Genomic DNA, 57,671 nt, shown 5'->3' on the forward strand with positions numbered 1-57,671 from the left:
GGCCGAATATATGGGTGCAATGAACTCTTCTCAAAATTGATATCAAACATCTTGCAAACTGGATGGGTCCATATATGGCGGAAATGCAAATATTGCAGGAGCAATATATTTGCCAAAGGCCTAGCCTTACTCACTACTACGGGTTCATCTGCCACCTCACACCAACACTATCCTTGAGTCACCTCTTGAAATAATGCCTCCAACCCAACGCTGGAACTGATGCCAGGCTTCCCCAGTTATTACACTGACTCCCTGTAAGACTATTTTCAATAACATCAGTCACCCTCACTAACAATTTAGGTCTGACTAACTTTCTTATCATAAAGAGTGGGCTTCGCGCTATTTCGGACGCTTACCCACCTATACCGCCGAAACAGGTTACGGTTAGTTGTGTACACCTTACTTCCTATGGCTTCCTTGACCATCATGGATGATGGAAATGCAGATATTGCAGGAGCAATATATCTGTCAGACCCTACCGTTAGCCAGTAACGCCCTTGCCATTCGGATCATCTTCCCCTTAGTCAGGGTGATACTGCTTTCTTTCAAGCTGTCGGGTTTGCCAGCTTTGCTGGGCAAACAAAAAAGGAACCCTGAGGTTCCTTTTAAAAGTCATTTTGGACTATTTTACTGACTAGCAAAACCTAAGCCTTGCTAATCGGCAAACTCTCTACAAACAGAGAGTCTAATCTTTATTCTTATCGCGAATATGACCCACCATACGCTTACGACGACGCTCTTGGCTCACGGTTAGCTTCTTGGTGTTCAGGCCCTCAAACGGGTTGCCACCTTCTTGGAAGCGTAACTGGATTGGTGTACCAATCACTTTTAATGAACGACGGAAGTAGTTCATCATATAACGCTTGTAAGAGTCTGGAAGCTTCTTAACCTGATTACCGTGTACAACCACGATTGGAGGGTTGTAACCACCGGCGTGAGCGTATTTGAGCTTAACGCGGCGGCCGTTAACCAATGGTGGCTGGTGATCGTCTTGTGACATCTGCATGATACGCGTCAGCATTGACGTACTTACGCGGCGCGTTGCACTGTCATACGCTTCTTCGATTGACTCAAACAGATGTCCAACACCGGTTCCGTGAAGTGCAGAGATAAAGTGAATGCGAGCGAAATCGATAAAGCCTAAACGGCGATCAAGTTCTTTCTTCACGTGGTCTTTAACATTCTGGTCGATTCCGTCCCACTTGTTGACGGCAATCACCAATGCACGGCCTGCGTTTAACACGAAACCTAATAGACCTAAATCTTGCTCGGCAATACCTTCGCGGGCATCAATAACCAATAGCACGACGTTACTGTCTTCAACCGCTTTAAGGGTTTTAATAACAGAAAACTTCTCTACGGTTTCATGTACTTTTGCACGGCGGCGTACACCAGCAGTGTCAATTAGCACGTATTCACGGCCTTGACGCTCCATAGGAATGTAAATACTGTCACGAGTCGTACCTGGCTCGTCATAAACCACAACACGCTCTTCACCCAAGATTCGGTTAGTTAGCGTTGATTTACCTACGTTTGGCTTACCGATAATCGCAAGCTTGATTGGCAAGTCTTGCAGACGCTTTTGATCTGCCTCCGCTTGCTCTTCAGTGTACTCACGCTCTTCTTCTTCGTCATCACCGTCTTCTTGCTTAACGATACCCATCGCTTCTGCGTAAGGTGCTAACGAATATTCGATCATGTTGGTTACGCCACGACCTTGAGCCGCAGCCATTTGGTAAACTTCACCAAGACCTAGTGACCAGAACTCTGCACAAGCTGAATCCGCATCGATACCATCAACTTTGTTAGCAACAACGAAAGTTGTTTTTTCACGGCTACGTAAATGTTGAGCAATCGCAAGATCGGCTGCAGTTAGACCGGCGCGCGCGTCGGTCAAAAAGAGCACCACATCGGCTTCTTCAATAGCAGCAAGAGACTGCTCGGCCATGCGAGTTTCAATCCCTTCTTCAGTGCCGTCAATACCGCCGGTATCAACTACGATGAACTCATAACCTGCAAGATGTGCTCGGCCATATTTACGATCACGAGTTAATCCCGGAAAGTCAGCTACAAGCGCATCTCTGGTACGGGTAAGTCGGTTAAAAAGGGTCGACTTACCAACGTTTGGTCGCCCTACAAGGGCCACAACAGGAATCATTTAATTGCCTCTATTACTCTATTTCTAATAACTAAAAAGCCCCCAGATACACATCCAGGGGCCTTATCATCTCTAACGACTTGGGCTTACGGAAGTGTTACTCGAACCACTTGTCCACCACGAGTCTGCACATATAGGTTGTCATTAACCACCAATGGCTGACTGTATAAACCAGAGCTATCGACTTCTACTCGTCCAACGATTTGACCGTCTGACTTGTTTAGGAAGTGAAGATACCCCTCAAAATCACCTACTACTACGTAATCTTTAAACACGACTGGCGCGGTTAAACTACGGTTAGCAAGTTCTGCATTATTCCATAACTCTAGACCATTTCGTCTATCAACAGAATAAATGCGGCTGTGATCGTCGACCACAAATAGGCTTGCGCCCGAATAAGCGAGCTCATGGAAACTTGAATAGCTACGTGACCAAACCACGCGACCCGTTCGCATTTCCATCGACACTAAATTGCCATTATAACTAACAGCGTATAGATTTTCGCCTACTAACAACGGCTTCATATCTATATCGGCCATACGAGAAAACTCATTGCCTCCCGTCGGTGTATAGATAGCTTGTTCCCAAGCAGCTTGGCCGTTATTTTTAATGACTACTGCGATTTTACCATCAGCGGTGCCAACAAAGAATCCACCGGCGTCATATGAAGCTGAACCTGTACCACGTAGGGTCAAGGTCGGTAATTGATTCTCATAAACCCATTGCTGAGTACCGTCTTCCACGTCGAACGCTTCTAACGTACCTGCACCTGTGTTTACCACAACAACGTCTTCGCCGACTGTAGGCGCTGATAATAACTCGCCACCGGCAATAACATGCCAAACGGCTTCGCCTGTCGCTGCATCAAAAGCCGCTAACAGGCCGCTTTCTCCGCCCACAAAAATCTTGTCACGAGCAGCAGTTACCCCACCCGCTAGACGTGCGCCTTTGTTTTTAGCTAAGGCATTATCTCTAAATGCTGAACTAAAGTCATTTTGCCAAACACGCTCACCCGTTACTTCGTCAAACGCTTCGACTTTACCGTAACGGTCCGCAACAAACAGTTTGTCATAACGCGCCGCTGGACGTAGGCGAGAATAATAGTCACCTACCCCATTCCCAACGTTTGCACTCCAGCTAACTTCAGGAAATACACTCGCTTCAATTTCGCTAAGTGGTGTAATCGGTTCTTCTTCTACATCGCTAGATGAACAGGCAGATAACATACCTATGCTCATGCCGCATGCGAGCAGTGTTTTGCACCAAGACTTCATGGGCAGATTCCTTATGCCTTGTTCAGATTATCAAGCTTCATTTGTAATGTTGGACTCGTCATAGTGCCACCATTATCTACCGCAGTTTGATAGGCAACCTTTGCCTTTTCTGTTTCACCTTGGCGTACTAAGAAATCACCTTTCAGCTCATCTCTTTGAGCCTTCGATGCTGGATCGGTAACTTGATCTAATGTGGTAATCGCTGTCGCATATTGACCTTGCTCAGCTTGTACTCGCGCTAAACGCATAGTGGCAAGCAGTACAATACTGCTATCAACATTGGTTGCAATCACAGTCTTTAGCGTTGTTTCTGCTTTTTCTAGATCGCCGGCTTCAACTGCTGACTTGGCCACTAATAGCTCAAGTAGTGATTGATAGCCTTTTTGACCGTGCTCTTTAGCAAAGTTTTCAGCCGACACTAACATAGCAGCGTCCGCGCTATTTTGCGTGCTCAATGCTTGGAATGACTCAGAAGCGGCTTCAGCTTGAGCCACTTGATGGTCAGAATAATAGTTCCAACCGAATAATCCACCTAAACCAACAACGGCACCCACAACAACTGAAGTACCGTAATCTTTCCAGAACTGTTTGATAGCATCTACTTGTTGCTCTTCTGTGCTATAGATATCCACTTAGTCTTCCCCTTTTAAATCAGTTCTGCAATATAAGTCGCCAATGCGTCACGGGCAACCAATTCTTGTGCTTTATCTTCACGAAGGTGTTTCACTGCAACCTGGTTATTGGCAAGTTCATCTTCGCCAATCACTAATGCTACTGCGGCACCGCTCTTATCAGCTCGCTTCATCTGCTTCTTAAAGTTACCGCCACCACAGTGACTCATGACTTTAGCGTTAGGCAAGTTTGCTCTTAGTTCTTGGGCGATTTTAAACGCCTCAACTCGGCAATTGTCACCCATTGCTGTTACATATACATCAACAGCAGGGCCAATGTCTTTGTCTAGCTCTAGGGTTTCTAGCAGTAATACAATACGCTCAAGACCCATTGCAAAACCTACCGCAGGTGTTGGCTTGCCGCCAAGCTGCCCTACAAGCCCATCGTAACGTCCACCGGCTAATACAGTGCCTTGCGAACCTAAGCTTGATGTCACCCACTCAAAAACAGTGCGATTATAATAATCCAAACCACGCACTAGGCGAGGATTGATTGTGTATTGGATACCGACAGCCTCTAAGAGTTCACATAAATGTGAAAAATGTGAACGCGTGTCTTCACCAAAATAATCCATTAACACTGGCGCATCGGCCAAAAGCGCCTGTACATCTGCGTTTTTCGAGTCCAGAACACGTAACGGGTTGCTGTACATACGACGTTGGCTATCTTCGTCTAATACGTCTTTATGCTGCTCTAAGAACGCAATCAAAGCATCACGGTAAGCCGCGCGCTCTTCAACATCGCCTAAGGTGTTTAGCTCTAGGGTCACATGCTCGGTAATACCGAGTTTTTCCCATAGCTTGGCAGATAGCATCAATACTTCAGCATCGATATCTGCAGTTGGGATGCCATACACTTCAACGCCAAACTGGTGGAATTGACGATAACGACCTTTTTGCGGACGTTCGTGGCGGAACATTGGGCCCATATACCAAAGACGTTGCTCTTGGTTGTATAGCAAACCGTGCTCATTACCCGCGCGAACGGTTGAGGCAGTGCCTTCTGGACGTAGCGTTAAGCTATCACCGTTTCTATCTTCAAAGGTATACATCTCTTTTTCAACAATATCAGTTACTTCACCGATAGAGCGCTTAAAGAGATCTGTACTTTCAACGATAGGAGTACGAATTTCGCTGTAACCGTATGAACCTACGGTTTCACGTAGTACGGTTTCAAGTTTTTGCCATAAAGGACTTTGAGTAGGCAGAATGTCATTCATTCCGCGAATCGCTTGGATCTGTTTTGCCACTGTTCGACTCGTCAAATTTGCTAAATAAAAATTAAAAAACGCCTCGCATTATAGGCGTTTCGAGACTAAACGTACAACAGGTGCATTCACCCATAAAAAATCACAAGCCCGCAGAGCTGGCTTGTGATGACATTGTACTTACTTATTTAAATCTTGAGCCGGAATACGACCTGCTACTATCGCCGCTTTAGCACGAATTTTCGCTTCTAAAGAATCAACGATATTGTTGTTGTCGAAACGCTCTTTTTGACGCACTCCGTCAGCATAATAACCGCTCATGCGATTGCCACCGGTCAAACCAATATCTGACACTAGGGCTTCACCGGGTCCATTAACCACACAACCAATAATCGACACATCCATTGGCGTTACGATATCTTCAAGACGTTGCTCAAGCTCATTAACCGTTGATATCACATCAAACTCTTGGCGTGAACACGATGGACAAGCAATAAAGTTAATCCCGCGTGAACGAATGCGCAGTGATTTAAGAATATCAAAGCCGACTTTAATCTCTTCGATTGGGTCCGCTGCCAGCGAAATACGTAGCGTGTCACCAATACCGTCAGCAAGCAACATACCAAGACCAACCGCTGACTTGACTGAACCCGCGCGTGCGCCACCCGCTTCGGTGATACCGAGGTGCAGTGGCTGAATGATTTGTTTAGCCAACAAACGGTAAGACTCAACCGCTAAAAATACGTCTGAGGCTTTTACACTGACCTTAAACTGATCGAAGTTTAAACGGTCAAGAATATCCACATGGCGCATTGCTGATTCGAGCAGGGCTTCTGGTGTTGGCTCTTTATACTTATCCATTAGATCTTTCTCTAATGAACCACCATTCACACCAATTCGAATGGGAATATTTTTATCACGGGCGCATTCAACGACACTGCGAATACGCTCTTCGTTACCGATATTACCCGGGTTAATACGCAGGCAGTCCACGCCGTACTCTGCCACTTTTAGAGCGATACGGTAGTCAAAATGAATGTCGGCAATTAACGGGATATTCGTTTGTTGCTTGATCAGCTTAAAGGCTTCTGCCGCGTCCATTGTTGGCACAGATACGCGAACAATGTCAGCACCGACCTTTTCTAACGCTCTAATTTGTGCAACCGTCGCTTCAACATCGGTAGTACGTGTATTGGTCATCGACTGCACCGCAATCGGTGCGCCGTCACCAATAGGAACGTTGCCAACATAGATACGGCTTGATTTGCGTCTAATAATAGGAGATTCGTTATACATCGTCTTTGTGCTCTGTGATCGGTTATTGTCCAGCGAATGGCAATGTCATTCTTGCCACCTTACCGCTAGGATACTGCTGCAAACTAATCGCTTTACCATTTAGTTTGATATTGACTACTTGCGGAGCGCCTAACGTTACCGAAAATGGCTCTGCCCCATTAAGAATAAGTTCGCTGCCGGCTTTGCTAAGATCGCTAACCAAGACTTTGCCATTGGCATCGGCCACTTTTATCCAGCAGTCACCGGTTAAGTTTAGCGTGAGAGTAGAACCTATGCCGCTATTGTCATCGCTAGTTGACGTCTGAGCCTGCGCTGTAGCTGGCAATGCGATGTCATTGGACACAGAGCCATTCGCAGTAGACTCATTAGCAATAGCGTCATTTGAAGCCGCAGATAGTGTGTCTTGCCCTCCCGCTGTAACACTTGCAGATGGCTCATCAATAATAGTGGCGCTGGTTTGCTCAACACCTGAATCGCGGTTATCGACAAGTATTGCCTCTGTACGACTAGGAAGACCCACTTCAACCGAGGCGGCCACCTCTTCAACAGTAGGCTGTGAGTAATCGACCGCAGCGTCCATTGAGGACTTTTGAAACCACCACCAGACCATCAGGCCAAGTAATATAAATACGATGATATAGGTCAGCGCCATCAGGCGACCGTCGCGGGCCTGGCGAGTCGTTTTGCGTGAAAAGCTTTGCATTGACGGTTTTTCTTCGCTCTCAAGCTGCTTATCCAAGCACGCTTGCACGATAAATGGATCCGCTTGCACTGTACGGGCATAGTTTTTCACATAGCCTCGCACGTAAGTTGCGGCGCCCACTTGTTGTAAATTGTCAGCCTCAATCTGTTGAATGATAACAGGACGTAAATGCAATTGTGATGCAACCGCCTCTACCGACAGCCCTTTGTTTTCTCGGGCTGTTTTTAGCAAAACGCCCAGTGTGAGCGTCGGCTCATCCACTAGGCTTTCATTATCTACATTGGGCTCTTGATTCTGTTCATTTTTCATTAATGCATACTAGCCCGATATTCTTTGGCCTGAATCGACTGCGGAAACTTTGCCAGCAATAAGATACCGAATCGTCTTACCGCATTTTCGTCATTCAAACCTTGTTCAATTTTAATCCCGAGCGACAGACTGGTTGCAGACTCTGCCGTTACCCTATGGTAACGAGATAACTGTTCTCTAGCATCAACATACTCACCCTCTTCTAAATCGATCTCGGTCAATTCAATAAGAGAGGTACGTCGTCTAGAGTCGTACTGCAGCGCCATTGCAAAATATTTTTTCGCTTGGCTAATTTTTCCCGCTTTACGACTACAAATACCTAAATTTTCATAGGTGGACGCCGAGCGAGTATACAGAGGTTGAGCAATCGCTTTGAGAAACATCTTTTCTGATTCAGCATAGTTACCCTGCTGACACAAAAAAGCACCGAAGTTATTGTACGAGTCACCCGTGGCGTCACTCGCATTTATCGCTTTTCTGTATGCTTGTTCTGTTTTCTCTAGCTCACCTACGGATTGATAGTAATAAGCAAAGGCAATATGCACTTCTTCCAAATTTGGAGCAAAAGCCAACGCTCGATCGAGGTTAGCTTTGGCTTGTTCACTATTGCCTTTTTGTAGATAGGTTAAGCCGAGTTGTATCCGTTGACGTGCAGCGGAAACCTTATCGACTTTACGTTCAGAGACAGGGATATCGGTCCCTGCATAGGTATCTTGGGTCACGCACCCCGTTGTCACCATAGATGACACGATTAATACCAGTGGCAACACCAGCTTACTCTGATTCATTGTTGCGCCCATCTACCTGTAGATACAAAGAGTTAGTTCATTGTGACTGAAATTTGGCTCTGTTGCATTTGTTTTTTCGCTAAACGCTTAGTTCTATCGCGAATATCACCCGCTAGCTGACCACATGCTGCGTCGATATCATCACCACGAGTCTTACGCACAATAACCGTAAGACCATATTCCATCAAGACTTTCGAGAATCTATCAATACGAGAGTTAGATGAACGGCCATATGGAGAACCAGGATAAGGGTTAAATGGAATCAAGTTCACCTTACAAGGCGTATCTTTCATCAATTTAGCCAGCTCGTGTGCTTGATCAGTACTATCGTTAATATGATCGAGCATGACATATTCTACCGTTACGCGGCCACGGTTTGCATTTGATTTCGCAATGTAACGACGAATGCCCGCTAGGAACTCTTCTAGTGGATACTTTTTATTGACGGGTACAAGCACATCACGAAGCTCGTCATTTGGCGCGTGAATGCTCACTGCCAATGCAACATCTAATGCATCACCTAGTATATCTAATGCAGGCACGACACCCGATGTCGATAGCGTGACGCGACGCTTAGATAAGCTAAAACCAAAGTCATCTAACATGATATCCATCGCTGGGATCACATTCTTAAGGTTAAGCAATGGCTCACCCATGCCCATCATTACCACGTTGGTAATAGGACGATCGCCAGTGTCTTTAACGAAGCCGATAAAGTCAGCAACGCGCCATATCTGGCCAACGATTTCAGCAACAGTTAGGTTACGGTTAAAGCCTTGCTGCGCGGTTGAGCAGAAAGTACATTCAAGCGCACAACCAACTTGTGATGATACGCACAAAGTTGCACGGTCTTCTTCAGGGATGTAAACCGTCTCAACTTCTTGACCGTCGCCAACGTTAATGGCGAACTTAATCGTACCATCAATCGATTTTTGATAGCTTGAAATCTCAGGCGCCACAATTTCACATTTAGCAGCAAGCTTTGCTCGCAATACTTTGTTAATGTTAGTCATTTCTTCGAAGTCACTGACGCCAAAGTGATAAATCCATTTCATCAACTGATCAGCACGGAATGGCTTTTCACCCATTTCGGTAAATAGCGCTCTTAATGCTTTACGATCAAGATTCAATAAATTGATCTTCTTTTCACTCATTTTGTCTAACCTCAAAAAACCTAAAACCAGCTTGTGGGCGGCGAATTATACAGATCTTAACAAATATTAGCCAGCGGCCTCTCACCAAAGTTAAAAACCTGTGCTAGAATCCGCGCAGACTACTTCTGGTCTGCCATTTGGAGGTGTAATTTCACCTTTATGATAACCCTTATCATTATAATATTAGTCGCGATTACAGTCTCTTTTCTTTGTAGTGTATTTGAAGCTGTATTGCTTTCTGTTACACCAAGTTATATTGCCTCGTTATCGAGCACCAACCCAGGTGCAGCTAACCGGTTACGTAAGCAAAAAGAGAATGTTGAATCTCCTCTCGTTTCTATTCTTACGCTTAACACTATCGCGCACACCGTTGGTGCTGCTGTTGCTGGTGCACAAGCCGCTAAGGTATTTGGCGATGAGATGCTAGGCGTATTTTCTGGTGTTCTTACCTTCTTAATTCTCTTTTTCTCTGAGATCATTCCTAAAACATTGGGTGCAAACTACTGGCGCTCACTAGCTCCTGCTGTTTCTATCGCATTAGTTTGGATGGAACGTGGTACTTTACCTCTCATTTGGATGTCTAAGCAGGTTACTCAGTTAATGGGTAAAGGCGATGAAGGTCAGTATATTCGTCAAGAAATGAGTGCAATGGCTGAGATTGGTCGAGCATCTGGGGAACTCGATGAGCAAGAGTCGAAGATTTTGACTCAAATGCTGTCAGTTAAAGAGATGCCTGTTACTGCGATCATGACGCCAAGAACGGTCATGTTTAGGTTGCCTATTGATTTGACTCAAGATGAGTTTGCTAAACGATTTATCTCAAAGCCGTTTACTCGAATTCCTGTGTATGACGAAGACCCTGATAATATTATCGGCTACGTTAATAGAAACGATATTTTACTTGCCGAGCGTAACACTCCAAAAGAGTCGATTGCTGTACTTAAAAAGAGTTTATTGGTGATCCCTGAGACTGCCAAGATTTTGCCTCTTTTTGAGTTAATGATTAAGCGTAATACCAAGATTGCTATGGTGGTTGATGAATACGGTTCTAACGAAGGTATTGTTACCTTAGAAGATATCGTTGAGTCACTCCTAGGGCTTGAAATTGTTGACTCGAATGATCAAGTAGCTGACATGCAACAATTTGCACGTAAGTTATGGAACCGCCGCATGAAAGACAAAGGCATAGTGTTGTCTGATGATGGCGATTTCGAACAAGAAAAAAAATCAGAACAAGAGAAGCCTAAATCTAGCTAACATCTGATCTTTGTGTATTAACGACGCTGTTCATTAGACGTCAAAAAAAGGGAGCTTGGCTCCCTTTTTTAATACCTCCAATACACCATACTAGCGCTTCATGCACCTCCTCTACCAACATCACCTAGTATCACTCCTGTCTATCTTTTAACTCTTTGGCACCCAGTTCAGTACATCTGGTTCTTTAAAACCGCACAAAATCTCCTTGTTATTATTTATACCGCCCGTGCTATAATCCTTGTTTGGTCCAGAGGAATAAGATGACAACTGTACAAACTAAAATAGAGCAATATAAATTAAAACTTGCCCACATAAATGACACCCACTCTCACTTCGATGCAAACCGTATTCAGTTTACGATTTATGAGCAACAAAAAGAGCTGACTCTTTATAGCCATACTGGTGGTTACGCCCGAATTGCGTATCAGCTCAAGCAAGCAAAAATAGCGGCCAAAGACAGTCAACAAGATTTTCTCTTCCTGCATGGTGGCGACAGTTTTCAAGGCACGCTTTACTTCAATGAATTTAAAGGTAAGGCCAATTCAGACTTATTGAATATGCTTGAACCTGACGCCATGGTGCTCGGCAATCATGAAATAGACGCCGGTAACGAGCCGGTGCTCGATTTTCTTAACGATATTAATTTTCCGCTTCTCGCAGGCAATATGGACCTTAGCCAAGAGTGTCAGCACAAACCGGCGCGCCTAGCTAACCATCGCAACTTACTTGATTTTGACCCACAGACGCAAACGGCGAAAGTGCTGCTTAAACCATTGGGCGACAAGCAAGTGGCGACTTTTGGTATCACTCTTGATCAAATGAAAGAAATTGCGGGGCCAGACGAAGACACTCATTTTATTAACGCTATAGAGACCACCAAGCGCACAGTATCGCAGCTAAAAGCCGCCGGTATTGAGCATATTATTGTGCTTAGCCATTTAGGTCTCGCTCAAGATAGAGAATTAGCGACTGAAGTCGATGGCATCAGCGTTATTGTTGGTGGCCACTCACATACGCTACAAGGCGACTTTAGCGCGCTTGGCTTGTCTGATATGCCTTACGGCGAATGTATCAATGACACAGCGATTGTGCATGCGGGGAAATACGCTGAAACGTTAGGACTCGCCGATATCACCTTTGATGCCTACGGCAAGGTCATCAGTCTTTCTGGTGGTAACTACTTCATGTTAGATCAGCAGTTTATTCTGCAAGCATCAAATGATGTGAGCCCACAAGATTACGTAAATGTACGACAAACATTAGCATCTCATCCACTCATATTATGGGACGGTGAAGATAGTCAGGTACAAGCGAGAATTTTACAAAAATATCGCCCTAGCCTAGATGCGTTGAATAACAAAATATTGGGCTTTGTGCCCAAAAACCTAGTTCATACCCGCTTACCGAGTAAGGCCTTACCCCATGGCAGTGAAATAGCGCCTTGGGTTAGTCGAAGTATGTATCAAGAAACCCATGAGTTAGGGATCAATGTCGACTTCGCGCTACATAATGCCGGTGGGGTGCGTCAATCTCTTGATAAAGGGGATGTTAGCTTAGCGGAAGTGGTTGGTCGTATTCTGCCATTTGATATTCCCCTCGTAAGGTATGAGATCCAAGGTCTGTATCTATTTCAAATGTTAGAGTCTGCGATTAATGCTGCAACCAATAACAGTGTCATAGGTACTGGCGCAGGTAGCTTCCCTTATACCTATGGTTTGAAATACTTTTATGATGGCAGGCAAGCGTTAGGGCAACGTATTATTAAACTGGAAGTACTGCGTATTGTAGAGGGTAAACAACTATGGTTACCTCTGGACGCCGATGCTTATTACACGGGCGTTTCATCTTCTTATACCGCATCGGGTAAAGAAGGTTACTTCCCCATCTTGCAAGCTAATTGGCAAAAGGATATCGAAGGGTTAACTCTACCAGGGGCCTTTATTCGCTTTATTAGCAAAGCGCAAGCGCTGGATGAAATCTTGGAACCACAGGTTTATTACACTAGCCACAATCACCCTTGATATACCCAAACGACTTGAACATGCTCATTTCAGAGGCCTTGCGCGAGTTCAATTCTAGGCGTATTAGCGTAGGAATGGTAACTCCCTTTTAAGCTAGTGCAACAACGAAGTGGGCTTGCGCAAAGCCTTCTTCGATGGGTTTTAATGCACTTTCTGCTGCGTTATTGATCTTGCTAAGGGAACAAGCATTAACTGCAATCAACGCCTTGCTTAAAGCGCATTAAATTCCCACTGAACCCTGCATCTTCAGGTTGCTTGGGTATATAAAGGCGTTAACTTGAGTCGTTATGGGCAATGTTCCGCCTTGCCCTTAGCTCAAACTCAAGCCGTATTAGCCATACACTCGCTATACCAGACTCAATAAAAGATGAGTAAGCAAAGGCCTGTTCGCTCCCAGTCAAATCGGTGCTTTAATCGCTAACTTGTGTTGTCACTTAATTAAATCTTTAGTCATACTGAAATTCACTAGCACTTGCTCACCTCGTTGATGACTATTTTGGCATTTGGTGTGAAACCCAAACCGCTCAAAAAAAGGCTTAGCTAAATAAGACGCTTCGACCGTCAATTGCACTAAATCTAAATCTAATGCTTGAGCCTCAAGCGTCTGATATAGCGCACTCGCAATGCCAGTGCCGCTGAAATCTGGATGAACAAATAGGCAATCAACCTCTGCGGTGAGCGGAGCTTTATTACTAGCAAGATTAGCGCCCGGCTTATCTACAACCTCTAACGAGCTATCAATTTCGGCGCTATCGTCCAAAATACTTCCAAGATTGTATGCTCTGACATTCTTTAAATTTATAAAAGCTACGACCTGCCGTTCGATTTCAGCAACCCAAGTCAATGTCCCCGCTAAACGCTCAAGCCAAGCTTCATCACTGCGTATCGTCGGTGACCAGACTGCACGTTGTTGCTCGTTATAATGAGAGCCTGTACCGAGATTAATGCTTAAGTGAAAAACTTGAGCGAGCTGCGACACATCATCATTCGTAAATGGCCGCACCTGAATTATCGGCTTATTCATGCTGTTATTCCTTTTCAACATTGCAACTAAATCCTTTGCAAGCTCCCTTACTAACTGATGTGCTCAGCCATGTTAAAGCTAATGTGCTAATTCATGTTCAAACTCATGTAAAACCCCATTATCACCACGCCTCGTTTTTCTTGATAACTACGGTGCCTCAACTTAAAGCCCTCCGACTCAAATAAGGGCTTAGAGAGTTTAGATGCATCAACAAACAACTCAGGATAGTTATGCTCAGTTGCCCATAAGGCTAGTGCTTTATACAGCGACTTGGCGATGCCTTGCCCTTGATAGTCCGGATGTACATAGAGACTGTCGATATAGCCACGACTATTAAATTGAGTTTCGAGGTTGATAAAACCACAGCAAAAAGCGCCCCCTGCCCCTATCGGCTGATCGTCAACCATTAACCAGGTTTGCGAGCGCGATAGTCGCTTATGCCAGTGATATTGTGATCGCGGCGCAAATGACCAAGCCATTTTTTCATCAAGACTATAAATATCATCACTTATCTGATTAATGGCCTTATGTGCCAATACAGAGATATCGGCAGCATAACTTTTTTGATAAGGGATCAGTTTCAGCATGAATAATGTTCACTTACTTTGGGCGATTGAGGGTTGCGGGTAATATGGCTATTGAGCCTATATTTTGCGGTAGTTTGACACAAAAGAAAATGGCGTAGACTCAGTCTACGCCATTTAAGGTTCATTATTTACTGCCTAGCGGTTCCGCTTATGGCTTTAAAATGACAATTACTTCTTATCGATGCGGCCAACAAACAGTAGCTCATCAAAAGTACGATTTAGTGTTTTACTGCTAAAATCGTTCATCCACATCTGCTCTTGAACAACAACAGTGTCGCCCTTTTTAACTTCGATCTGTGGACCCGCTGCCCAAAATGTTTTGTCAGCTTCTTTAATTTGTACGTAGGTATAACCGCCGCCATTCATAGTATCAACGACTGTTCCCTCATGCATAACACCTTGTGCCCATGCGCTAGAGATACCGAGTGCTAACGTTGCTGCCGCAGCCAATTTTACTAGTTTAGCTATCATCGGAAATTTCCTTTAAATAAATTATTAATTCATCAGTATTAAAGCATGCAATAGATTATAAATCTCTAATTAGTCTCAACTATAGAGAGTCAATATTCAACTATTAGATCCAACTCTCATTACAAAGTATTTTAATCCCTATCACGGAACTTTCTTAATTACAGTCTATTTATCACTCAATTAGCGCCTGTACGCTTAGCTTCGTCTAATATGGGTTGCAACATACCTTCAAGCCCATTTAGTTTTACTTCATACATTAACGCTAGTTGCTGACCCAACTTCCCCTCAGGAAAGCCTTGTGAGTGAAACCAAACTAAGTAAGGCTCCGGCAGTTCCAGTAAGCGTCTGCCAGCATATTTTCCAAAAGGCATTTTTTGCGTAATGGCTTCAAGCAGAAGTTTTTCATCCATCACCGAGTCCCCACTAAAGTATTATCTAATCCAAACTTGTATTGCGGCGCATTCTATCAAAGTTTTCTGGAAATGCAGCGCTAATAAAGACTCCGTCAGTAACCATGCCAAATTATCAACAGATCAGGCCAAAACTTGCATATACCATTTGGTAATACTAATAGCGCAATCGATATCACATCGAAATAACCAAACTTATTAATGAGCCATTAAACGTGAAAATCAGCCCGGTATTTATTCGGATATATTGAATAATTATAAACCCCGTCAAGATAAGTAATTAATTAACTTAACAAATAACCACTATCGGCAACACTTTTAACTTGGCGCCAAAAAACCAACAAAACCGAACAAAACGTCAAAAAAACACCACTCGTCAACACGAATAAAAACGTCAAAAATCATACAGTTGACGAAGGCAGCCATTCGACCTAGATTAAGCTTACAGTGACAGAGGGATGAAGTGGATTGCCGTTATTAACAAATTCCATATCACCTGTACGCAAACTGTTACTTACCTTCATTCTCATAATAATAAAAATACATTAACCGCGTACAAGAGGAAAACAATATGATCATACTCGTCGGTGGCGAAAAAGGTGGTAGTGGTAAAAGTTGCCTAGCTCAAAATGTCGCTGTATTTCTCACAGCAGAATGCCAAGCCTCTGTTATTATGGTTGATTGCGATCCTCAACGTACGACATCAGATTGGATCCATGCGCGTAATAACAACCCGGATTTACCCAGTATCAACTGCGTGCAACTCTACGGTAAGATTCGTAATGACCTTCTGAGTTTAGAACAGCATTATGACTATGTCATCGTCGATTGTGGGGGCCAAGATAACTTAGCACTGCGTGCAACTATGTCAGTGGCATCTCACGTGCTTATGCCACTGCGCCCTAAGCGTCGAGACTTAAAAACGGTTAGCCATATGGATGATATTGTCGCTACTTGTATGATGATTAACCCAAAAATGCGCGCCACATTTGTTATTACTCAATGCCCAAGTCTTCCTAACCAAGCCAACCGTATATTTGAAGCAAAAGAAGTGTGTAAGACATACGACATCAATGTGTTAGATGCGATTACCTATAGCCGAAACATCTATGATGACAGCGAAGAGTCTGGTTTATCGGTACTCGAAATTGAACCTAAAGGCAAAGCCGCTGGAGAGATTAGAGGTATCGCCTGTGAAATGCTGCAAGTTAACAATGCGACAGAAATTCGTAATCGCCTTGCCGAAAAACACATGAACAAGATGAGAGGTAATTATGGGTCTGGCAGATCTCAAGAAAAACTCTACGCCGTCTAGTTCTACCCATAGGCAGATCCAAACGAGACAGCTAGCACTCGATGATCTAATCGATGACTTTATTAACGATGCGAGTCGTTACGCTTCAGGCCAAGAAGTACTTGCTACCAGCCAAAGTAAAGTCATTGATTTAGAGCGACAGAAGGCGCGGTTTCAGCCTGAGTTTAGAAGTAATTTACTCTGTACTCAGCATGCTGAAACGGTTTTAACGGTAAAAAAAGGAAATTGCCCAGTCAGAAAGGCAACCTTTACCTTAACGGAGTCAGCCATCGCTCACTTAGCAACACTGGCCGATGACTGCGATATAGCAAAGTCAAAGTTGATTCGCTTCTTAATTGAACATCATTTCAATTTAAGCCCAGAACAAAGAAAGCAAAAGGAAAAAAGCATTATCGTTGAATAATACCAATCAGTATAAAGATTTGACCGCTCAGCGAGAGTTTAGCGCTTTTGAGGCAAGGTAACGAGTGAAGAGCATAGTTATTCTACGTTTAAGCTTGTTAACGCAGCATCGGATGCGCTAAAACTCGCCTGTAAGGAGGTTTTTTGGCTTCCTACTTCTGCGTTGAATGACTTAGCTAGGGAACAACCATTCCATCATCCATCCGTCTTGAATTAGTTCGCCAAAAATACTCTGAGTAGATCACTTTCTTATACTGATTGGTATAGTTCTCCCTTCCCTTAGCTGGCAGTAACCCGTCAATGTTGAAGTATTGTGCTGCCAGTCTTTTTCTTCTCAATCATAACCCTCGCTACAAATCCAAACGAACTCAAACGAACTCCAACTAAAACGGACGAATCGAATCGGCCCGTGGTTGAATCTTGCTCACTGCGTCCATATATCAACACTAACGCTTAATAAAAAGGATATCTATGTTAGCGATTTTTCTTATCCTACTCATCAGCAGTAGTGTGATTGTATGGATTGCTAGTGCGTCATGGCGCGCTCGTCGCCGACGACAACGGGTTAACCAGCAGCCTTTTCCTCATGAATGGCGTGATATTTTAAAACGGCGTATCCCGTTCTTCAGAGTATTACCGGCTGATCTGCAGCTACAGCTAAAAAAACACATTCAAGTCTTTATCGCCGAGAAGCATTTTGTCGGCTGCGATGGTCTAAAAATCAACGACGATATTCGCGTCACGGTAGCCGCACAAGCCTGCTTACTATTACTCAATAGGCAAACCGACTTTTACCCAAGATTAAAAGAGATCTTGATTTATCCATCAGCTTTTATTGTCGAAAACCAGCAACAACATGGTGCAGGAGTTGTGTCTGCTCAACGAAGAGTATTATCGGGTGAATCGTGGCAACATGGTCGAGTGATACTGTCTTGGCAAACGACCAAACATGATGCAGCAATACCTGATGATGGCAGTAATGTTGTGATCCATGAATTTGCCCATCAATTAGATCAAGAAGATGGTCAAGCGAACGGCGCCCCTATTTTAAAAAACATTGCCGACTACGCATCATGGTCTGAAGTGCTATTACAAGAGTATCAAACTTTAGTCAGCGCCTCTGAGCACGGTGAATACTCACTATTTAGTTACTATGGAGCGACTAACCCAGCCGAATTCTTCGCGGTAGTGAGTGAGGTGTTTTTCGAGCAACCCCATGAAGTTATTAATCAACACCCAGCACTTTATCAAGAGTTGAGTTCGTTTTATCAACTCGATCCTGTGAATTGGAACTAATACCAATCAGTATAAAGATTTGGTCGCTCAGCGAGAGTTTAGTGGTTCTGAGGCAGGGTCATTGATTGAGCCTTAGTAACTGCTCCTGCGTGACTCTACCTCCTATATCCATATAGTCGTGCATTAATGGCATTCACAACGTCCAGGTTGTTTACAACGAGTGAAGAGCATAGTTACTCTATGGTTAAACTCATTAACATCATTACAAGGATAGATATGTTCAATTTTAGTGCCTCAAAAGCTCTATGCATTTTATTGTTACTCTCAAGCTCAATTTCAATCAATTCACTCGCCAGTGACATGCCGAGAAATGATAAGCAGCAAGCAACAATGGTTTTGGATGCTTTGAACCAATACTCTTCTACTGCCGATTGGGATAACTATTTTGCACTATACGATGAACAGGGGATTTTTATTGGTACAGATGTAAACGAGCACTGGGGAAAAGTAGAATTCGAACAATATGCCAGGCCCACTAAAGGATGGCGTTACGATTTAGTAAGCCGAAAGATGACACAACACGGTGACGTGATCTGGTTTGACGAAATTTTATCGAGTCCATCTTACGGCGTGAGTCGCGGCACTGGTACCCTAATAAAAACCAACCAAGGCTGGAAAATAGCGCAATATCACTTAAGCTTCCCTATCCCAAATGCCATAGCAAAATCGATTACCCAACAAATAAAGGCCGCAGATAAATAACGACTTTTTGCTCCTGAGGATAAATTTAAAGCGCCACAGGCTAGCGCTTTAAATTTAACTTAAAATCTCAATTAGCCCGTACTACCATTATTTAATCGAGGCAGAGAAGCACACATTCGCCATATCAACCAAATGGCTAAAGCTTATAAAGTCATCTTGGGATAAACGCCGGCCTGAACTATCTCTGTCTGCATATACCACACCAATCGCTGTATGATCCATTATAAGAGGCGCAAGCATAAAGCCCGTTGCTGCGGTTATCGCTGAAATTTCATCATCCATAAATAAACGCCATTTAGATGATCTTGGATTATCAATGAAAAGCGCCTTCTTTAACGAAATGCAATCTTGGAATACGCTTTTTGCACTATTCAAAGAAATATTAAACGAGGCTTTCATTTGCTGTGCCCCCTCACCATACACCATTCTAGACGTTAAATTTTTTCGGTTAGGTGTCATCAGTAACACACAGCAGCGGTCAACGCCAACACCCGTTAAGATGCCTTTTAATGCTATAGAAAGTACTAGATTAAAATCTTGTTTATGTAATGCGCACTGAGTTAGTTCACGCAAACACTCTAGCTGACGGTTAGCATCTGCAGCATAGATAATAACGCTTGGTTCAGTATCCTCTAACTCATCAGATAGGTATTTGGGGTCAGGTAAATGCTTCACCAAAATCCGCGCACCATAGGCATCAGCCATGGTTTTAGTCGCTTTATGACAGCGAATTATCCGCCCCTTAAGCTCACCCACCTCTAAACCTAACATATCAGCAGTTTGTTTTAATCGCTTCGACAATTCTGACATGGATGGCTGTGCTTGGCACAGTATTTCGCTGAGCTTATTAGCCAAAAAAATACTGCGGATCTCTGGTGTTCGCTCATCTGGCTGGCTCAGTGACTTTATCAGTAAACGACCTAATCCCCAGCTCCTTGCGAGCCCTAGAGACAATTGTTCAAACGTGGTGCCAAGCAGTTCTCGAGTGACTTTATTCATCTCTTGTGACGAATCACAATGGTTAAGCTTATTATCAAGCACCAAGGTTTCGGTGCAGCCAGTACTCCAAAAAGCACTTTCTCCTAAGTGATAAAGCAAAGAGGCAATGAAAACCTCTTCTTGTAACTCTTCATCATAATCTTTGAGTAACATCTTGGTGAGCATTGCAGCCTGAAATGCTTGTGCCATCAGCTTCAGCATTCTGTTGTAAACGCCCTCTGAAAGCCCTTCGGATTCAAGTAAACTGCTGAGTAATTTAGCGGTAATACAGATATTCTTAATCGTATCAAAACCCAGCACTACCGCTGCACGGCTGACGGTGGTCACTTGGCTAATGCCCTTACTGTAGGTCACGCTGTTTGCCACTCGCAAAATTCGGGAGGTCAATGCATTATCATGCATGACACTCTTACCAAGAATCGATAAAGAAGAGACATCATCCTTTGCCAGTTTTTCGAGGGTTTTTACCGTAGAGCAAAGTGCAGGCATCTCTTGGTCACTAATGCGATTAGTCCAGTATTCAACGCCTTTACATCGACTGTTTTCTCTATTAATTGCTTTCAAGTTACTCTCATCTTATGGCTGCTGGCCATCAAACAATGCAAGTGATGCAGTGCTCTAATTTCGTCCTTGAAAATACACATAACTCGCTACGACTATGCTGGCAATATCAGTGTTCTCAATATCAATGATAGAACCTATAGCTATATTCTATACGTTAATTGCTAACAATAAACCCTTTACAGTTCATCAACAAATATAACTTTTGTCAAACCATAGTGGTGTTGAATAAAAAAAACGACTCCGAAGAGTCGCCAATCACAAGCAAAACACACACAACAAAAAGTGTAGTGTTAATAATTTAAAAACCCGCACAGCACGTAGGAATACCGTGCGGGGGACACAAGCTACAAATTGTAGCCAAACTTTTAAATCGTAAAATTTACGCTGTTAAGACTTGGTAACCAGGCTCAGTAAGAAAACCAACCAATTCATCTGAAGTGATGATTTCATCCAGTAATACAGCGGCCTGAGTAAAGCTACCGTGGGTAAAACAATCTGCCCCCACCTCTTCTTTAACCTGGGCAAGCTCCTCTACCAGCATCTCTTGAAACAAAGCGTTAGTAACAAGAGCCCCAGAACTGAGTGGCTGTTGATGCTTTATCCACTGCCAAATAGAAGTACGACAGATCTCTGCCGTGGCCGCGTCCTCCATTAATCCGTAGATAGGAACGCAACCATTACCGTTAATCCATGACTCTATATATTGCAGTGCAATACGGATATTAAGCCGCAACCCCGCTTCCGTTCGCTCACCTGTTGCAGGCATCAATAGCTCTCGTGCGTGTATCGGTGCATCAACGTCTCGAGTTATATGTAACTGATTGACGTGATCTTGGCCTATGTATTCATTAAAAATAGCCATCGCGGTATCGGCAAGTCCTGGATGGGCAACCCAGGTACCATCATGCCCATTACGGGCTTCAAGCTGTTTGTCTTGCTTTACTTTTTCTAGTACTTGTTGGTTTAAATCAGCTTCCTTTACCGGGATATAAGCCGCCATTCCGCCCATAGCTAACGCACCACGTTTATGGCAGGTCTTTATCAATAAACGTGAATAAGCACTTAAGAATGGTTTGTCCATGGTCACCGACTGCCTATCTGGTAGAACACGATCACTATGATTATTTAACGTTTTAATGTAGCTAAAGATATAATCCCAACGACCACAGTTTAATGCGACGATATTTGAACGAAGCTCAAATAGGATCTCATCCATTTCGAATACCGCAGGCAAGGTTTCAATTAAGCAGGTGCACTTAATCGTACCTGGCTGAAGGCAAAAGCGCTCCTCAACAAATCTAAATACTTTAGCCCACCATCTAGCCTCGAGATGACTTTCTAGTTTGGGGATATAAAAGTAAGGTCCACTGCCCTTACTTAATAACGCGCGGTAGTTATTGTAGAAATAGATACAAAAGTCGAATAGCGCAGCAGGAATGGCACTCCCCGCAAACTGCACGTGTTTTTCTAGCATATGTAAACCACGCACTCTGCAGATAAGCACCGCGGGGTCGTCATTTAGTGAGTAATGTTTACCTGTCTCAGGTGCGGTATAACTAATATCGCCGTTAACCGCATCACGCAGGTTTATTTGTCCTTGCACCACTTTTTCCCAGCTTGGCGCAAGTGAGTCTTCAAAGTCAGCCATAAATACTTTAGCGTTTGCATTAAGCGCATTAATGACCATTTTTCTTTCAACAGGGCCGGTGATCTCAACCCGCCTATCTTGTAAGTCAGCAGGAATACCTCTGATCTGCCAATGTCCTTGACGGACAGCTCGAGTCTCTTCTAAAAAATCTGGCAGCTCGCCTAGATCGATATGCTTTTGCTTGTGCGTTCTGCGAGCAAGCAATTCAGGGACCTCTGGCGCAAATTGCTTACATAAGGCTTTAAGTAAACACAGCGAGCCCTCTGTTAACACTGTTTCTTGCCCTGCGACAGTGTTACCGTTAATCAACAACTCCTGAGTCGACGACGTCGTTTCTGTTGTTTCTTGCGCTGCTGTTAATTGCTCAGTCATCTTTGATCTCCTAAAACTGTACTCATATAGCTAACAATAACCAGACCCATTTTGCTAATGATTAAACTCGTCACTATTGAAATTGCTTAATCACAACATCTAGCTAAAACGCGGTACTCAATCAAATGGATTATCATGCAACCGATGTAATCGTTAATCATATGTTGATTTACCACAAAACCTACTGACTAAAGAGGTAAGTTGCAAGCGACCCCAAGTCATACAAGTCTTTTACTGAAGCCTACCGCCCATCAGAAACGGGCTAAAGGCGCACATCACCAGCAAAGACAAATCCCTTAAAAAACAAAGCAATAAAAAAAGTAAGCAATAGTTTCTTTGTTGAGGTAAGTAAGTTGTAAGAAAAATTGACCAAGGTAATAAATTAAAAGTAATTCCGTAATAAAATTACACCTCGTAACGCTGGGTTGACACGGAAACATTGAAACCTGCAGGCTGCAGATTTAAGCTAGTGTTTACTCTCACATAGCGACACACAGATATAAATACATTTAAAACAATGATATAAAAACAGATATCCACCTCTAACATTTAAACGACTGTTTTAATATTACGCTTACGTTAACGGTATATTTTTGAGTTACAGCTAACGCAAGTTGTGACTCGATAAATATTGACTAACATTGAGAAAAACATTGGTTTAAATGTAAAAAAGTTCATTAAGCGGCAAAAACTAAGTTAATTCGTGATGTTAAGCTACGAACTAAGCACTAAATCAAAGTGCTTTTATTAAGCACTCATGGGGGATTAAGAGCTCTTTGGCTTATGTTGTCGTTGCAGAATTAAGTAAAATAGAGGCATGAGATTAAATTCACGACGTTAAGCCAAATGCGACGCAGGGGTCGTTGTCACGAGGTTTAAGAAAGCAAGTAACAATGGAAGCTCAATAACCAAGCAAATAACCAAGCCCAATACTGAAGCCATACACTAAAGTAATCTTGATCTTAAATTAATCGTTATTAGTTGAAGTGAAACCAGAGAAATAAAGTATGTTGTCCAACTTAAAGTCAGAGTGAGGTAACGTTAGAGTAGAGACAGATGTAGTTACACAAAATTATTTACAGACTCATAAATATAGAGAAAGAGTCTTTGACTCTCCCCTCCCCAAAAAAGCAACTCTGTTTATATAAGCCAATAACCCAAACATAAATTCAGATTAGCTAAATACAAGAGGGTTATTAGCCTCATCTGGCAGGTAGTCCTTTTCAAGTTCAGCGGTATATGCTGTTACTCTATTACGGCCAGAGTGCTTAGATGCATACAGGGCTATATCTGCACGTTTTAATAGAGGATCTAAGCTGAGATCTTCAACCGTATTGCTGGCAACACCAAAACTGGCGCTAATGTTAAATGCATGCCCAGAGTATTTAGTATCAATCGCGGCAATAGCCTCTTTGCAGCGCTCTGCTATCCCCTGAGCGACAGTTTCATTTGAGTAAGGTAAAAATAGCGCAAACTCTTCTCCGCCCATGCGAGTAAAAATATCACTGTCACGGATAAGGGGTTTTACCGCCGACACCACATGCTTTAAGGTCCAGTCTCCTGTCGCATGACCGTAACTATCGTTAATATTTTTAAACAGATCTAAGTCAAATACTACTACGGAAAACTCAGCTTGACGCATACTGACCTGCACGAACTCATTCTCAGCGAAATCTTGACCCGCTCCGCGATTATAAACACCAGTCAGCCTATCGGTTAATGCGAGTTTACGATATCGTATTTTCTGCCTGTGACTATAAATAACGAATAGCGACAAGAAGAAAATACTGCCAATCAACATAGTTACAATCATTAAATTATTGGTTCGGTCGGAGCGGTCTAACTCTTTCTGAGTTTGCAGTAATTCACGCTCTTGATTAAGTAACGCTATCTCACGCGCCTGCTCTCGGTGTTTAAACTTCGCCATCTGATAAGCATTAGCCTTGGCTTTAGTGTCATCGAGCATTAAATTGGTATAGTGTTGATGGGATTCTACATAGTCATAAGCAAGCTTATATTGCTTTGACTCTAAGTATCGCTGCGACAGTACTTTGGCGGCAATCGCTTTATATTCAATATGGCTAGGGTCATCACTTAGACTCATCACCTTATTAGCAAACTCTTCCGCCTGGGAGGCATCACCTAAGCTGAAATAGGTTTGACTCAGTAACGCATTTACATGATTGATTTCAGATTGAAAATTAAACTCTTGATAGCCTTTTAATACTAGCTCCAGCAGAGATTTAGCCCTGTTATAATCCTCTCTCTGGATAGCGACTAAGGCTAAGCCCTTTTGTGACATCAAGCCAATAAGTGGTAATTGATTCGCTTCACAAAAAGTCTGACTATTCTTAAAACTACTCTCGGCACTTTTAAATTGTTGTTGTTTTAAATCAGCAACTGCCACATATAACAGGGCAAAACAATGTTGCCTTGTATCAACATCATGGCTGAGTGCCATGGCTTGTAGAGCATAATCTCGTAAATCTTGATAGGCATCCAGCTCTAACGCAAGATTAGCTAAGCGAACGTAAGAGCCCACTTTTATATCTATATCGCTTATTTCATCTATGCGCTCTAAATTTGCTGCCATTAATGCTAAAGCTGCAGGGTAATCCTTTAGACCAATATAATTTGTCGATAAATACTGATAAATTTTGTTAAGGGTTGCTTCACTTGGATTAAGCTTTGTCGCCTCTCTTAATAACCGTATCGATTCTTGATAATCCCCACCATAGGTTTTTAGAATAGCCTGATACATTTTTAATCGGGCTCTTTGATCATTAGAAAGGACACTCCAGCTATTCAGCAGGTTAGAAATTAGTTCTGTAGACTTTTGTGGGGAGACAGTTAATGAGTCAACGATCTCTGTTAAGATAGCATCATAGCTATTCTCCTCTGCATAGACATATGTAGAGTGCGTTAAAAAACAGATGAGAATAACTATGATAAAACGCATACTTAGTTACTTATCATTGATAAAAACAACCATAAACCCTTTAACACTCTTGCCACCCGACAATGATTTAAGCTTGTTATCATCGCCTGACATCACCGCCTGAGTTTCATCATCAGTTAGGCCATTGGCCTTCATCACACCTTGTGGGTCTTGCTTGTATTCCTCTAGCAGCTTGGCATCAGAACCCAACTTTTCGAAAAACTTATTAAACTTAGACATGTTTATTCCCTTAAATTAAATGAATATTATTGGTTTATTTTTTTGTTTAGTTACTTTCTTCGCACTTTTTACTTCAGTGACTTTTTTACTTAAGTGACTGTTTACTTTAGTGCTTATTTACCTAGCTACTTACGCTACTTAGCAGCCGAGTTATTTCAGGTTGCTACCTAACGGCTCTTTTTACAGCTGCTAGCTTGTAATTGCTGTTTACGACATTAAGCATCTTAAGATGCTTAATCGTCTCAGTCTCAAAACTGAAGCTCATTACCACAGGGACATTAACCTAAGTCTTCGGCGGTGATCCCAAGCTTGGCCAATACCTCATGATTAAACTCTAGCTCTCTCGAGGGTGGAATAAGCAAGGTCGTGATAGATGAAAGGCGCGCAAACGGCAGTTCTTTCAAGGCTATCTTGTCGATTCTAGGAGTCTGAGTGGGTAAGTTAGGAGCCTCATAAAGCACGATTTCATGTTCAAGCGGGTACCACTCGCTAAGTTGCTCCACTAACACCTGTAACCGGTCTGATGAAGTATGAAATTCAGTTAAGGTATGCTCGCCAGCAATGCCAATTTGCCATAGCAGTAAATGCGTCGTCGGATCTGGCGTATGCTTGTAAAACATAAATTGGCTGGCTTCGAAGCTTTGATGGCCTGAAGCGCCAGGATCTATACCGACATCGGCCCATAAACAGGCCTCGGCCGAAATACCCGGCTCCATTTGCGCTTGATAACCCTCTTCTCTTGCCTGAGTAATCGCAAAATGCGATACACAAGCGAAAACGCCAGGATGACCATATAGCGCGCAAACAACTTTTTTGCCTAAATGCACCTGATCTAGAATGGCTGCCACCATTTGATCATAGGTATCGCGGCGATTTTTAACTTCGCCTTCTTGAGCGTAATAAGGCTGAAGACTACGCACATCTTGGTTGAGAGACTCAAGCCAGTGTTGTGCAAATCCATCTGGCACCAGAGAGAACACCACATCAGCATGCTCTATGTAGCTTTTACTCAGCACGCTAATTTGTCCGGCCAAGTTCAACCCCGTGCCGACACAAACCAAAGTTCCTTTTTCTTTTGTTGTCATTTACTCAATTGCCTGTTATTACGATTATTATTGTTTTTTTGCTGCAAAAAACTAAGCTGCGCAAATACATTACAAAACCATGTTAAGTTAGCATAACAACTGCGTAACTTAAACATAAAATAGGTCAATGCATTTAATCGACAATTAAATGGTTTTACCTTTCTAGTTAAACCATTTTTCAACCGTAATATAAAGTGAATAAATTGATAGTATCCAATTGAATTTCATACTGTAAGAGTCATCCTTTCATCACAATAGCAATAGCGTCATTTTTAACAAATTAGTGCGATAGATGAACTATTTGCCATTTGCCGACTCAATATACCCACAATGCAGAGATTAATGTTAAATCCTGTTATTAAAGTAAAGAATTCCGCCCCAAGCACGCCTTGCATTAATACTCCTTGTCATAAGGGGGACTGCTTGGGTATTATGACCGACAGATTTTGATGAAGTAGCGCATTCAATGACAATTAAAAAGAAAAGTCTTACCCTTTTGGGCGCTGCTGCGCTCTCGATATCACTTAGCGCCTGCGGCGTTTTTGACTATTTGATCTATAAGCCTGATATCCCTCAGGGTAACTATATGGAAAAACAACAGGTCGAAAAATTGCGGATCGATATGACAAAAGAGCAGGTTGAATACGTGCTTGGTCGCCCGGTTTTACGCGACAGTTTCTCTGATGATACTTGGTATTATGTCTACCACTATAAGAGTGGTCGTGACGCGAGCATCATACATAAAGAGCTTATTCTTAACTTCAATGGCGATAAGCTTTATGAAGTAAAAGGTGATTATGAGCTTAGCCCTGACTTTGGGATCCCGCTTGAACAAAGCAAGTTACCAGAGATCAACACCCCAGAAGGTGACCCTTTGATCCCTGAGCAACGCCCTCAAGCTAAGCCCTTGATTGAAGAGCAACAAACTCAACCAGAAACGCTTTCTGAAAAGTTTGAATAAATAGTAATAAAATTAGTGAAAAAAAAATGGTGAGCACCTTTATTAGGTTACTCGCCATTTTTTATGCCTTAACCTTCAGAATATGAAAGCCAGAACAGTAGAAATCAGAGCTTAGCGCCCGTTATCTTATTCATACGACCTTCATCTTTGGCCTTTTCTGCACGCTTGCGACGCACATCTTTAGGATCAGCGATTAATGGTCGATAAATTTCAACGCGCTGACCCGGTAGCAGTACTTCGTCATGCTTTACTAAGCGACTAAAAATACCCAGCTTTACTGTTTCCAAATCGATTTCAGGAAAATACTGCTGTATACCGCTTAATTTAACGGCATCGATGCATGTCGTACCAGGCTCCACCTGAAGCTTAATCAGCTTTTGCTGCTTAGGTAGAGCATAAATAACTTCAACTAAGAATGGAATTGGTTCAGAACTCATTTATATATCACCTTTGCGCGACTCGTAAATGCAGTCACCATCGACCCCATTAGCTCCTTAAAAATCTTGCCAAAGGCCATATCGACAATCGAACTAGAGAATTCAAACTGTAGCTCAAAGTTAACCTTACAGGCATCTTCAGTAAGCTCAGTAAACTGCCACTGACCAACAAGTTCTTTAAATGGACCGTTTTCTAACTGTAATTGAATACTTTTACCCGGAATAACTTGGTTACGAGTGGTAAAGGTTTTACTCATTCCCGCTTTTGCCACATCGACCGACGCCACCATAGTTTTGCCGTCAAACTCTATAACCTTGCCACCGACACAACCGGGTAAGAATTCTTTATAAGACTCGACATCATTGACTAACTCATACATCTGCATCGCGCTGAAGCGAACTAATACACTGCGTGAAATTTGTGGCATTGACGATTGCTACTCAATAATTAAAAACGAAAGGTCGATTTTAACATGAACACAAGAAAACGCATCTTTGAAACCAAGTAATACTATTAAACGACTAAAAAGCAAACAAACTCACCAAGCCCAGTGACAAAACATCGAATAAATTGGCTTAGCCAATTCCATATTTCCCAAGCGTGAGTATAATGTATCTCCTATGGCTAAGAAAAACGCAAAAAATTCAAAGAACAGCTCAGCTTCCATCGCACGCAACAAGCGCGCGACCTTCGACTATAAGTTTGAAGAGAAGCTAGAGGCCGGCTTATCCCTTATGGGATGGGAAGTGAAGTCTATCCGCATGGGCAAGGTAAACTTGTCTGAGAGCTACGTATTTCTAAGAGAAGGCGAAGCTTATCTTTTTGGTTGCACCATCGCGCCTCTTAATACTGCATCATCACATGTAGTATGTGACCCATTACGCTCACGTAAACTTCTACTTAAACGTAAAGAGCTAGATAAGCTTCAAGGTCTAGTTGACCGTAAAGGTTATTCAATCGTGCCGATTTCTATGTACTGGCAGAAAGGTGCATGGGTAAAGATTGAAATTGGCTTGGGTAAAGGTAAGAAAGAACATGATAAGCGCGACGATACTAAAGATCGCGAATGGCAGATTGAAAAAGCTCGTACCATAAAGAAGGCGGTACAGCAGTAATTTCAACAACGTACGTTATTAATAACGTATGTATAATGAACAATCGGTTGTAAATGCGATTTTTATGCTTGGTAAAACATGCTTGGTCGCGTTACAATCACGTTGTACTTGGGGGCGATTCTGGATTCGACAAGATTCTCGAAACCCTGGGAGCATGCCGAGGGGCGGTTGGCCTCGTAAAAAGCCGCACCGTTATAGTTGCAAACGACTCTAACTACTCTCTAGCAGCTTAGGCTAGCTAGCCATCTTTCCAAAACTTCTCAAATGGGTTTGGTTTATAGATGGTCATCTCACATTTGATAGCGAGGGAACCACGTTCAGGGGTGAACCGCGAAACAGTACTGAACTCGCCAATTGCAATCCTGTCTTTCGGAGTGTACTTGGTTAACCAAAAGAGAGACTAAGCATGTAGCGCCTTGGATGTAGGCTTTTTGGACGCGGGTTCGAGCCCCGCCGCCTCCACCAAATATAGGAATAAAGACGTCTCAGGACGTCTTTTTTTCTGCCTGAAATTCATAAAATCAATGACTTAGCGTCCATTAGCGTTTATTGCCATCCCATAGCAGCTTGAGTTTTAGTTAACACCTAATGTAACATCGGAGCCAAATCCTGATTTAGGTGTTACAACCATGCCAAAGATAATTAAACCTCTCACAGCCACCTCAGTCGAAAACGCAAAGCCTAAAGATAAAGAATACAATCTCTCAGACGGAAGAGGACTATCGCTTAGAGTCAAAACCGGTGGTTCCAAGTTTTGGTTGCTTAACTATTCCCGTCCAGAAACAAAGAAACGAGCCAACCTAGGTTTAGGCACCTACCCTGATGTTTCACTAGCAGAAGCTAGAAAGCGCAGAGAATCAGCCAGAGAGTTGCTTGCTAAAGATATCGATCCACAAGACCACCAGCTACAACGTAAAGCTGCAGTAAAAATCGATGCTGAAAATACTCTCAAATCTGTAACTGATGCTTGGTTTGAAATAAAAAAGCAGAAAGTCTCTGAAAATCACGGTCAAAAGCTCTATCGACGCCTGGAACTATATTTGTTCTCAGAGCTGGGTGAAAAACCAATCAGTGCCTTAACCGCCCCACAAGTCATTCAAGTGCTTAAACCTGCCGAAGCTAAAGGCAATATAGAAAGCTGCAAACGGGTGATCAGCTGGCTAAACGAAGTGATGACCTTTGCAGTTAATACTGGCCTGATACATTCAAACCCGCTTATTGGCATAACAGCAGCCTTTGGCGTCCCAGAGAAAAGGCAAATGCCTACACTCAAGCCAGCAGAGCTACCTGAGTTTATCGAAGCACTTACCTACTCTAGTATAAAGATAACCACTCGCTGCTTAATTGAACTGCAGCTGCACACTATGACCCGCCCAGCAGAAGCTGCAAAAGCGAAGTGGACCGAAATTGATTTTGATAAACAGCTTTGGACGATTCCAGCTGAGCGCATGAAGATGAAGCGTGAGCACATAATCCCTTTAACACCTCAAGTTCTCGCATTGCTAAAGCGCATGCAGCCAATCAGTAGTCACTTGGAATACATATTCCCTGCTGACAGAAACCCGAACAGACATACCAACACTGAAACCGCCAATATGGCGATCAAGCGTATGGGCTATAAAGGCCGTTTAGTGGCTCATGGCCTTCGAGCATTAGCCAGCACTACACTGAACGAGCAAGGCTTTGATGCTGAACTTATTGAGGTATCACTGGCTCACGTAGATAAGAACACCGTTCGAGCGGCCTACAACCGAGCAGACTATATCGAACGACGCAGAGAGCTTATGTGTTGGTGGAGCGAGCATATCTGCCAGCCAGGATAAGTGATAAGCGCCTTAATATAACTACATAGTCACCTAATCAGGTGTCATTTAATTTATATTTAGATAACGGCATGGGTGTCATGGGCTACATGGGAGCTCACTGCTTACATCATGCCGCCCACCAGCAATTAACCAGTTGTTTTATAACGGTTAAGGTTAGAGTAGATTTTAAATACCCTTACTTATACCCTAAAATATTAAAAATTCTTAGACACAATATTTTTTGCTCTACAAATTTGATCTCTACGTGATTGATAATCATGCTTCAATCTCAAACACATTTGTTATTGAATTAAGAATATCGCCTTCACGCTGAATACCGACTAAATCACCTGACTCTTTGTCCAGCCACATGTGGTTAATCGTAGTGAAACAATTAATATCTACAGGGTGCAATGCATTAGGGTTGTGGTACATAACGACACTTTCAGACCAACTTTCTTCGTAACTTGGATCGTCTACATCAATAGCGAATGGCACTGGCTCCAAAGATTTTGGATCAGGGTGCAATTTAACCCCAACTCTCTGCATTTTAATATTCTCGCCACCAAGGCCAGCTAACTTACCCATGCGATTGAATTTAGTAATAGTTGCTGTATTCGTAAAAATAACTGCACTAATGTTTTCTGCATTCTCAGTATTAAAGAAGTTTGAAGGTATAGTTTTACCCTGCCAGTTATGAGTTTCAATTGTTTCTTCATAAACGGACTGTTGCCCATCAATTTCTACAACTCTTGCTCTTTTACCATATAAATATTCAACTAGTGCATTTCTACTCCAGGTCATGGAACCTGGCATATGGTAATCATGAATAGCTATAATAAGTGGTTTTCCTTGGACATGTGGCTTTTCCCAGTATTTCTTCTGTAGCTTTGTAAACAAGCTACTACCGAACTTTATAGGCATATAGTCATCGCACAACTTCTGCATATCCACATCATTTAGAGGAGGTTGTGGATCTGGCCTATTAGGATTTTTACTAGGGTTGACTGTAACAGCCTCAATACAAAAATGTTTTCCATAAAAAGAAACAAGATAATCGGGAGCATTGTAATCTTGGTTAAATTCAAAACCCGCATCATACAAAAATATGTATAAGAACAGCTCCCAAAGTCTGGCATCAAACCCATTAGTTTGAAATTCTTTTATGTAATGGCCATCAACATCCACATAGCTATACACAGCTTCAATTATTAAATTTCTAGCCGCTTCCATCCTTTTTTCTGTAACTAAAACTCTAAAATATTCATGCTGCTTATCTTCATCTACTTTAGAAGCTAAAATATCGTGCGGTGGAGAAGTTTCATCTCCTTGTTCATAAACATCTTTTCCGTCATTGACTAGAGAGTCCATTTCTCGCGATAATTTTTTCTCAGCGTCTTCTATGGTTGGATGGCTACAAGAGATATTCCAGGCGCGAAAAAGTTTACGGGCATCACGAACTAAAATAACAAAGTTATAGTCTTTATCCGTATCATCTAAAATTAAGGTAGCTAAAACTTTTCGATCACCTGCCTCATACCACTTTATTTCGTTACTAATGGTTCTGACGAGCGGCTGTCTAGCATAACAATATGCGTTAAACTGATTTTCTGTTATTTCTCTCATCAACTGTCCTTCGATCATTGCTAGGCATTAAGTCTGAACACAAAACACTAGCTATAAGCTCAACCCTGCCCCATTTTTCCTCAACCACTCTTTACGTTCGTGGTAATCAGGCATGACTTTATCTACTTCATTCCAAAATGCATCTGAATGATTATGATGATACATATGACATAGCTCATGAACGACGATGTAATCGATGATTTTTGGTGGTGCCATCATGCATTTCCAATGAAAGTTAAGTGCGCCTGACTTGCTACAGCTTGCCCAGCGAAACCCCATATCCTTCACTTTGATTGATGAAGCCGTTACACCTACTTTTGGAGCGTAGTATTTAACTCGATCCGTTATACGCTGTATGCCTTTGTCCGAGTAATAAGCTTCAAACACTTTTTTAGCAGCATCTGTTCCACCTTCATCGATTAACTTCCGATTTAAGCAGAATCGACCTTCCTTAAGCTTTAGTAATGCAGTTTGTTCAGCAATTAATGACAAACGATAGGAGCGACCTAAATAGAGGAATGTTTCACCGTTTACCCATTCACGAACTACAGCTGTTGCATTCAAGTCACGCCACTCAGCTAAGTTTCGATAAATCCACATACGCTTGCTTTCAACAACTGCGTCAACTTGCTCCGGTGTGTAATTAATAGGTGGACGAACAGCAATAATACCATTGCGCTCAATAACGATATCTGTTGTTTTTCTGTCTGCACCCGGCATCAGCTGATAGTCAATATCTCGGACTCTTCTCGCGTTCATGATTCATCACCTCCATTGGCACTTTTAATCAGAGCATCGTGTCTGTTTTTAGCCAACTTCATAATCTCAATAGCGACTCGCTCTCGGTTTTGTTTAAGCTCTTGAATCCCGGTAAGCGTCAATGCAGTTTTGATTTCACTACGTGTTTTTTTCTGCTTGTTGGGATTGTTCCAAAAGTCGATACTACCAATACTAGTCTGCAATGTTTCAACAATGGCTTCCATTAGCACTTTCATTTTGGCTTTAGCATCAGAGGGAACTTTGCCGCCTTCAAAGGCTTCATTAGCAATATGCTCGTAAAAGGTCGTTGCTTCTTTACTCATACCTTCTTCACCTTGTTTACGTCCCTCCATTGCATCAGTACGCAGCTTCTCCAGCTCTTCAGCAAGCTTTTCCCAATGGTCTTGATATTGGTCGATTAAGTTCTCAACCTTCTCAGACAGGCTCCTATAGAAGCCGGGATCCTCATCATGGTGAACTGTGCAGTGCTTACGAATAGCATGCTCCATTTCACTGGCTTTAGCTTCAGCATTGCCAGCTGCATTTTTATTGAGGTTTTCAATAAAATTATCAGAAAACAGCTCAACTGGCTCCACCATAGGATTAATACCTAAATTAACCAAATGTTCATTGATAAGATCTTTTACCTTAGTACCCGCATCACCTAAGTTAAGGCTAGTGTCTTTATAGCGCTCTTTGGTAACACGTAATATGTAACCTAACCTTTTAGCGGGAACACGATATTTATGTGCCGCTTGGTGTGGCAAAATAATATCTAAGCTCATTAAAAACTTTTTCAAATACACATCAAAATCGGCACGTATTTTTTCGTCTTTAAGTAACTTAACTGCTTCATGAACTACCGCTGCGTCAGCTTCAACATCAGGCAGTTCACCTTCAACAAACTCCCGTACTTTTTCAACTTTATGTTGAGAAAATAGTTGTAAAATGCGCTGATACCGTTCTTCTAACACAGGCATCTCAGAGGTAATACTCTTCAAACCATTAGTAAGTTCTTGTTGCTCGCCAGTAGCAGCATACAAGGTTAAGGCATCAGTTAAGTTTTCGGTTAAACCTATGTAATCAACAATGTAACCTCTACTCTTTCCTTTCTTAACTCGGTTAGTTCGAGCAATTGCCTGTAATAAAGTATGTTCACTCAACTTTTTATCGATATACATCACTTGCTCGATGGGCGCATCAAAACCTGTAAGCAACATGTCGCATACTATGAGGAACGCTATTCCAGTGTTGACTTTATCAGGGTCTTCCATATCAAATGGTTTGCAGAAGTTATCAACGGCATTCCACTCACGTGCAACCTTCCGAGCTTTAGTGATATACGCAGCTTCGTTTGTGCCGTCACCAGAAATTATGACCGCAGCTTTTAAAAATTCAACACGCTTAATTTGTTCAAGATCAGGCTTAGTTTCTTCTTTCAGCTCTTCAACATGTGCTTTTAAGGCTAAGTGAATCGCATCTTGATAACGAATAGCCGCTAATTTAGAGTGGCAAACCACCTGTGCTTTAAATTGATTAGGGTATATATGCTCTAAGTAATGCTTAACTAAGTCCTTAGCTATGGCGTTAATACGATTTTCTGCTTCCTGAATATCGCCTGTTGCACCATATTTTTTCTTAATCGCTAATAACTCTTCATCAGTGCGACCTTTAAATAGGTTTTCAAAGCTTGTTTCAAAACCGTGCTTGTCGTTTAGGGCATCGTCAGATGTACGACCTTCATACAATATCTGCAAAGTTGTGCCGTCTTTTACTGCATCCATTAACTTATATTCGTCAATGTATGTGCCAAAACGTTTGTGCGTTTTCTTTGAACCGTGGCGTTCTGTAATCAAGGGTGTACCAGTAAAGGCAATACGTGCTGCATTGGGGAAGGCTTCAAATATGTTATCACCGAGTTCTGAACCTTGGGTGCGATGAGCTTCATCAATCATCAATACGATGTGAGAAGAGTTATTCACAACACCAAATGATTGCTTAGTAGGTATCGCTTGATATGTCCCTAAAGCCTCTGCAACAGAATTAGGTAACGTTTCATCACGGAGCTGGAACTTATGTACCATCACCATATTGATATCTGAACTATCCGTTGCAAGATGCTCACGCAATGTTTTATTGCTCTCTATGGTATTTACACGCCCACCAATAATCCTTGCAGTCACTGCCAATTGGTCTTCAAGATCTACACGGTCATTGATAAGCAATATCTTATAATCGTTTAAATCACGAGAAGCACGAAGCATTCTTGCGACAAAAACCATAGTCAAACTTTTACCAGATCCTTGAGTATGCCAAACAACACCACTTTTCTCTTCAACCGTTTTACCATCACGTAAGCGACCAATGATCTTGTTTGCAGCTCTAAATTGCTGATAGCGACATACCACTTTTATACGAGGCCCGCCGTCTGTATCCATAAATACCGAGCAAGTACGTAGCATATTTAGCAAGTTAGTTTTGTTGAGCATACCGTTGATGAGCTGCTGCTGTTGATTCCAGCCTTCTGCTATTTCATCTTTTGGTGGCCATTGGGTTTTCCACGGATAGAAATGCTCATCACCTGAGGTGATGGTGCCGTAATTCGCTTCAACCCCACAGGTACGAATAAGCATCATAGAAGTATGGAAAAGTTTTGGTTCACCTTCCTTTAACCCATGTTCTTTAGTTGCTTTACGTTTATTCATATAGCGCTGAAGCTGTTCAAATGCTTCAGCCATAGGGTTAGCACAGGTTGGCCCGCCCTTTTTACACTCAACAACGATTAGCGGAATGCCATTAACGAATAAAACTATGTCAGGGATGATGAACTGTTTTATACACCCAGGCGTATCGATACGAAATTGATTAATCGCGTGAAAAGTGTTTTTTTCTGGGTTATCGAAATCAAACAACTTAACTATCGGATCATGCTCACCAGTTACTTCATTAACATCAACCTGAGTCTTAAATAGCAGCTTTTGAATTGCTTCATTCGCTTCGAGTAAGGTTCTATTTGGTTGACGTAATATCTGATCCTGTAAGTCTTGTAGCTGCTTATCCGTTAACCAAGCAGTACCATCATTGGTGGTATTAATCGCCGAAACGGCCTTAGAAAAAACCTCAGGTAACAGCCATTGCCGAAAGTTGTGACGCAAACTTTTAATTGGGTCTTGGGGGATGCCCTCGCCTTGGTCGATGCTAGTCCAATAAAGCTCCGTTAACTGCTTAAGAAAAGGTTGCTCAACTTCCGTATATTCAGACATGTGCAGCCTCTGGTTCATCAACCGTGACAAGCTTTTTCCCTGTTAAGAGGTCATCCATTAATCCTGATTTTTGAAGACGAAGTTTATGTGCTAGAGATTGTTCCGTTTTTAATCTAACGTCGATTTCCTCTGCTCGTTTAACAATAGAAAGTTGTTCATTATGTTTTGGTTGGATAAACCACAAGCTATTTAAGATGTCACTATTCGCAACATCTCTGCCAGCAGAGTTGACCTTACATCTAATTTGTTTTTTTATTAGGCTATAAGATGAAAGCTGATGTTGAAGAAACTCTGCCATCATTTTTTGAGGATCTAATGAAATTCTCATTAAATTGGATGACATAATCCACCCTACTTGTTCTTCTTTAATTACTACCGAGCGACCGACATCTGCAACCCTAGAAAAAACAACATCATCAAGTTTGAGTTTGAAATCCCTCAACCTATTTACGTCTTTATCACCTATATAAAGCAATTCAGATTCAATAAACTCACCTTCTCCAAGTGCCCCGATTGTAATTACAGGATGCCCTTCCTCAACCCAATGCTCACCTTTAAGTGCAGAACCGAATGGACCTGTACGAAGGTGCTGAACTCCATCTTTAGACATTGATTTCAAATGCGATAAATCCCAATCCCTTGGAATCCAGCCTATTTTAGTTTTATGATAAAGCTCTGGCGCTTGTTCACGCGTGGGACGAAGTTTGCCATCAGCAGCAATTCCACGGGTGAATAAGTCTTGCATTAGCCCTATTTTTATTTGCTGATATTTTTCAATCAAAGCTTCCGTTTTCTTAATTGCTTCATCCGTTGTGTCCAAAATATTTGCGATCTTTTTCTGTATGACCTTATCATTCGGTATTTTCACTCTCATTTTAGGTACTTGCTTTGTATCCAAATGGAGAACCGTAGAACCAGCTGAGTATGCGACCATCTGCCTTCTAATGTCACTTAACATTAACCTATGGTACAGAAAAGAAGCGTCACACAAATTTATATTAGGGCTTATTTTCATGCAGTCCATTGATGCAAGTGCAAATGACTTACCACCAAAAAAAGGCACTTTTAATGGACTACCAACAATATCACCAGCCCTAGTAAGATCCGTAACAGAAAACAAAATATCATTGGGCTTTAATAGGTCTGATTTAGTACTTGGGCCATTATAATATTTGATTCCCTTCGGCTGGTAACCGCCACCTTTAACAAAACATTTTATAGTAATAAAATGGTGTCCAAACTCTTTAAGACAATAGTTTTCAGACTTATAATTTATGCCTTTTTTTTGAGTCGATATATCACCTAGCGTTACTTCACTCCAATCACTCATACTCTAACTCCATCATAAAGGATTGAAGTTGCTCAGAAGCTGCATCACGCTCTTGTTCGATAGTCTTTAAAGTTACAGCGTACTTTGACCATAAATTTTCAATTGCCTTGATACAGGTTCGTTGATCGTTCCTAAGATAAGCTCTATATTTATTCATCAAAATCATACGTAAGCGTTCGATAATTACTATACGAGCTTCTTCATTGGAGATTTTCTTACGTGCACTCTCGATCAAATCATCACGTTTGCCTTCAATACCTTTGATGTTTATCTTAATAGCTTTAATTTCGTCTTCCAGTGCTTTGTGGCGCTCCAGGCTTGAGCTAATTGATAGACTGCGTTCAAGGGCTAGTTTCCCTTGCGTTTTAGCCTCTAGTAGGGGCTGAGAATACTCGGATTGATGTCCTCGCTGCTCTGCTAAATCAATAATACGTTGGCCGTTATCAAACTGTGGTTCTTTTTGCCCTAAGCCTTCAGTGCAATAAAATGCTTTTTTAGCCCCTTTGGGTAAAGCTCCTGATACTTGGAGTTCAATAAAGATATTTGTAGCTAACGCTTTTATTTCCTTTAGATGCGCTTTCCATTCGGCATTAGCCGCTTTTAAATCCTCTTTTTTGCTTTTTACTTCTTCAGAAGGCATCACACCGCTATCTTCAGTGTCGTCAAAGTCTTCTTCGTTAGCCGCAGAAAAAATAGTTTGTAATTCTGCCAGACGAGCTTGAGACAGGTCTAGTTCTTCCAATATATCAGGGAATTGGCTTTGCAATATTTCATTATCGGGGATTAACTCAGCGCCCCAGCCACTTGCTGCAATCGATTTGAAGTCAGCTTTGAGTTCATCTACATAATTGGCAAAAGCGCCGCGTACTTGGGAGTTAGTTAACAAATGTTGTTCAGATAGTTCTTGTTCGATGCTAGTAAGCAACTGACTGCGCATTATATAAACATTGTTGCCACGTACATCATGTTGGTTTTCAGGATCTGGTGCCAATGCTTCTACAATCGGCAAGTTTACTAGCCACCAAGCTTCGAGTTGTTGCATAATTTGTTCGTGTCGTGTGGTGACACCTTGATGAGTTGTAACAAAGTCAGCTATTTCACGTTTATCGACAATAGCAGGTGCTAAATCAACATACGTATCATCTCTTGCTACAAAAGCATCTTCACGCAATTGGGGGTAATTTGACCAAAAGAGCTCTAAGTTATCAACCTCAACAATAGGGACACCACCGTGCAAGTGCGCACGTACATCCTGAGGCTCTGGCTCTGGCGCATTATTGACATAACGACGAATGTTGCAGTTATAATCTTCTTCTGAGATCTCTGTATACGGTACTAATCGCGCATAAGCAGGAATATTAGTACCTGAACGATAAGCGTGGATGATTTTATCTATATCTTCGGGGCGTAAATGATTCTGTGCTTTACCTTCGTGATATTCACGATCCGCATTAATAAATAAAACATGATCACGGTCAGCAGCGCCTACTTTATTCATCACTAAAATACATGCCGGAATGCCTGTACCGTAGAATAAATTGCTCGGCAAGCCGATAACGGCTTCCAGATAACCATTAGTGATAAAGTGTTTGCGTGCATCACGCTCTTCACCGCTTCTGAATAGCACGCCATGGGGCATCACTGTCGCTAGTCGGCCATCATGCTTAAGTACGGAAAGCATATGCTGAACAAACATTAAATCTGCTTTTTTACCTTTTTCAGGCAACATGACGGGGAAGCGACCAGGGAACTTAAGGTCTTTTTTAATATAATTTTGACTGAACGGAGGGTTAGCCACAACACGGTCGAAACGCTTTAATTCATTATCTTCATTCAAATGCTGTGGTTCACGAAGCGTATCTTCTTGGCGAATGTCTGCGTGAGAGATACCATGAAGCAGCATGTTCATTTTACAGATAGACCATGTGGTACCAATTTTCTCTTGGCCATTTAACGTCATCTCATCAGCACTGCCACCGTTTTCACGTAAGTAATCACGCATTTGAATCAGCATACCACCCGAACCAACGGTTGGATCGTAAACACTCATGCCTTCTTGTGGATCACATATTTCAACACACAGGCGAACAACTCCGGCAGGAGTATAGAATTCACCAGCTTTTTTACCTGCTGAATCGGCGAAGTATTTAATCAACCACTCATATGCAGCCCCTAGTAGATCAGGGAACTCAAAGTCTTCATCTCTCAGTGGGATTTTTTCAAAGTTCTGAACGAAATCCGAAAGGGTATCATCGTCTAACGTGCGGGAACCAATCTTGCGGTTAAAGTTGATGCCTTTTAATACATCTTGCAGTGCTTCAGGGTTAGCATCTTCAATCGCTTCTAAGGCTTTGTTTAATGTTGTACCCACGTTTTCTTTTACGTGTTTTAAAGCTGGGCGCTGTTCGACCGTAGTTACGCCATCTTTAGTAACTTCTTCTTGCCAGCCTTCATTCCAACGAGCACGTGGCGGAACAAAAAAATACTTACCTGCGTAATTATCAGAATCGTTTAATTCGACATTGATATCTGCATCAGACATGCCTTGAGCTGTATATTTCACTTTAAGTTCAACTCGGCGCTGATCAAACAGATCACTGGCACGCTTTAAGAAAAGCATACCAAAGATGTATTCTTTATATTCACTGGCGTCCATGCTGCCACGTAGGTCATCACATGCGGTAAGAAGAAGGTTCTCAAGACGAGACAGGGTAAGTTTTGTTTTCATTTAATAAGTCTCTAATTGTTGTTCTTTTGAGCTTCAATCCAAGCTTCAAGATCTTCGCGTTTGAAACGCCATGCACCGCCGACTTTAAAACCAGGCAACTTGCCATCTGCCGCTAAGCGGTATGCTGTTTTTTCGGTTAGTTTTAAATACTCCGCGACTTCCTGGAGCGTTAAGATTTGATCAGTCATAGGGTAAACTCTCAGTATGATTAAAGAGATTCTATGAGAAAATTAGGGAGTAAACAAGAACGTCCCCCCCTTTTAAGCTGCTATTAGCCGATAACCTTACTACGATTTAGATATATTCCAATGCCTTTTTACGGTGGCAATTCCCAAACCTAATGCTTCTGCGACTTTAGATTGAGATAACCCCTCAGCCCTTTTGGCCTGCACCAAAACAGTCGTGGCGTGAGCTTCAGGCCTACCCAGCTTTTTGCCTTGAGCTTTAGCTCGTTCGAGCCCTTCCTTTGTTCGCTCTCTGATCCGATTTCGCTCGAACTCAGCAAAGGCTGAAAACATCTGTAGCATCAGCTTACCCTCAGAACTTGAAAGATCTGCGACGGGTAGATCAAGGCAAACAACCTTAATGCCTTTATCTGTAAGCAGATTAATGGTGTTTTGTACGTCTATGTTATCTCGACCTAAGCGGTCTAACTTTAAGACCACCAGCATATCGCCACGTTCCATCTGATGATTAACTAACATCTTAAACTTTTCACGCTTCATGGCTTCAACGGAGCCAGAAACCGTTTCACTGATAGTACGAGCATCATTCACCTCATACCCTTTCTGGCGGATAGCAAGAATCTGATTTTCGGTCGTTTGCTCAGTTGTAGAAACGCGACAATAGGAAAAGATACGCATGGGTCACTCACTTTTGCAGAAGGTATCAAATATAGGGGTATCATATAATTAAAGTACCATTAAAGATACACCCTAGTTTTATGATACCGATATTTAGTAAGGAAAGCTGGTACCAATATACGAATGTTTATTGATACCAGCTTTGAGATAATGAAGTTTACTTATTTAGCATCTTCATCATGGTTTGTTGAATTAACGCTTCCATGTCAGGTGATGCCTCCACTCGAGGTTTAGCTAACGTTTTTAACAGCTCTTCCTGCCTATAATCAGGCACATCACCGTAACTATAAAAACTGGTCAACACGCTTTCATGCCCTAAATTTTGGCTCCATGCTTTAAACTCTTCAGGCGTTCGGCAAAGGTTCTCACCTAGCCTTACCAAAGTATTACGGAAACTGTGAGGGTTAAAGTAAGGCAAGCCAACAGCTTCAAAGGCATGTTTAAAGCTCTTGCGGATTGGGCTTGCATTACTCCAACTCTCCTTAAGCAATCCTACAGCTGTGAATTGTTGATTGTCGTTGTGTGCCAGCTTCGTCTTAGGAAACAACGGATCATTAGGAGTATACCCAAGCTCTCCAGTCAAACACTCAACCCACTCTGCCAAAATTTTTGATGGCAGCTCTCCCACGGGAAAAAAGTAAGTGACAAACGTTTTACTAAACTTGGTCTTAACTTCCCTAGCATCTTGATAGAAGCTTTGTTCAGCAAGATCAACGTGCTTGATCTTAACCGAAGCAACCGCCCCATCTCTTGCACCAGTTAGGAGAACAAAGGCAAGTAATGCTCTATCACGCATTTCGAATAATGTTTCACAAGGCATCGCTTCCAAGGTCTGCATTATTTGCTCGACCGTTGCTACGTTTCTTTTACGCTTGGTATTTGCAATACGGGTATCTTTTTCAGAGAGATTGAAATACTCAATATCGCTATAGTTAATTTTTGCTCCATAGCCTTTTTGCGTTACCAGAAATTGGAAGAAACCTTTCAAGTGTCTCATGGCCGTAAGTACCGTGGCTTTGCTCAATTTATCACCTGTAGCCACTGACTTTTTAGAAAGAAGTTGCTTCTTAAAAGCGATTGCATGCTTAGCCCGAAATTTTTTAAAGTCTAAGAAATTTGTTGCCTCGTCAAACCGATTAATCGATCTCAGTACACCATCAATCGTAGAGTCATCTAGCTGTTTTGCTTCTCTCAAATACTTTGCGTATTCGTATATAATTCGGGTGTTTTTCGCACTATTTTTTTTCATCATTAAATACCTTAGCTAAAGGATAATTTAAGGGCTTTTGACCTATCAGGATTAAGTGCTTTTCAGCTATCGGTAATTTCCCTCCAAGATCTGTCCAAATTTGGTTAACATCACACCAAGAAACATACTTATTTGCCCGCTTTCCACACTCACCACAGCGGCCTGTCATTTGCGCCATGCCTGCAGGCTTTGCTATAAACTCAAGCGAATTTATACTTGGTTTTTTGGGGCTTTTGCACTTGAAGCAGGGCACCTCTTTAAGCTCACATCGATACAGATATGTTTTACGCTTCTGTTTTAAATACAACTTCAAGTCAGCACCTTGAATTAGTAAAGGACGTGTTTCGTCGATAACTGGCAAGCCAGCATGAATCCAATTACGTACAGTTTTAGGGTGAGATCCCAATGTTTCGCTAGCTTCATCAACGGTGTAGCTGCGATGGATTTTAATTCGGTTAGGATTAAAACGCTTACTCATTATTAGCCGCCTTAGATGCTGTAATGCGATCATCAAGCCATTGCTCAATGTCTGATTCAAGCCAACCGACCGCACGATCACCTATTGAAATACTTGCGGGGAATCTCCCCTTTGAAATACGTAAGTAGATAGTGCTGCGTGATAAACCAACCTTCGCTATAACTTCAGGTAAACGCATAACTTTTTGGAACATAAAAAAACCTCTTAGCTGTTAATAGGACAGCGAAGAGGTTATGCAAAAGAGAGGCGCAGAAAACGCAACTGCGGAAAGCAAAAACGCAATTGCGTTTTTATTTTGCTATGAATCAGTTAGGTCGTATCAACTTTTAATCTCACGCACCTCTTTGATTATTTTTAGAATGGTTTTCTCCGATATTGACATACCAGCCTTATCGGCCATTAGTTTAATTGGAGATGTGAGACCTTTAAGGAAAGGGTTTATCCCCTGCTCTTCTAACAATACACTGATGAGAATAAGGTACGAGTTTCGTTCTCTTGTGCCCAATGGCTTTTCGGTTTTGGCGAGATCTATATGTTCTTCATCTAGCGATTCCACAAAACGTGTTAGCTCATTTTTTCTAATGACAAATTGACAACTATGATCTTCAAGAGTAATCGAATCTTCAAACATCTCATCATCAGTAAGCCCAACTTGCATGATGTCAGACAGATGTCCTAAGGAATCGATTTCAGCTCTGCTTAAGTATTCTGATACATCATCACAATTTAAAAAGTCATCTATTGTTAGGCCTTTAGGGTGTAAAAAACTCTCCAATTCTTGTTCCAACATCACCATGTTTTCAAGTGTTGGCGGAGGTAAGAGGCTAATTTGAAGTTTACAGATCAACCCTTCTCGCTTTAGAAAGATCCCTGTTACTGGAGCAACTAATGGCTCTGGTCCACCAACCTCTTTTTGATAAAGCTGCTCAACATCTAAAGTCTCCATCCCAATCATGGCCAAATCCCAAATACCATCGATTAGATGCACTTTGTCGTTAAATACAAGCCACTTATTGTCTTCAACCTCCAAGAAATCATCTAAGGAAATTAGATATTCTTCATCTAAAGCCTCGTTCGTCACCAAGTCATACGCTACTGGATGGCCGTTATTGTCGATATATGGTTGAGTTATAAACTGCCCGTTTAGTGCATATGCCTGATTAAGCAATCGAACTGACAAGGTTAGTTGCTTTTCTAGTGCAAACATATATATATCAGTTAAAGAGACTTGCTCTTCCAGAGAAGATGACAAGTAATTAGCTGCCTCTCCCAACGTGAAAAACTTCTTTAATTTAAATGTTTTACTCATTTAAGTTTACTTTAAACCTATGTTCCAGCAGCAATTGAAACTAAAATTTTCCATTAGGCCAATATATAAAAAAACCAATGCAAAAAATAACTTTATGCTGCCATGACAGAATATGGCGGAAAGTATCGTAACCAATAAGAAAACGCGAATTTATTTGATAAAACTGATAGCTACATGCTTGTCGTCTCGACAATGTACCCGACCAAGAGCAGTGCCTCTACGGCAATTTAATGTTGTCATTTGCTTGGGACGCTAAACTGGAGAAACAAGAGAAACAGGAGCTTTCTAGCATTTACTTGAGGTAATGATTCATGCTTCAGCAACAATCATTTTCAACTCAAAAAAACTAGGTAGGCATGCCATTGTTACGAAGGATGCTGTCAGCAGGTATACCGAAGATATAGGGGCTAATCTAGCCATCAAACTACATGAAAGTTGGTCTCCGAATATTTGTTTTTCCTATTAGCGTTAAAGCTTGGATCTAGGTTGAGGTTTGCATCTATGAGCTCACCAGTTCCAAGGCAATCATATAAATCTCTTAGCAACGCTTTCGCTTGAGGTAAATATACGTAGCGAAATTCAGTACTTGGATAAATTTCTATATATTTTTTGACTAACTCCCCTATGCTAATACCCACCTGCTCTATCTCTTGCCACTGCATTCCATCTTTCGTACCAGAGCAATGAAGGTAGTTTATATAGATACCTAAATTTTCAATCTGTTCTTGATCTAACACTTCATCAAAAATCACTCCTTCAATAACGCTTTCACAAGTCACTAGCTCATTGGGAGATTTTTTTATATTTAGTTCAGCCCTCAGGTTATTTTGATTTATCACTTTGTTTTTCAGCAACTCTTGATACTTATTCAACTGAATATTTAGTAACCGGTCTAGCTCGCTCAAGCGCGCTTCCTTTTCTAAATGCGCAACTTGTCCTTCAAGTGCAAGACGACTTTTTTCTGCTTCTTCTTTGGTTGCTGTTAGCTCTTCTCTTGTTAACCTCAATTCTTTCATCTGCAGACGTATAGACCAAATGAGTAAACTAACAGTGGCAAAGCCCAAGATTGGGTTGAGCGTACCACCGATAAAATCACCAAACTGCGCAAAGGTTTCCTGTGTACCTAAGGAGCCTTTGAACTGAAAGAAATATAAAACCAAAATACCAATTGCTGCAAATACAACAACTATCATAGAAGCCTTCAGCAAGCTTGGAAATATATCTTTTTGATTCCTATTAGGGTTAACAGGTTGATTTGAAACTCGACCATTTTTATCACTCATATCAAATTAACCTTCAGTAGCATTAGCTGTAAAATCGTGTAAGCAATTAGCGAAAGCATCTTTCTCGCCTGTAGTATTTATCCAACCAGCACTAATACTCTCATTTAGTACAACTTTGCCATCGTTAAACACATCTGCACTCACCAAAAGATAATTAAAACTACCGGTATAAGTTTCTACTCTATAACCATTAGCACGGTTGAATTGTCGAACCTCGAAATTTGTTATACCGGAATGAGACTGTTGAAAGCCATCAGATAAACAATCAACAAAAAATTCAATCTTGTCTATCGGTATGTTGCCCAATGAAACGACAAAAAAGTCATCTTTATCACTACGGGTTGGCGCTGAGCACGCCGAAAGGAATAACAAAGCAAACAAAAGGAAAGAGAGCTGTTTCACAAATACACATCCATATGAGATTTTCATACACAATATCATTTTAGAACAATTAACCATAATCAATTATTAATCAAAGAGCTAAGCAGATAATAACTTTTTAAACGACCTCTCGTAATCACCAAAACCAGAATCCATTAGGCTTTGCTGGTGATAATCAAGCCATAGGGCAATTGCGTTATCTATCCCGAATTGACCTTCGTTCAAAGCTTGTGAGTAAAACGCAGGACTTGTAGTGAGCTTTTCTGCGTTAAACCTTTTACCTTTAATTTCTGTCAGATCCAGCTGACTATCAGGCACATATTTAAGGGAAGTGACTTTACTAAAGACTCTAGGATTAATGTGACGTCCTGATACATAACAATTACGCTTCCAGGCTTGCGCTATACATGCGGCAATATCAGCTCTACATTTCCAGTAACCATAAACCCACAATTCGCAGAAATGATAGCGGTAAATAGCTTCTTCTCCGAGCTCACCGATCTGCTCTCTCATTAAAATTAATGTATCGTATTCATCAGTCGTGTACTTCGTTGTTAACAACCAGCCATCGACTTTACTTCCACCAGCAGCGGGCAACAAGGAGTCCATCCAGTCACCAAACAACTTTGGCTGTTTGTAAAAGTGCCTAAGCTCATACAACTCATCAGTACCACCTTCCAACCACTCCAGTTTTATGCCAAAGAGCATTGCGGCAGCTTGCAACAAATTGCAATCTAACGCCTTCAGAAGTTCGGTCTCATCTTCAACTTGATGAATAGTAAGTTTATAGCCAAAAATACGAGGGATTTGCCCCCTGGCTATTCCATGCGCTTCAAAAAGTCTAATAAAGCGCTGTGCGGTATTAGTAACGATACGCTCAGGGTTACGCCACTTTTTGAACCTATCTCTCAATGAGAAAAATGCTTCGATATCACCTAATCCAACCATGGATAACTTTCCTTATCATATTTAGCCAATCTTGGAGCACTGTATATCCACCATCATATTTCATAATCAACTAGTAATGCAGCCTTATTTTATCGAGTACTATATCCTCGCATTATGCTCAGTAAATCAAGTAGGTCTTAAAGCTTATCTCATCATAATAAGCCGCCTAAATTTACCTAGCAGGGGTTGTTCCAGAGATTGAAAACGTGTAAAAGTACAACTACAAATACTTTTAAAACATAGCCTTACTAGTGGATGACCACATGACGAAAAGTGCGATAGCTCGACTGATTCAGGGGGATAAACTAAACAACAAACAACTGTGTGATACGTTTGGCTGCAGCCCTCAAGGCGGTATGAGAAAGTCTAACTCTACTCATTCACTCGTTATAGTTTCAAACCACATCAAATCTATTTACGATGATAGATGGGACATAGATACACTGCATTATACAGGGATGGGCACTAAGGGCGATCAAAGCCTAAACTTCGCTCAAAATAAAACACTTAAAAACTCTGAAACAAATGGCATATCCGTTCACCTTTTTGAAGTGTTTCGAGATCAAGAATATACCTACACTGGCGAAGTGATCCTAGTCGATGATCCATACACCGAACAACAACCTGATCAAGATGGTAATCTTCGCCAAGTCTATGTTTTCCCCCTTCAACTTAAATCTAAATTTCATAGCATTCTAGCCGAAGATAAACTGCACGTTTATGAAGTAAAACAGAAGAAAGCTAAGAGGCTTAGCATAGAGGAACTAGCTAAACGTGCGACTCAATCGACTCGCAAGGTTAGTTCTTCACTTCAAACCACCACTACCTATGACCGAAATATTTGGGTCGCTGAATATACAAAAAGATTAGCCAACGGAATATGTCAGCTGTGCCATCAACCTGCACCTTTTAATAACCAAAAAGGTGAGCCTTATCTTGAAACCCATCATATTGTATGGCTATCTCGCAATGGTATCGATACTCCAGAAAATACTGTTGCACTATGCCCTAATTGTCATAAAAAAATGCATGTGCTCGACTCAGCAAACGATGTAGCATTGCTCACCAACCGAGTAAGAAAGCTTTTAAACACCTAGAGAGTATATGAAGAAACAAATCGAAGTCGTAGCGGCCATTATTCAACGTGATGGCAAATACCTTACAGTTCAGCGTGGACCCGCAGCTTTAGATTACATAAGCCACAAATGGGAGTTTCCAGGTGGAAAGGTTGAAGCCGGTGAATCTCTTGAGGCGGCTATTGAGCGAGAATTGCAAGAGGAGCTCAAAATAAGTGTAAGCGAGCTGAAGTTACTCACTACCGTAAATCACGAATACCCCGACTTTCATATCACTATGCACTGTTTCCTTTGCCACTTAGAAACGAAGGATGTCACGCTCACTGAGCATATTGACTCGCGTTGGCTCAACAGTACTGAGCTTTGGGATGTTGATTGGGCAGCAGCGGATATCCCCGCCGTAAAGAAATTAACTTAAATAGGGTTATGTAATGATTTTGAGCCAATCTGGTTGGGCTGGAACATGGGGAGACTTTTTAAGTATCCCACAAGACCGTTTCATCAGTGCACTAAGAAGCTTCTATGCCGGGCTCCCCTGGACTAAAGAGCTATCTCCTAGCCAAGAGCATGCCTGGCACATTGAATATGATGTAATGCAGGCAACATTAACCAAAGTCATTACAGATACCAATATTGACTCAAATTTATGCTGGATAGCGTTCGAGCAAGAATTAGTAGGTGAAGGCGGAAAACGTGCTGCGGATGTTAATATCGTTTTGCCCACAGGGGACCTATTCGTTGTAGAGTTCAAGCACAAAACAGCAGCTAGCCAGCAAGAAGTCACTCGGGCGCTGTTTGATTTACAAACCATGATTAAGTTTCACAGTGAGTCCCATCAGTTGGCCGGACACTGTTATCTTGCACTCACAAGGAATGATGCACACAGCTTCGAACATGAAAGCGTCGTTTGTGATATCACCACCGATAGCATTCTTCCTAAATTGACCAAAAAACTGTGTGATTCACTTACAACACAAAATATTAATAAATACGATGTTATCAAGTGGCAGCAAGGATCAATTAATCGCCAACCCAGTATCATTCACGGCACAGTCAGAGTCTTTTTTGATAATGACATCCCTAACCTAAAAACTGATACCGGAAAAAGTATAGAGCAAGCTAGAGAGCACCTAGTTAAGCTATATCAGCATGCCAAGGACAATCAACGGCGTTACCTAGTGGTCATTAATGGACGACCAGGCGCAGGTAAAACACTGCTAGGTATGAGTGTTGTTGCTGATCTAGTGACAATGTACGGAGCCGAAACATGCAAGCCCTTATTCTTATCAGGCAACAGACCATTGGTAGAAGTGCTCCAACACACTTTAGACTTCTACGGCAAACACTCCCAAAAAGAATTACAGATAGATGGACGTAGTGTAATTCAGCACTTAATCAACTTTAAAAAATCTATTCAAAAACAAGTTAGAGAAGAGAACTTTGTCGTTTTTGATGAAGCTCAACGGGCTTGGGAAACTGTGGGCGGTGGAAGCCAGGCATCTGAACTGGACGTATTTTGTAGCTGGTTAGCACAAAAGGAATATGGTGTCCTGGTACTGCTGGTGGGAGATGGTCAAGCTATACATAATAATGAAATGTCTCTTGAAAACATGATGACCTCACTAGGTCATGCTATTCAGCCATTACGAGAGCGAATCACTCCAATTATGCCAGCTATACACGCTCATTTAGTTGAAGGAATCAAACCAAAAATAAGAGATAAGTTTTACTTAAAGACTCCCATTAGACAAAACTATACCGACGATCTTGATAGCTGGATTGAAGCTGTACTCAATGGCAACAGCAAGACGGCCTATGACATAGCAAAACCAATGCGTAATAATTACCCTCTTCGAATTACCACCAGCAAAGCAGCTGGTGATGAATTTGCGCAATCACTGCAATCTACACTGCACGAAGACAACGCAAAAATTGATGCCTTTAGAATCGGGTGGTTAAAATCGAGTAAGTACGATAAAAACAACACCGATATCGCCGAGTTAAAAGGTAATGTAGGCCCCTGGTACGTTGATGCACCTAACTCTCCAGATTCTTGCTGCCAACTACAAACCGCTTGCACAGAGTTCTCCTGCCAAGGTTTAGAGCTATCTATCGGCCTTTTTGAATGGGGACCAGATCTCCACTACCGAAACGGAGTTATGCAGTTATCACCGAACAAAGTTTATCGTAGGAAGTATGATGATTATACCTATGGCAGCTATCGAGTTTTGTTAAGCCGTGGTCGCACCGGACTGGTGGTTAAGTGCAACGATCAAGAGACATATCAATACTTGGTCAGTTGTGGGATGGAAGAGCTCCACATATAATATGTAATTATCTCCTGGACAGAGCCTTCTTTGAGCATTTAATTAATTTTAGTACCATAAAATTAACAGTAGTATGGTAGTTTCTTATTTTCGATTCGCTAGCCAAACTATCTGTTTTGGTTAGCGAATCGAAAACGAAACGAAACTTTGATTTAAGGGATTTCTTGAGTGTAAAACTGACAATGAGGCAATGCTAATCCAAGCAAAAACTTATCAGTTGTTTCAACGGATAAGACCCCATCAGACATGCTTGCAATTGTTTCACCGGCCAAAGAAGTTGCAGCCTCTTGAGGCTCCAAATAGCAGTATTGCTCCAATGGTTCAACTAAATTATCTGGAAGATAATTCTTACCCGTTACAACATACTCTCCAGTTTCGATCTGACTTCTCAAAAAAACGGTAAAACTAGTATCTATGACTTTATCAGGGTCAGTATTTGCCTTAGCAATTTCTTTCAATGACTGGCTTGTTTGTTTGTCAAAGCTTTGCACAATTGATGGAGGCGGCGTACTGAAAAAAAACAACCAGTAAATAACTACTACCATCAATACTACGATTGCAATACTAGAGGTTATTAACAAGCCAATCATAGATTTATTCAAGGTTCGTTGAGAAGAGTATAACCTTGATAACTCACCTCTTTTATCTACTTCAACATCAATTGCATCATTCACTGCTGAGAAATTTGATGTACTAAATGCCTTCTTAGGCTTCAAAACATCCATACTTATGCAACACCTTGCTTTTTATTATCAGAGAAATTGCTATTGGTTATATTTATCAGTGTTTTATCATCAGTATACAAAGGAACATGTACGATCTCTTTTTTGATAACCTCTACAGGAATATCTCTGAATACAACCTTCTCTACGGGTACCTCTTTGATCACTTCTTTAATCGTTGTCTTATATACAGGTTCTCTTGTCATTTTACGTCTATATGTAATATAACGCCTAAAGGTCATGAATAATTTAATTAGCGAATTTCTAATGCCTTTTGCACTTGGGGAACGTTCTCCTCTTTCAGGGATCGTTTTATCCCTTATAACCAATGAAGCTAGGGCTAATATGATTCCAGTAAAGGCGATTAGCAAAGCTAAAGAACCAAACCAAATGCTAGCAACAGTCATCACATCTTTTCGCCTAACATCAGCAGCACTTTCGATCCCCCAGAACCATTGAGCCATTCTGTAAACTTGATTATCGCCCACTTTCACATTAATTTGATTTCTTAGCTCGACTCTCTTGTTCTCGAGATCTAAAATTAACTTATCAATATCTGATATCACCTGACTGTTATTAGCCAGTTTTTCATAATCAGCCTTCCGTACAACCTTATTCTCGTCCTGTTGAAGCTGAAATTGCTCTTCTGTATCGAGTAGCTCTTTTTGATGCTTTACAACAATAGCCTCTATGTCTTTCTCTCGGCTGCCTACGCTTTTGCTAATTTCAACATTCAGCTTTTTAATCTCAGAATTAATAGCACTAATGCGAGTTTCAAATGCGTTTCGGATATCGCTAGAAGCCCTTTGCTGTTCGTTTCGCATTGTTGTTTGCTGACTAGTCGCGTTTAGCCCATTTAGCTTATTACGTAACTCTTCAACTATCTTGCTCTTTTTCTCTATTTTAGCGTTCCATTCTCTTTTTACTGAGCTTGAAGTAAAGAATGCGTCATCAATCTCGACTTTTGCTTCTTCTTGCATCTTTTTCAAAATGAGCTGTTCAGAAGTAAGCTGACTCTGTAATGTTCGCCTCTGGGTAGATAATTCCGTAGATGCATTCTGAATAGCAAAAGATTGCTGCTCCGCTAATCTAGTGCTCTCTTCCTTGCGTTCTTGATATACGACAGCTAACTCTGACTGTTTAGCCTCGACTTGTTGTCTAAGCGAGGTAACAAACTCCGTTTGAATACTCGCTCTAAGGCTCTGAATTCTATCTTGAATGACTAAAGACTGACTTTGACGTTGCTCAGAAATTTTAGAATGCCTTTCGTTATACTCCCTCTCAATTAACTCAGACGTAAGGTTAGCTAGTTTCTCGCGTCGTTCAATTTGCGGAGGAAGGCGCTCTTCGACATTGACTAACTCTTTCTTGTATTTATCAATACTAAAAATTAAAGACTGAAAATTTCGTTCAAAACCGTTCATTGCACTTTCGAATGTTATTAAAGCAATAAAAAGTAAACTGAAACCAAATACAACTTTCCATAACACTCGAGAGGTATGATAAAAAGCTTCTACAAAAGGAATTTTTGTTGCTTCGACAACTGCAACCATTAAGAAAGGAACCGCTGCAATGAATACATTGGTATAATCACCAAATCCCATTTTACCATTTTGATACAGTTGCACTTCAGTGAAACTAGTTACCATTGACATTAAAGCAATAGCGACCCCCATTAGGACTGCAAAAACTTCAATGACCCAAGCAAATCTATATAAGAACCTTCCTACAGTTTCTCTTTCAGGTGAAACCTCTCTAGCTTGAAAATTGGTCTGATTCAATACTATTCCTTCAGTGCTATTAGCATTCATTTTCTACTCTGATATTTTAATATTCGGTTGATAAAAACAATAATGTGATAGAGTATAAACACACAATTAATTAAATTGCCTCCAATAAGTCATCCTGATGCTCAGTATCTATATGAAAACTGCTTTATGTCACATGATAGTATTATTCTTAGTGGGTTGCTCAAGCGGAAATATTAGAACGGGCCAATCTAATGAAGAGAGTGATAGTTCAAATGAAGTATCAACTAATATTAATCCTAATAAGGAAGTACTAGGTAAAGCATCCCCTCAGAAAGTTGAACCAACAGAGCTATCTTCTCCCCAATATAAGAGGAAGTATCCACTAGGAGACATGATACATAAAACCTCAAAGGAACACTCTACCCCACTGATAACACCTAAAGAAGAAAGTAAATCGGCATTAATTATTGATGTTCCCTCCCCTATAAAACCTATTAAAAAACAGAAAAATAGTAGCTCTCAAGAATCTAGAGAAGAATCAATTACCGACGTAATTCCCGAGCTAAACGGGTCAGCCATAGAAGAGCAAAAACTACCGTCCCCTCCCCCCAGTAACAAAGAAGACCCACTCAACAACATATCAGGGCCTCAAACAGATAGTACAGCACAAGAAGCAGCGGCAGGATCACCAATTAGCGCACAGCCAAATGAAGCATTACCAATACCACTCAAAAAAGACATGGAAGAAAATGTAAAAAACAAAAGCACCAAAAAGTGGAATATACAGCGAAGAGTTTCATCAAATAAAAAAATCAAAAAGTAAATTCACCTATATTCACTTACTATGGGATGTAAATAAGCTAAAGGTTATTAAGCAGAAGAAAAACTAACCAATTTAGTTAAAAGAGTGAAACTACCAAATTAAACACTTAGAACAAGATTTTTCAAGGCTATAACCCTTGTGCTTACCAATTCTTGGAAAATCATTTAACTATTTTCAAACATTATTCCCTCCACCACACTAAAGTAACACTTAACGTAACACCTACAGCAACAAGACCAGCAAAACACACGTAAATACAACCAATTAAACCATAACCAAGAGCCCCGCCGCCTCCACCAATACTAGGTTAGCAATAACCTTCAAAGGCCGCTAAACCCCTACCAGACGGGTTTAGCGGCTTTTTTGTATCTGAAAGTTCACGACTCAACTATTCTTTGGCGCATCTGCTCAATACTCAAAACCCAGAACCCAGAACCCAGAACCCAGAACCCAGAACCCAGATATTCCGGATAACCCACCTCAAAACAGCAAGCATAAACTTGCGCTAATAACCACTCGAAGAAAGCCCGATCCCAAACTGTTGCTTGTTCATACCTTTACTCGGCGCTTTCTACGCACAACAATCTTATTTCAGGCATAAAAAAACCTGCACTTGGCAGGTTTTCATATCAAAGCAATGTTTACTGCTGAGAGTAATATTAGCTCTGTTTTTTAACGAACTTAGACTTAAGCATCATTGGGCCGTGACCATCAACTTTACAGTCAATATCGTGGTCGCCATCAACAAAACGCTTAATAACCGCTTTAGTACCTACTTTAAGTACTAACGAAGAACCCTTAACTTTAAGGTCTTTGATTAGCGTTACTTTGTCTTCTTCAGCCAATAAGTTGCCAACGGCATCCTTTAAGATGATTGCGTCTGGATCCACGATAACTTCGTTTGGATTCCATTCATGAGCACATTCAGGGCAAACTAAGTTTGAGCCATCTTCGTATACGTAGATTGACTCACATTTTGGGCATGGTGGGATAGCGCTCATGGCATTTTCTCTTTAATAAATAATTTGTTGAACCACGCTTAAATACCCCATTACAGAAATGGGCCTTTAAAAGGATTCACCGCTAAAGACGCATTATAATAAAAATTTCGAATATCAGCTAGGTTCAAAAAGTCGTCTTGTGAACACGTCTCACTTTGAGGGTGGCCTTGCGTGATCAAGATAACGAAATCACCGCGAATAGATTAAGTGATATACAATTTATCAGCGTGACAATGATTTTTTAGTCTGACATAAATCAAAACTCAGGATTTTGATCACAAGTAACGGCAGAGATTGATGCTGCTCTCACTGAATGCTTTAATCATTTTTGGTGGCAACTAGCTTTTCTACATTTCATTTTAAGATTAGCAGTAAAGGTATACATTCAAGGTTCGCTCTGTGATTAATTATCTCGAGCAACAAAGAGCCAAAATAGAAAAAGGCTTACTATCAAAGTAAGCCCTAGATATGAGTGAAAAGCGCGTCGAGGTAAGCTGTCACATATTACAATAACAGGCTTTGCCTGATCCCTCGTTGACCACGGTTCAAGCCCAGAACGCCGCAGTTGCTGCTCTTAGAGCTGTGACCTTTACCTTACACAAACAGCTAACCTTCGCACTTACTCAAACACACAGACTCAAAAATGCTCAGCTAACCTTCTTACTACTTACTTACAAAAACAGTCACTTTCTAAAATACGCTTTTCATTATTCAGTATAGTCGCTATTCGCTTTACTGTAGTGGCTGTAGACAATATTTATAACGAAATAAGTCCATTTAATAACAGGCGTAAATTAGCTCATTGTTTTAATACACTTTCAGCCCTAGAGCGTTTTCATATATTGTTTCAATGTGATCCCAAATTGACTCTTAAAGCGTTGACTAAAACGCGTTTCAGATTGATAGCCACAGCGTATTGCTAACTCTAACTGTGAGATAAAAGGCTCATTTCGATGGCTTGCTGTTTGGATTATACCAATAGCATGCAACATTCTGACTTCGGCCAAAATCACTTTAAATGAGGTTGTCTCTTTGCTCAATCGTCGCATAAAGGTGGCTTGGCTCATAGCGAAGCGGCCGCACGTATTGTCTATAGTGTGATGACTTGCGGGTTCTGCTGACAAATAGCGGCTCACTTTTTCTCTTAAAGACAATGCATTGCTTTCAAAAAGCTTTGATAACGCCCCGACTTCATTAAGCTGTAAATAGAAGGCATCTAAATAACACTGTTGTACATCAGGGCTTAAATTCTGCTCTGACATCGCAATGAGTTGCGAAAAGGAAAAGTTCAAACCATCACTCACCGTTAAGCTTGGTTCTGATGAGAATAAAACTGAATTATGCTCTGTTGCAGCGATCTGCTGTAGTACTTTTTCTGATGGCAAAGACCGGAACAACAACTGAATCGATTGAAACTTATTCTGATATGGTTGATTAACAAAAGTCAGTGTTTGGTTCGCAGAAGTAAGCAGCCATTGGTTACGACTAAATGTATGTGTTTCTCCCTGCCACACCATGGTTTTCATGCCTGAAGTCACCGCAATAATACTCGGGGCATACATGGGAACATTTCGTAGCGCTTGTGATTTTTGGCCTTGGAAACGTTCAACTTTAACTAATGATGTCACCCTAGGTCATTCTCCTGTTAACGATTTAGCCTGTGGGTCACATCACGATGAATAGACCCACATTTTTTATTAACTCACGTGCGCTCGGCTAACGTACATAAGTTGCAGTTAGCACTGCTTTATCTATTGCCATTTTATTGAGTGTAAAACCAACCACTGCTGGGGATATATCACTAGGTAGATCAATTTTCGCCTCTGGTAAGGCCCAAATAGTAAATTGATAACGATGCATACCGTCTCCCTTTGGAGGGCACACGCCACCGAAACCTGGCTTACCATAATCGGTTCGGGTTTCATCGCCAACAACTAGTTTACCCGAAGCCCCTTGGGGCAATGATGTGGTGGTTGTGGGAATATTCAGTACAGTCCAATGCCACCAGCCACTTCCTGTTGGTGCATCAGGGTCGAATGCAGTAATCGCAAAACTTTTGGTACCGTTAGGTGCATCACTCCATGCCAATTGCGGTGATTTATTTCCCCCGCTACAGCCCATACCATTGTATTCAAACGTTGACGACATCAACTGACCTTCATGGATATCACTGCTCGTTAGCTCTAACGCATAACTGTTGGCTGTGAAGGCAATTAAAGCAATAGATAAAGCGAACTGTTTCATCGTTCATATCCTAGATAACTTAATGAGTAGGCATCTAGTTTAGCGAATTAGCGCCGTTTTAATTCACTATAACTATCATTACCGGTAGCTTATAACCAATAAATGATAGTTTTAGTTTTATTTCTAGTTTCAGTTTTGTAGCTTAAAAATCAGCTGCTTAATTTTCAACCTACCCAATAAAGCCGATCACTTAATGCTAAATCCCTGACTATTGATATAAGCTCGCATAAAGGGTCTCGACTCTTTATTTAGTGTCGATGTGATCTGCTCTGACCACGAAACCTGTTTGTTGTTGCTAC

The 57,671-nt window shown here is 41.6% G+C and carries 52 protein-coding genes and 1 other RNA gene (1 of these 53 running past the window's edge); 14 read left to right on the forward strand and 39 right to left on the reverse strand.

The features are described from left to right. Nucleotides 1–685: 685 nt before the first annotated feature. The 8 genes from der to ACVBIL_RS11595 form a co-directional block, all read right to left on the reverse strand. The gene (gene der, locus ACVBIL_RS11560; RefSeq protein ID WP_447167134.1) at nt 686–2,158 is read right to left on the reverse strand and encodes a ribosome biogenesis GTPase Der; all 1,473 of its coding nucleotides are present in this window, start codon (nt 2,156–2,158) and stop codon (nt 686–688) included. Between the two features lie 86 nt (nt 2,159–2,244). Beyond that, nucleotides 2,245–3,432 carry an outer membrane protein assembly factor BamB gene (bamB, locus tag ACVBIL_RS11565; RefSeq protein ID WP_447167135.1) on the reverse strand — a complete coding sequence of 396 codons (1,188 nt, stop codon included), beginning with the start codon at nt 3,430–3,432 and terminating at the stop codon, nt 2,245–2,247. 11 nt (nt 3,433–3,443) lie between these two features. Beyond that, the gene (locus tag ACVBIL_RS11570) at nt 3,444–4,064 is read right to left on the reverse strand and encodes a tetratricopeptide repeat protein (RefSeq protein WP_447167136.1); all 621 of its coding nucleotides are present in this window, start codon (nt 4,062–4,064) and stop codon (nt 3,444–3,446) included. Between the two features lie 14 nt (nt 4,065–4,078). Next, nucleotides 4,079–5,353 (reverse strand): histidine--tRNA ligase, encoded by a 1,275-nt coding sequence (gene hisS, locus ACVBIL_RS11575; protein ID WP_447167137.1) that lies wholly within the window; start codon nt 5,351–5,353, stop codon nt 4,079–4,081. 138 nt (nt 5,354–5,491) lie between these two features. Beyond that, nucleotides 5,492–6,607, reverse strand: coding sequence for a flavodoxin-dependent (E)-4-hydroxy-3-methylbut-2-enyl-diphosphate synthase (gene ispG / locus ACVBIL_RS11580; RefSeq protein WP_447167138.1), 1,116 nt, complete (start codon nt 6,605–6,607; stop codon nt 5,492–5,494). Between the two features lie 22 nt (nt 6,608–6,629). Then, nucleotides 6,630–7,619, reverse strand: a complete 990-nt coding sequence (locus ACVBIL_RS11585; RefSeq protein ID WP_447167139.1) for a RodZ domain-containing protein — start codon at nt 7,617–7,619, stop codon at nt 6,630–6,632. Continuing rightward, entirely contained in the window at nt 7,619–8,407 is a 789-nt protein-coding gene (gene pilW, locus ACVBIL_RS11590; RefSeq protein ID WP_447167140.1) for a type IV pilus biogenesis/stability protein PilW, read from the reverse strand. The genes ACVBIL_RS11585 and pilW overlap by 1 nt, the downstream gene beginning before the upstream one ends. 32 nt (nt 8,408–8,439) lie before the next feature. Continuing rightward, complete coding sequence (locus ACVBIL_RS11595) at nt 8,440–9,561, reverse strand: bifunctional tRNA (adenosine(37)-C2)-methyltransferase TrmG/ribosomal RNA large subunit methyltransferase RlmN (protein ID WP_447167141.1); 1,122 nt, start codon at nt 9,559–9,561, stop codon at nt 8,440–8,442. Nucleotides 9,562–9,720: 159 nt separating this feature from the next. Here ACVBIL_RS11595 and ACVBIL_RS11600 point away from each other — a divergent pair, with 159 nt between their 5' ends. Then, entirely contained in the window at nt 9,721–10,818 is a 1,098-nt protein-coding gene (locus tag ACVBIL_RS11600; RefSeq protein ID WP_447167142.1) for a CNNM domain-containing protein, read from the forward strand. Nucleotides 10,819–11,078: 260 nt separating this feature from the next. Next, on the forward strand, nt 11,079–12,839 hold the full coding sequence (locus ACVBIL_RS11605) for a bifunctional metallophosphatase/5'-nucleotidase (RefSeq protein ID WP_447167143.1): 1,761 nt from the start codon (nt 11,079–11,081) through the stop codon (nt 12,837–12,839). A gap of 430 nt (nt 12,840–13,269) precedes the next feature. Here the strand turns inward: ACVBIL_RS11605 and ACVBIL_RS11610 are convergent, their stop codons facing one another. The 4 genes from ACVBIL_RS11610 to ACVBIL_RS11625 all read right to left on the reverse strand — a co-directional run bounded on the left by ACVBIL_RS11610 (nt 13,270) and on the right by ACVBIL_RS11625 (nt 15,331). Then, a complete protein-coding gene (locus ACVBIL_RS11610) occupies nt 13,270–13,863 on the reverse strand; it encodes a GNAT family N-acetyltransferase (protein ID WP_447167144.1) in 594 nt (197 codons plus the stop codon). A gap of 86 nt (nt 13,864–13,949) precedes the next feature. Then, nucleotides 13,950–14,450, reverse strand: a complete 501-nt coding sequence (locus tag ACVBIL_RS11615; RefSeq protein WP_447167145.1) for a GNAT family N-acetyltransferase — start codon at nt 14,448–14,450, stop codon at nt 13,950–13,952. 168 nt (nt 14,451–14,618) lie between these two features. Beyond that, complete coding sequence (locus ACVBIL_RS11620) at nt 14,619–14,921, reverse strand: NrfJ (protein WP_447161181.1); 303 nt, start codon at nt 14,919–14,921, stop codon at nt 14,619–14,621. Nucleotides 14,922–15,097: 176 nt separating this feature from the next. Further along, entirely contained in the window at nt 15,098–15,331 is a 234-nt protein-coding gene (locus ACVBIL_RS11625) for a DUF3820 family protein (RefSeq protein ID WP_447167146.1), read from the reverse strand. 571 nt (nt 15,332–15,902) lie between these two features. On the opposite strand from ACVBIL_RS11625, the gene ACVBIL_RS11630 reads away from it, so the two are divergent. The 4 genes from ACVBIL_RS11630 (at nt 15,903) to ACVBIL_RS11645 (ending at nt 19,046) form a co-directional block, all read left to right on the forward strand. Continuing rightward, nucleotides 15,903–16,646, forward strand: a complete 744-nt coding sequence (locus ACVBIL_RS11630) for an AAA family ATPase (protein ID WP_447167147.1) — start codon at nt 15,903–15,905, stop codon at nt 16,644–16,646. Continuing rightward, nucleotides 16,606–17,049 carry a CopG family transcriptional regulator gene (locus ACVBIL_RS11635; RefSeq protein ID WP_447167148.1) on the forward strand — a complete coding sequence of 148 codons (444 nt, stop codon included), beginning with the start codon at nt 16,606–16,608 and terminating at the stop codon, nt 17,047–17,049. The genes ACVBIL_RS11630 and ACVBIL_RS11635 overlap by 41 nt, the downstream gene beginning before the upstream one ends. 470 nt (nt 17,050–17,519) lie before the next feature. Next, a complete protein-coding gene (locus tag ACVBIL_RS11640) occupies nt 17,520–18,344 on the forward strand; it encodes a M90 family metallopeptidase (RefSeq protein ID WP_447167149.1) in 825 nt (274 codons plus the stop codon). Nucleotides 18,345–18,560: 216 nt separating this feature from the next. Beyond that, nucleotides 18,561–19,046 carry a nuclear transport factor 2 family protein gene (locus ACVBIL_RS11645; RefSeq protein WP_447167150.1) on the forward strand — a complete coding sequence of 162 codons (486 nt, stop codon included), beginning with the start codon at nt 18,561–18,563 and terminating at the stop codon, nt 19,044–19,046. Between the two features lie 87 nt (nt 19,047–19,133). Here ACVBIL_RS11645 and ACVBIL_RS11650 read toward each other — a convergent pair whose 3' ends face one another. From ACVBIL_RS11650 to ACVBIL_RS11670, 5 genes are all read right to left on the reverse strand, one after another. Continuing rightward, a complete protein-coding gene (locus ACVBIL_RS11650) occupies nt 19,134–20,609 on the reverse strand; it encodes an HDOD domain-containing protein (protein WP_447167151.1) in 1,476 nt (491 codons plus the stop codon). 379 nt (nt 20,610–20,988) lie between these two features. After that, on the reverse strand, nt 20,989–22,629 hold the full coding sequence (gene aceB / locus ACVBIL_RS11655; protein WP_447167152.1) for a malate synthase A: 1,641 nt from the start codon (nt 22,627–22,629) through the stop codon (nt 20,989–20,991). A 1,174-nt stretch (nt 22,630–23,803) separates the two neighbouring features. Further along, on the reverse strand, nt 23,804–25,390 hold the full coding sequence (locus ACVBIL_RS11660) for a tetratricopeptide repeat-containing diguanylate cyclase (protein ID WP_447167153.1): 1,587 nt from the start codon (nt 25,388–25,390) through the stop codon (nt 23,804–23,806). A 204-nt stretch (nt 25,391–25,594) separates the two neighbouring features. Continuing rightward, nucleotides 25,595–25,807 (reverse strand): hypothetical protein, encoded by a 213-nt coding sequence (locus tag ACVBIL_RS11665; RefSeq protein WP_447167154.1) that lies wholly within the window; start codon nt 25,805–25,807, stop codon nt 25,595–25,597. A gap of 278 nt (nt 25,808–26,085) precedes the next feature. Then, nucleotides 26,086–26,892 (reverse strand): SAM-dependent methyltransferase, encoded by an 807-nt coding sequence (locus ACVBIL_RS11670; RefSeq protein ID WP_447167155.1) that lies wholly within the window; start codon nt 26,890–26,892, stop codon nt 26,086–26,088. A gap of 466 nt (nt 26,893–27,358) precedes the next feature. Here ACVBIL_RS11670 and ACVBIL_RS11675 point away from each other — a divergent pair, with 466 nt between their 5' ends. Continuing rightward, complete coding sequence (locus tag ACVBIL_RS11675) at nt 27,359–27,853, forward strand: outer membrane protein assembly factor BamE (protein WP_447167156.1); 495 nt, start codon at nt 27,359–27,361, stop codon at nt 27,851–27,853. 104 nt (nt 27,854–27,957) lie between these two features. Here the strand turns inward: ACVBIL_RS11675 and ACVBIL_RS11680 are convergent, their stop codons facing one another. Both ACVBIL_RS11680 and ACVBIL_RS11685 read right to left on the reverse strand, forming a co-directional pair. Next, nucleotides 27,958–28,290, reverse strand: a complete 333-nt coding sequence (locus ACVBIL_RS11680) for an RnfH family protein (RefSeq protein ID WP_447167157.1) — start codon at nt 28,288–28,290, stop codon at nt 27,958–27,960. Beyond that, entirely contained in the window at nt 28,287–28,718 is a 432-nt protein-coding gene (locus ACVBIL_RS11685; RefSeq protein WP_447167158.1) for an SRPBCC family protein, read from the reverse strand. Before ACVBIL_RS11685 ends, ACVBIL_RS11680 begins: the two co-directional genes overlap by 4 nt. Before the next feature lie 193 nt (nt 28,719–28,911). Here ACVBIL_RS11685 and smpB point away from each other — a divergent pair, with 193 nt between their 5' ends. The 3 genes from smpB to ACVBIL_RS11700 all read left to right on the forward strand — a co-directional run bounded on the left by smpB (nt 28,912) and on the right by ACVBIL_RS11700 (nt 31,229). Beyond that, a complete protein-coding gene (gene smpB / locus ACVBIL_RS11690) occupies nt 28,912–29,406 on the forward strand; it encodes an SsrA-binding protein SmpB (protein WP_012154535.1) in 495 nt (164 codons plus the stop codon). A gap of 110 nt (nt 29,407–29,516) precedes the next feature. Further along, nucleotides 29,517–29,871, forward strand: a transfer-messenger RNA (tmRNA) gene (ssrA, locus tag ACVBIL_RS11695). A gap of 164 nt (nt 29,872–30,035) precedes the next feature. Further along, nucleotides 30,036–31,229 (forward strand): integrase domain-containing protein, encoded by a 1,194-nt coding sequence (locus tag ACVBIL_RS11700; RefSeq protein WP_447167159.1) that lies wholly within the window; start codon nt 30,036–30,038, stop codon nt 31,227–31,229. A gap of 258 nt (nt 31,230–31,487) precedes the next feature. On the opposite strand, the gene ACVBIL_RS11705 is transcribed toward ACVBIL_RS11700, so the two are convergent. The 14 genes from ACVBIL_RS11705 to ACVBIL_RS11770 form a co-directional block, all read right to left on the reverse strand. Then, entirely contained in the window at nt 31,488–32,837 is a 1,350-nt protein-coding gene (locus ACVBIL_RS11705) for a hypothetical protein (protein WP_447167160.1), read from the reverse strand. A 51-nt stretch (nt 32,838–32,888) separates the two neighbouring features. Then, nucleotides 32,889–33,596 carry a M48 family metallopeptidase gene (locus ACVBIL_RS11710; protein ID WP_447167161.1) on the reverse strand — a complete coding sequence of 236 codons (708 nt, stop codon included), beginning with the start codon at nt 33,594–33,596 and terminating at the stop codon, nt 32,889–32,891. Further along, nucleotides 33,593–36,859 (reverse strand): type I restriction endonuclease subunit R, encoded by a 3,267-nt coding sequence (locus tag ACVBIL_RS11715; RefSeq protein WP_447167162.1) that lies wholly within the window; start codon nt 36,857–36,859, stop codon nt 33,593–33,595. Before ACVBIL_RS11715 ends, ACVBIL_RS11710 begins: the two co-directional genes overlap by 4 nt. Next, a complete protein-coding gene (locus tag ACVBIL_RS11720) occupies nt 36,852–38,189 on the reverse strand; it encodes a restriction endonuclease subunit S (protein ID WP_447167163.1) in 1,338 nt (445 codons plus the stop codon). The genes ACVBIL_RS11715 and ACVBIL_RS11720 overlap by 8 nt, the downstream gene beginning before the upstream one ends. After that, the gene (locus ACVBIL_RS11725; protein ID WP_447167164.1) at nt 38,182–40,917 is read right to left on the reverse strand and encodes a type I restriction-modification system subunit M; all 2,736 of its coding nucleotides are present in this window, start codon (nt 40,915–40,917) and stop codon (nt 38,182–38,184) included. The genes ACVBIL_RS11720 and ACVBIL_RS11725 overlap by 8 nt, the downstream gene beginning before the upstream one ends. An 11-nt stretch (nt 40,918–40,928) precedes the next feature. Then, complete coding sequence (gene mads1, locus ACVBIL_RS11730) at nt 40,929–41,105, reverse strand: methylation-associated defense system helix-turn-helix domain-containing protein MAD1 (protein ID WP_447167165.1); 177 nt, start codon at nt 41,103–41,105, stop codon at nt 40,929–40,931. 99 nt (nt 41,106–41,204) lie between these two features. Beyond that, entirely contained in the window at nt 41,205–41,780 is a 576-nt protein-coding gene (locus ACVBIL_RS11735; RefSeq protein ID WP_447167166.1) for a recombinase family protein, read from the reverse strand. 157 nt (nt 41,781–41,937) lie between these two features. Continuing rightward, nucleotides 41,938–43,029 (reverse strand): tyrosine-type recombinase/integrase, encoded by a 1,092-nt coding sequence (locus tag ACVBIL_RS11740; protein ID WP_447167167.1) that lies wholly within the window; start codon nt 43,027–43,029, stop codon nt 41,938–41,940. After that, a complete protein-coding gene (locus ACVBIL_RS11745) occupies nt 43,016–43,507 on the reverse strand; it encodes a helix-turn-helix domain-containing protein (RefSeq protein ID WP_447163780.1) in 492 nt (163 codons plus the stop codon). Before ACVBIL_RS11745 ends, ACVBIL_RS11740 begins: the two co-directional genes overlap by 14 nt. Then, entirely contained in the window at nt 43,500–43,700 is a 201-nt protein-coding gene (locus ACVBIL_RS11750; protein WP_447163779.1) for a helix-turn-helix transcriptional regulator, read from the reverse strand. Before ACVBIL_RS11750 ends, ACVBIL_RS11745 begins: the two co-directional genes overlap by 8 nt. A 126-nt stretch (nt 43,701–43,826) precedes the next feature. After that, the gene (locus ACVBIL_RS11755) at nt 43,827–44,816 is read right to left on the reverse strand and encodes a hypothetical protein (protein WP_447163778.1); all 990 of its coding nucleotides are present in this window, start codon (nt 44,814–44,816) and stop codon (nt 43,827–43,829) included. 419 nt (nt 44,817–45,235) lie between these two features. Beyond that, the gene (locus tag ACVBIL_RS11760; RefSeq protein WP_447163777.1) at nt 45,236–46,099 is read right to left on the reverse strand and encodes a hypothetical protein; all 864 of its coding nucleotides are present in this window, start codon (nt 46,097–46,099) and stop codon (nt 45,236–45,238) included. A gap of 6 nt (nt 46,100–46,105) precedes the next feature. Continuing rightward, the gene (locus tag ACVBIL_RS11765) at nt 46,106–46,501 is read right to left on the reverse strand and encodes a hypothetical protein (protein ID WP_447163776.1); all 396 of its coding nucleotides are present in this window, start codon (nt 46,499–46,501) and stop codon (nt 46,106–46,108) included. 78 nt (nt 46,502–46,579) lie between these two features. Continuing rightward, nucleotides 46,580–47,428, reverse strand: coding sequence for a hypothetical protein (locus tag ACVBIL_RS11770; protein ID WP_447163775.1), 849 nt, complete (start codon nt 47,426–47,428; stop codon nt 46,580–46,582). A gap of 263 nt (nt 47,429–47,691) precedes the next feature. Here ACVBIL_RS11770 and ACVBIL_RS11775 point away from each other — a divergent pair, with 263 nt between their 5' ends. Genes ACVBIL_RS11775 through ACVBIL_RS11785 form a run of 3 tightly spaced genes read left to right on the forward strand, consistent with a single transcriptional unit; the run spans nt 47,692 to nt 50,831 of the window. Further along, nucleotides 47,692–48,525 (forward strand): HNH endonuclease, encoded by an 834-nt coding sequence (locus ACVBIL_RS11775; protein WP_447163774.1) that lies wholly within the window; start codon nt 47,692–47,694, stop codon nt 48,523–48,525. Nucleotides 48,526–48,532: 7 nt separating this feature from the next. Next, nucleotides 48,533–48,922, forward strand: a complete 390-nt coding sequence (locus tag ACVBIL_RS11780) for a (deoxy)nucleoside triphosphate pyrophosphohydrolase (RefSeq protein ID WP_447163773.1) — start codon at nt 48,533–48,535, stop codon at nt 48,920–48,922. 13 nt (nt 48,923–48,935) lie between these two features. After that, nucleotides 48,936–50,831 carry a DNA/RNA helicase domain-containing protein gene (locus ACVBIL_RS11785; RefSeq protein WP_447163772.1) on the forward strand — a complete coding sequence of 632 codons (1,896 nt, stop codon included), beginning with the start codon at nt 48,936–48,938 and terminating at the stop codon, nt 50,829–50,831. Between the two features lie 152 nt (nt 50,832–50,983). On the opposite strand, the gene ACVBIL_RS11790 is transcribed toward ACVBIL_RS11785, so the two are convergent. Continuing rightward, nucleotides 50,984–51,556, reverse strand: a complete 573-nt coding sequence (locus ACVBIL_RS11790; RefSeq protein WP_447163771.1) for a hypothetical protein — start codon at nt 51,554–51,556, stop codon at nt 50,984–50,986. A 2-nt stretch (nt 51,557–51,558) separates the two neighbouring features. Beyond that, a complete protein-coding gene (locus tag ACVBIL_RS11795) occupies nt 51,559–53,334 on the reverse strand; it encodes a hypothetical protein (RefSeq protein WP_447167168.1) in 1,776 nt (591 codons plus the stop codon). A gap of 142 nt (nt 53,335–53,476) precedes the next feature. Between ACVBIL_RS11795 and ACVBIL_RS11800 the strand changes: the two genes are divergently transcribed. Further along, nucleotides 53,477–54,127, forward strand: a complete 651-nt coding sequence (locus ACVBIL_RS11800) for a hypothetical protein (RefSeq protein ID WP_447163769.1) — start codon at nt 53,477–53,479, stop codon at nt 54,125–54,127. 659 nt (nt 54,128–54,786) lie between these two features. Here ACVBIL_RS11800 and ACVBIL_RS11805 read toward each other — a convergent pair. From ACVBIL_RS11805 to nfsA, 4 genes are all read right to left on the reverse strand, one after another. Continuing rightward, nucleotides 54,787–55,128 (reverse strand): zinc ribbon domain-containing protein YjdM, encoded by a 342-nt coding sequence (locus ACVBIL_RS11805; RefSeq protein WP_447167169.1) that lies wholly within the window; start codon nt 55,126–55,128, stop codon nt 54,787–54,789. Nucleotides 55,129–55,952: 824 nt separating this feature from the next. Continuing rightward, complete coding sequence (locus ACVBIL_RS11810) at nt 55,953–56,756, reverse strand: helix-turn-helix domain-containing protein (protein ID WP_447167170.1); 804 nt, start codon at nt 56,754–56,756, stop codon at nt 55,953–55,955. 88 nt (nt 56,757–56,844) lie between these two features. Continuing rightward, nucleotides 56,845–57,372 (reverse strand): YbhB/YbcL family Raf kinase inhibitor-like protein, encoded by a 528-nt coding sequence (locus ACVBIL_RS11815; RefSeq protein ID WP_447167171.1) that lies wholly within the window; start codon nt 57,370–57,372, stop codon nt 56,845–56,847. 186 nt (nt 57,373–57,558) lie between these two features. Beyond that, nucleotides 57,559–57,671 carry the 3' portion of an oxygen-insensitive NADPH nitroreductase gene (nfsA, locus tag ACVBIL_RS11820; protein WP_447167172.1) on the reverse strand. 610 nt of this gene lie beyond the right edge of the window, so the window shows 113 of its 723 coding nt (coding positions 611–723); its start codon lies beyond the right edge, outside the window — the gene reads right to left on this strand; it ends in the stop codon at nt 57,559–57,561.

The organism is Shewanella sp. 125m-7, from assembly GCF_052977045.1.

Coding starts and splice junctions, on each gene's coding strand:
- der (WP_447167134.1), bottom strand. CDS start 2,158: ATGATTCCTGTTGTGGCCCTTGTAGGGCGACCAAACGTTGGTAAGTCG.
- bamB (WP_447167135.1), bottom strand. CDS start 3,432: ATGAAGTCTTGGTGCAAAACACTGCTCGCATGCGGCATGAGCATAGGT.
- ispG (WP_447167138.1), bottom strand. CDS start 6,607: ATGTATAACGAATCTCCTATTATTAGACGCAAATCAAGCCGTATCTAT.
- ACVBIL_RS11585 (WP_447167139.1), bottom strand. CDS start 7,619: ATGAAAAATGAACAGAATCAAGAGCCCAATGTAGATAATGAAAGCCTA.
- pilW (WP_447167140.1), bottom strand. CDS start 8,407: ATGAATCAGAGTAAGCTGGTGTTGCCACTGGTATTAATCGTGTCATCT.
- ACVBIL_RS11595 (WP_447167141.1), bottom strand. CDS start 9,561: ATGAGTGAAAAGAAGATCAATTTATTGAATCTTGATCGTAAAGCATTA.
- ACVBIL_RS11600 (WP_447167142.1), top strand. CDS start 9,721: ATGATAACCCTTATCATTATAATATTAGTCGCGATTACAGTCTCTTTT.
- ACVBIL_RS11605 (WP_447167143.1), top strand. CDS start 11,079: ATGACAACTGTACAAACTAAAATAGAGCAATATAAATTAAAACTTGCC.
- ACVBIL_RS11610 (WP_447167144.1), bottom strand. CDS start 13,863: ATGAATAAGCCGATAATTCAGGTGCGGCCATTTACGAATGATGATGTG.
- ACVBIL_RS11615 (WP_447167145.1), bottom strand. CDS start 14,450: ATGCTGAAACTGATCCCTTATCAAAAAAGTTATGCTGCCGATATCTCT.
- ACVBIL_RS11620 (WP_447161181.1), bottom strand. CDS start 14,921: ATGATAGCTAAACTAGTAAAATTGGCTGCGGCAGCAACGTTAGCACTC.
- ACVBIL_RS11625 (WP_447167146.1), bottom strand. CDS start 15,331: ATGGATGAAAAACTTCTGCTTGAAGCCATTACGCAAAAAATGCCTTTT.
- ACVBIL_RS11630 (WP_447167147.1), top strand. CDS start 15,903: ATGATCATACTCGTCGGTGGCGAAAAAGGTGGTAGTGGTAAAAGTTGC.
- ACVBIL_RS11635 (WP_447167148.1), top strand. CDS start 16,606: ATGGGTCTGGCAGATCTCAAGAAAAACTCTACGCCGTCTAGTTCTACC.
- ACVBIL_RS11640 (WP_447167149.1), top strand. CDS start 17,520: ATGTTAGCGATTTTTCTTATCCTACTCATCAGCAGTAGTGTGATTGTA.
- ACVBIL_RS11645 (WP_447167150.1), top strand. CDS start 18,561: ATGTTCAATTTTAGTGCCTCAAAAGCTCTATGCATTTTATTGTTACTC.
- aceB (WP_447167152.1), bottom strand. CDS start 22,629: ATGACTGAGCAATTAACAGCAGCGCAAGAAACAACAGAAACGACGTCG.
- ACVBIL_RS11660 (WP_447167153.1), bottom strand. CDS start 25,390: ATGTATCAGGCTATTCTAAAAACCTATGGTGGGGATTATCAAGAATCG.
- ACVBIL_RS11665 (WP_447167154.1), bottom strand. CDS start 25,807: ATGTCTAAGTTTAATAAGTTTTTCGAAAAGTTGGGTTCTGATGCCAAG.
- ACVBIL_RS11670 (WP_447167155.1), bottom strand. CDS start 26,892: ATGACAACAAAAGAAAAAGGAACTTTGGTTTGTGTCGGCACGGGGTTG.
- ACVBIL_RS11675 (WP_447167156.1), top strand. CDS start 27,359: ATGACAATTAAAAAGAAAAGTCTTACCCTTTTGGGCGCTGCTGCGCTC.
- ACVBIL_RS11680 (WP_447167157.1), bottom strand. CDS start 28,290: ATGAGTTCTGAACCAATTCCATTCTTAGTTGAAGTTATTTATGCTCTA.
- ACVBIL_RS11685 (WP_447167158.1), bottom strand. CDS start 28,718: ATGCCACAAATTTCACGCAGTGTATTAGTTCGCTTCAGCGCGATGCAG.
- smpB (WP_012154535.1), top strand. CDS start 28,912: ATGGCTAAGAAAAACGCAAAAAATTCAAAGAACAGCTCAGCTTCCATC.
- ACVBIL_RS11700 (WP_447167159.1), top strand. CDS start 30,036: ATGCCAAAGATAATTAAACCTCTCACAGCCACCTCAGTCGAAAACGCA.
- ACVBIL_RS11705 (WP_447167160.1), bottom strand. CDS start 32,837: ATGAGAGAAATAACAGAAAATCAGTTTAACGCATATTGTTATGCTAGA.
- ACVBIL_RS11710 (WP_447167161.1), bottom strand. CDS start 33,596: ATGAACGCGAGAAGAGTCCGAGATATTGACTATCAGCTGATGCCGGGT.
- ACVBIL_RS11715 (WP_447167162.1), bottom strand. CDS start 36,859: ATGTCTGAATATACGGAAGTTGAGCAACCTTTTCTTAAGCAGTTAACG.
- ACVBIL_RS11720 (WP_447167163.1), bottom strand. CDS start 38,189: ATGAGTGATTGGAGTGAAGTAACGCTAGGTGATATATCGACTCAAAAA.
- ACVBIL_RS11725 (WP_447167164.1), bottom strand. CDS start 40,917: ATGAAAACAAAACTTACCCTGTCTCGTCTTGAGAACCTTCTTCTTACC.
- mads1 (WP_447167165.1), bottom strand. CDS start 41,105: ATGACTGATCAAATCTTAACGCTCCAGGAAGTCGCGGAGTATTTAAAA.
- ACVBIL_RS11735 (WP_447167166.1), bottom strand. CDS start 41,780: ATGCGTATCTTTTCCTATTGTCGCGTTTCTACAACTGAGCAAACGACC.
- ACVBIL_RS11740 (WP_447167167.1), bottom strand. CDS start 43,029: ATGAAAAAAAATAGTGCGAAAAACACCCGAATTATATACGAATACGCA.
- ACVBIL_RS11745 (WP_447163780.1), bottom strand. CDS start 43,507: ATGAGTAAGCGTTTTAATCCTAACCGAATTAAAATCCATCGCAGCTAC.
- ACVBIL_RS11750 (WP_447163779.1), bottom strand. CDS start 43,700: ATGTTCCAAAAAGTTATGCGTTTACCTGAAGTTATAGCGAAGGTTGGT.
- ACVBIL_RS11755 (WP_447163778.1), bottom strand. CDS start 44,816: ATGAGTAAAACATTTAAATTAAAGAAGTTTTTCACGTTGGGAGAGGCA.
- ACVBIL_RS11760 (WP_447163777.1), bottom strand. CDS start 46,099: ATGAGTGATAAAAATGGTCGAGTTTCAAATCAACCTGTTAACCCTAAT.
- ACVBIL_RS11770 (WP_447163775.1), bottom strand. CDS start 47,428: ATGGTTGGATTAGGTGATATCGAAGCATTTTTCTCATTGAGAGATAGG.
- ACVBIL_RS11775 (WP_447163774.1), top strand. CDS start 47,692: ATGACGAAAAGTGCGATAGCTCGACTGATTCAGGGGGATAAACTAAAC.
- ACVBIL_RS11780 (WP_447163773.1), top strand. CDS start 48,533: ATGAAGAAACAAATCGAAGTCGTAGCGGCCATTATTCAACGTGATGGC.
- ACVBIL_RS11785 (WP_447163772.1), top strand. CDS start 48,936: ATGATTTTGAGCCAATCTGGTTGGGCTGGAACATGGGGAGACTTTTTA.
- ACVBIL_RS11790 (WP_447163771.1), bottom strand. CDS start 51,556: ATGGATGTTTTGAAGCCTAAGAAGGCATTTAGTACATCAAATTTCTCA.
- ACVBIL_RS11800 (WP_447163769.1), top strand. CDS start 53,477: ATGAAAACTGCTTTATGTCACATGATAGTATTATTCTTAGTGGGTTGC.
- ACVBIL_RS11805 (WP_447167169.1), bottom strand. CDS start 55,128: ATGAGCGCTATCCCACCATGCCCAAAATGTGAGTCAATCTACGTATAC.
- ACVBIL_RS11815 (WP_447167171.1), bottom strand. CDS start 57,372: ATGAAACAGTTCGCTTTATCTATTGCTTTAATTGCCTTCACAGCCAAC.